Genomic DNA, 55,602 nt, shown 5'->3' with positions numbered 1-55,602 from the left:
GAGCTAAACCCGTTCTTAATAGATCCTTCTCAAGGGATCCTTCCATCTACAGCCGCAGAGACTGTAATAGAGGACTCTCAAGTAGTGATAATTACTGCGACCACGATAATAAATAAGTCAATAGACAGGCTTTTAGAACTATCCAAAAGGGCTAATGCTTACGTAATTTTACTCGGTCCCAGTACTCCAATGCTTGATTTAATGTTCGACTTTGGAGTAGATGTACTAGCCGGAGTTAAGGTTAACAAACCTTATTCCTTTATAAAGAAAATAAGCCAAGGGTGTGGAATGGTGGATCCAAGTAAGCTAGAGGGAGACGTTTCGTTCATTGTAAGGACTCGCTAAACTTTATTACCTTACCTACACCTGCATCAAGGAACTTATCCTTGTGCTCAGCTATTAAACTCTTTATTAAGTTTCCGCTACAGTGTGCAGGGCCTACCTTACCAAGTTTAAGCAATTCTTCCGATACGTTTACCACTTTATCTTTTGGTGATGATAATAAATGAAAACCTCCTAGGGCAGCATAAACATTTTCACTTGTAACTTCTTTAGCGTGATTTATTATATTAAGGATTCCAGAATGGCCGCAACCAGTTAAAATGACTAGCCCTTTTTCCGTATTCATGTAGAGTGCTGCATCGTCCTTCATATGATCTCCAGAAATTGAAGAATCCCTCGCAGTAAATAATCCTGACGTGTATTCATCATAGCCGTATCTCTTTACCTCTCCACTAAAAATTACGCCTTCAGTTATTTCCAAAGGTTGGGACGTTAAGATTACGTGAAAGTGTTTCTCCATTTCATCTAAACTCATGGGAATTCCTATGTACTCGAGTTTCCCTGACCAGTTCAACAATTTCTTCTCAAAGACAGAGGGATGGGCGATAACTATTTTGCCTTCCAATTTCTTCACTAGTTTTGGATTACTAAAACCACCAGTGTGGTCACTATGGCCGTGGCTTAAAACTATATAGTCCACTTTACTTAAGTCAATCCCTAGCTTCTCCGCGTTGTAAAGGACCGGGTAACCAGAGTTGCCTACGTCATAAAGTATTTTAGTACCGTCAGCTTCTATTAGTGCAGAAAATCCCCATTCACCAATTAATGGAGGAATTATAGTCGAGACGAAATTATCACTTAATATCGTTATTTTTAATTCTGAGAGTCTCTTCATAAAACTCTTTACAATAGGGAAATATAAAAACTTTAGAGTGAGTGCTAGTCTTATCTGACTTCCCCTCGTCAGCGAGGGCTCTCCTCATCGATTCGGGTTTGAAGGGTAGTCGAGAGAGCCCACGCTCAAAACAAATTAATATTTAAAATATATATGTAGGAATCATGGAGGAGTGGGGATTTAGCATATCTGGACTTTATATTTCTACGAATTTCCAGCCCTTATCCTTCCCTAACACTATTTTCCAGATTCTAGTAGATGAAGAATTTGGGAATCTTATAGTCGAATTTAAGAGGGATGTTAAGAAAAGTTTTGAAGGTGAGGCTTTTGTCACTATTGGAGTCGACGAGAACGGTAGAATATCTTATATTTCGATAGAGCCATTGGATAAAGATCTAAAGGAAGGTGTAAAGGGAATTAAAAATGAGTGAAGTCCTAAACCATATATTACAAGAAATTCAAGAAGGAAAGTACAAGATAGAAACTGATGAGGAAAACTTAGAGTTGATCCTTCATCCTGTTTTGCTTAAAGTGTTTAAGAAAGATGATAAATGCTTTTTCGCATTTCAGAACGTTATATCTGTGACAAAACGAACGACAAGCCTCGCCCTTTAACTCCCGCTTTTTGTAATTTTTACGTGGCAATAAGTCTTCTGCTTCTCTTAATCAAGATCGTTATTACCTTTAGTATGAGAAAAATATTGGCTACATAATATTTATTACCTTACAATTTAAGAATATAAGTATGGGAGAATGGGTTACTGCGTCGACGAAGGTTAGGAGAGAGATTTTAGAAAAAGCGAGAGAGTATAACATTAATGTAAGTGAAGTTTTAAGGAAGGCGTTAGAGGAGGAAGTTAGAAAAAGGGAAGAAGAGAAGGCTAGAGAATTATTGGACTTGGCATCTAAAGAGGTGGCAAAAATCAACACTGACGAAGTAGTTGAGGAGTTGAGGAAATGGAGGAAAGAGAGATAAAGTACCTTTTTGACTCTAGTGCTATCTTCGACCTTATAAAATTAGGAGGAAAGGCTTTAGATTTATTAAAGAATAATTATACAATATCGCTGGCATATTATGAACTAGGAAACATACTATGGAAATATAAGGGCAAATTAGATATAGAAACTGTTTTTAACGCACTTTCTTACGCGTTGTCTTTCGTCAACATTATAGATGTTAAACTGGAAAAGGAAATATTGGATGAGGCTATAAAAAGGAATCTAACTTATTACGACTCTGCTTACCTTGTTACAGCTAGAAGAATAGGGGCAAAGTTAGTTAGCTTAGATAAAGACTTAATAAATAACGGCGCCATAACTCTGGAAGATTTACTAAAAAGAAATTAAATATTAAAAGAAAGAAGGATATTATCTTCTTCTATAAAACATATTCAATAAAAACGTATTTTTAGCGAAGAATCTAAAAAGGTCATCTCTCAAAAGAACTAGAGAAACAAAAATAACCAAGATCTATTTAGTAGATTGCTAATATAATTTGTCTCGCAAACTATCTAGTCTCAATTTTCCCCACCCTTGTTTTATCAAATGATTCCTTGAGGAGAGGCGAAAATTACTGTACCGTCGTAATCTCTTCTGACCTCCTCCCCGCCCTAAAGGGCGAGGCTTGTCGTTCATTTTATCATATCCTTGACTATCTTAGAGTTCTCTAAATTAGATGTGGGTTCGTTGAGTAATAATGATTTCGCCTCGGAAAAGAAGGCCAATTTAAATACCCTCCTCTGACCAGAACAAGGTTTCCTATCAAGAGGTAGATTAAACTTGTTAAAATTAACTCCTCTGCCATATCCACGTTAAAACGCCTTAATGAGGTAATAAACTTTAAGTTTTCCTTTTCTAGAAAGATACTTGACAAACTGCAAGATTTATGATAATAACCTGAATTTGAAGTAACGTCTTATGAATCGAAGACGTAGCGAGGTCAACGAAGTATTTGAAACAAGATTTATACACTGGACAGGCTATACATATATTCGGTGAGGTTAGACTTGCTATTAAAAAATTTAACTAAAATAGTACTATTCTATATTATAGAATTAACAATAACGGTAGTCCTCTTTATATACTTATTTAAACTATCGTCAGAGGTAGGAAATATAGAAGTTCAAATACACGGGGTCTCTGCGACCTTTTTTATGTTAGGCATCCTCGCATACCTTTTTGGATTAAGACATGCAGTTGATGCAGATCATCTTGCAGCTATAGATAATTCGACTAGAAAACTTGTTCAAGAAGGTAAACCTTCATTGTTTACTGGACTTTTCTTTTCTCTAGGTCACTCCACAATTGTGATATTACTATCCGTAGCTTTGACGATAGTGACGAGAGCAGTTGAGTCTAGCATTCCGACACTAGAGAACATAGGTTCTATAACTGGGACACTTGTAAGTGGTCTATTTCTCTACATTATTGGTTTTCTTAACTTAGTTGTTCTTTTTGAAATTTATGAATTATTTAAGCAAGCAAAACTAGGGAAGCTCGATGAGGCAAAATTAAACGAAGCCCTATTAAAGAGGGGATTCATGAATAGATTTTTCAAGGGATTATTTAAAATAGTTAATACCCAATACTACTTATGTCCTATAGGTCTCCTTTTCGGATTAGGGTTTGAAAAAGCTTCAGAAACTGCCCTCTTAGCCCTAAGTGCTGGAGCTGCTGGAGTATTCTCCAAGATACCGTTATGGTCATTGCTCTTTTTCCCTTTCCTATTTACAGCGGCCATGACACTATTAGATACGACTGACGGATTTTTCATGAATGGTGCGTATAGGTGGGCGTTTATGGGTAATCCTATAAGAAAAGTTTGGTATAACTTGACCATGACTAGCATTTCGATTATAGTTGCTTACCTCGTAGGTACCTTGGAACTCTTGGCCTTGATTCAATCCGAGTTTGGCTTAAGCGGGTGGTTCTGGGATAATATAGCAGCAATAAGTGAGGGTGCGTGGTGGGGGAATATTGGTATAATAATTATAATGTGCTTTGCTATAACGTGGATGATATCGATTATCATGTATAAATTTAGAATTAGCAAATATGAAGAGCAACATGAAAGGAATTTATCCAGACTGTAAATATCTAATACTTTAAAAAATTAGATATTTATTTAGATTTTAAATACAATTAATTTTTACATTCACGAAGTTACTAGGCTATACACTCCTAGAAATATCATAAATACTCCTAAAATAAAGAGCGCATATTTTCCAGCTCTCTCCATTATTGTGAAATCCCTAGAGGCTTTTAATACGCCTTTATATACGAGAACCACCACTAGCGCTTGCGAAATGAACGAACCTAAACCGAACAACAGCCCTATCATAAATCCAAGGTTAGCGGGGATCATCGAAATTAGCAGAGCTGTTAACACAAGAACAACTATGAAATCTCCACCAAATGCTGCAGCTAGCCCATGAATCCAAATTACTCTATAGTCAGCAGATTCTACCTTGCCTTTCCTACCAGCGTTTAGTATAAATAACGCTACTGATATCATAGTAATGCCTACTATTATATCAACATAAGGATCCAAGTTATATGATGAGAAGAAAGGCAGTATCTCTGACTCAAGAGCACTGAGCGAAGCCCAAACTAAAGTTAACGCTCCTGCAAATACACTTGTTGACAGCAATGCTTTCCTTACGCTACGCTGCATGAGACCATAGGACACCGTTATGGGCCAAGTGTGTTCATCTGGTTTTAGACCATGAATAATTCCTATTATAAATAATGCAAGTACCCAATATGCTCCTAGATATGTTAGAATGGTCTTTGCTATGGGCTCTAAGATATCTGGCAATGACAATATAGCTATGGCTAATGCAAACGAAATTATTACCGCTATTAACAGGTCTTTTCTCATAATAATATTTAGGGTTTCCCTAATATTTAACTTTATCGGCATTTAACTTGAATAACGTTTCACTAATTCCTAAAACTCTATAATTATATGAATAAAGAAAAATAAAGTATTGAGAATCTATATGCAAGGAATGTATAAATCTAAGAAAACATGGGAAAAACCAGAAATGATAGACGTCTCACAAAAAGTTTTGGTGCAACCCTTTATCAGATTGAGTGTGTCCTACAATTTCATTTATTTCAGTTAAAGAAGAGATGGAAAGTCGCATCTTGTTATTATCTTTTATAGCAAAAATTATTTATTAATGCACAATTTTTACAAAACTATACGTTAAATTGAAAACGCTTTCTTTAATTATCTTTTGGTAAATATTAACAATATTGTTGGACACACTCCTTTAAGTTAATAGAAACGCTTAATACTATAGATTTATTTTCAAGGAGGTATTTTGTGTCTACCGTTTAGGGTGGGGAGGGGGTCAGAAACTGCAAGATAATAACCTGAATTTGAAGTAACGTCTTATGAATCGAAGACGTAGCGAGGTCAACGAAGTATTTGAAACAAGATTTATATACTGGACAGGCTATACATATATTTGGTGAGGTTAGATTTGCTATCAAAAAATCTAATTAAAATGTTATTATTCTATATAATAGAATTAATAATAACATCGACATTCTTTATATGGTTGTTTAAGATATCGTCAGAGATAGGTAATATATTAATTCATATAAAAGGGATCTCTTCAAGCTTCTTTACGCTAGGCATCCTTGCATACTTTTTTGGGTTAAGACATGCAGTTGATGCAGATCATCTTGCAGCTATAGATAATTCGACTAGAAAACTTGTTCAAGAAGGTAAACCTTCATTGTTTACTGGATTATTCTTTTCTCTGGGGCATTCTACGGTGGTAATATTATTATCAATAGCTTTAATGATAGCAACCAGGATAGTAGAATCTAGCATTCCGCAATTAGAGAACATAGGTTCAATAGTTGGAACGTTAGTGAGCGGTTTCTTTCTTTACATTATTGGTTTTCTTAACTTAGTTGTTCTTTTTGAAATTTATGAGTTATTTAAGCAAGCTAGAAGAGGAGAACTTGATGAGGCTAAATTAAACGACGCGCTACTAAAGAGGGGATTTATGAATAGATATTTCAAGGGATTATTTAAGATAGTTAATAATCAATACTACTTATATCCTATAGGTTTCCTTTTCGGACTTGGTTTCGATACAGCTTCCGAAACTGCCCTTTTAGCAATAAGTGCCGGAACAGCTGGAGTATTTACTAAGATACCTTTATGGACTTTGTTAGTGTTTCCTTTCCTCTTTGCTGCAGGAATGAGTCTTGTAGATACGACTGACGGATTTTTCATGAATGGTGCGTATAGGTGGGCGTTTATGGGTAATCCTATAAGAAAAGTTTGGTATAACTTGACCATGACTAGCATTTCAATTATTGTGGCTTACCTCGTAGGTTCACTAGAGCTCTTGGGCTTAATTCAATCCGAGTTCTGTCTAAGTGGATGGTTCTGGAATATTATAGCATTAATAAATGGTGATGTGTGGTGGGGCAATGTGGGTATACTCATAATATCAACTTTTGCCATAACGTGGATAATATCAATTATAATATATAAGTCTAGAATTAGTAAGTACGAGGACCAGTACAAAAAGTAATAAAAAACGCAAAATTCAACGCAGAAATAAACGGAAAACTAGAAGATTATTTCTACAGAAGTAGATTTATGATAAAAATTAATAAAAGAAAATTTCTTTTAGATTACTCCTCTAGGTTCTTCTTCTTTTTGTTTTCCTGGAGCAGTTTCAATAACAAAGCATGGATCTTCTCCTTTCTTTATATGCATTTGCTGATGTTCTAAAGCCATAGATGCGGGCATTACTTGATTATCTAATTTACATCTAAGCATTACGTCTACAACCATTACTACTGGCTGTTCTGATGTAGGAAATTGTGAGGAAGGTATTATTGTAGGAGGATTTTTATGTTCCATTAATATTAATTTTCCACTAATACAATATAAAGATTTCGATAAAAACTTTTCATTTTTACTTTATAGTTTGGCTATTGACTTCAATGTTTTTAAAGTCAAGTGTAGGAATTTTTAATTAAGTCTAAAATTTACGAAAGATTATCTCTCTAATTAAGACTGTAAAATGTTTAAATGCAATAGATTAGTCCGTTGCTATTAAGGAAAGATTTATTAATTCCGATATCGAATTAGATATCGGTGAAAAAATGTTTGGCGGATTAATGAAATTAGGCGGATACCAGGTACTTGAAGCCCTAAAAAGCGGTCCATTGAAAATATCTCAACTAAGGAACTCGGTTCCGTTATACGGTAGTGCTTTCGACCTCGTGTTAAGTCAATTAATGCTAGCAGGATTAGTCAGAAGGTTTGAAAAAGATGGAGAAGAGTATGTGGAGCTTACTGATCTCGGTAAAAGCTTTCCGTACTACTGGGGCCATGGCCTATATCCTGAATGGTTTTATGGACATCATCACAGGCACCACCATTGGTGGTAAAAGCCAGTTTTATGACCAATTATGAGAAGTGATATGCTTTTTTAATACAGACCATGTAGATGCTTTGTGGGTTTGTTCAATATATTTCAGCAGAATGATACGGTAAAAATATACTTTTTATAGAAAATAATAGATCTTTCAAAATTTTACTATGTTAAGGCCTAACCTCGACTCCTTTTGCTCTACCAACAACAAGGTTAGCCATATTATCCAGGCGTAAGCCCAAAACTTGAGCTTAGCATCAACAACTTGACCGGCAAAACTTATAGCCCTTACAGACTCACCAAAAGTACGCGGAGAACAAGGACTCAACGACCATTTCTCGTCCCTCCAACGTTCACAACCCAACCCCTTAAACTCACGCATAGCTTTACGCCTAACAGGATGACCAAGTCTGATATCCTAGGAGGAACTACAACACCAAAAACCTCGTTAGTATCGTAAGCCTTATCACCATAGAACCTCTTTTCCTTACCTTGCTCCTTCAAGTCCTTCACTGTGTTAACTGCCCTCATTGCTCGTCACCTTAGCCACTATCTTGAACTCGTCCTTCTCCATAACTACTTCGATCTTGAGGAACTTTGAATCCCTCCCTTTACCCCATTTTGCTACAACGTATTGTCCTCCTCTTGTTGTGCTTATTCCCATCATCTACTTCAAGTTCGTCACTCGCTTCAGGGAAGTTTATGTTCCTTACTCTTTCCCATTAGGCTTGTTGGGATTATCTTCATTTCTGCGAGTGTGTATTATAGCGTCTGGTTTTATTTTACTAATGTAATCTCTTAAAACATAAGGTTTAGTTATATCATTGACAGTGAAATCTATTGGGCCAATATATTTGTTAAATATATTCCTTCTTTCTTCTACTGATGGCAAGGGAAACGCAGAATCTCCGCCAACTTCCATTGCTTGTACTCTAGTTATTAGATTATCTATACCATATACTTCGTGCCCTTTCTTTCCTAGCCTTAACGCTAGAGCCCAGCCTATGTATCCATCTATTCCTAAAATTAAGACTTTCTTAGTTTCCATAAATATAATGAAGAATATAGGTATTTAAAAATTATTTACGAATTTATTTAGAAAAAATTATATACTGGTAAAAAATTAAATATTTATAAATTAGTAGAATCTATTTTAATATAGAAATTAAGTTTCTTTTACTAAAGCTATCTTAATAAGGGTATCAACATATGTTTTCTTGTCTATATTCGGAGGATTTACTACGTAACAAAGAAGCCCTCCCATGAAAGACCTTATTCTTATAATATCCTCATTACTTTCGCTATTTAAAACACATTTACTTATTTTTTTCACTAGTGAATCACATAATTCTCTAATATCATCTCCCAGTTCCTTATATATATTCATTGCAGATATAGTATGTAAGAAAAGTTTCCTCATAATAGGATCATCGTATTTTTCTAGATATTTATTCCCAATACATTCAAGAGTATTTTCCTTTTCTTTTAAACAGCTCTCTACAATATCTAAAGGTAGACTTTTCTTAGCTACTTCTAAGATTAACTGATCTTTAGTCTTAAAATGCCAAAATATTATTCCCTTAGAAACTCCTGCTTTTTTACACACTTGGTCTACTGAAGCTTTAAAAAAGCCTTCCTCAGCAAAAACTTCGATAGCAGCTTGCAATATCTTTTCCTTCGTCACTTCCTCATTTCTCTGTCTCATATTTTAATTACGCCTCTCATAGTTTAAATGTTTAAATTACTCCTATAAGTATTTTTATTAGCACGAACGTTATTATGGATACTATAGTATATTTTACATAAAGAGTCTTCATCTTGTTCATTAAATACGATCCGCTGAATCCTCCTAAAATTCCACCTATTAATATTACTAACCATAGCTCATAACTTATTCCTCGTAATAAGAACAGATAGCTAGTAAAACCACTTGCAGAACTAAATAAAGCTACATAGCCTGCAGTAGCTGAAACTTTCTTATAATCTTTTTCTATTAGAGCTAAAACAGGTAAAATTATCATTCCGCCTCCTACGCCTAATAAACCGCCCAGAAATCCAGCAATAGCTCCTACTGTTATACCAAGTATGTACCCTTTAATATTTCCAGAAAATTTGTTTGTTTCCTCTTTTACTCTTCCTCTTATCAAATTATATAATGTGTATCCTAAGAATGCCACGAATATCCAGAGCAATATTTTCCTTGGAGTATGAATTCCTATAAATGCTCCTACAGGAGCCATTATAACTGCAGGTATAAGGAAGATAGTTCCTAATTTCCATAATACTCTACCCCTTTTTCCATTGTTTACCGTAGCAGAAGACAATGAAAATACATTTAATAAAAGCCCAGCAGCAGCTGCTATTGAAAATGGTATACCCAAGGAGTAATATATAGGAATTAATGTGTTAGCCGCACCTACACCCGCTACTGCAAATAACGCAGAAAGTATCCAGGTTAAAATAAATATGATAAATAAAAAAATTGAATTCATTGACTATCACCTTTTATTTCTTTCAATTTCATAACAACGTGGACAGAGCTTTTTACCGTTGAAGATTTTTATGTAGTTCTCATACGTTGGCTCTCCGCAGTCATCACAAACTATTCTTGCCATTGTCTTCTTTGGAGAACTGTATGTAAAGTCTTTGAGAAATTCATAATAGAATAATTCTTCGAAATCCTTTGAAAGTACGTAATTTATAACCTCGTCAGAAACTTCTCTAGGAACTTGAGATGCAGGTATTCCAGATTTTCTATATTTGAAAAATTCAAATTTGCTACATCCATCAAGTATTTCTGGCTTAGGTCTTATTCTAACCGCTCCTTTACCTGGTTTATAAACAATTATAGCCATCTTACCGTATTGAAGTCTTTTATAATTTCCTTTACCATAAGTACATCCAGTTGCTGCCTGAACTCCGTCGTCAAAACATCCTTGATGATGCTCGTCACCAGTTTCCGAAAAAACGTAAGTATTCGTATCTTTTTCCTTTTCTATTCCTAGTAGTTTCAGAGCATATTCTCCTGCTAAATAACCTAATGGCATTGCAGGACATCTATGCCCATGAAATTCAAATGCCCATTCAGGTATTTCGTGGATTCTTTTCTGTTCCATTTTAAGTCACAATAAACTGACTAGTCAGTCGATTATTTAAATATTTCTATTAAAAGATTTAAAGTTCGTTATACATAGGATATATTAATAATGAAGGATTTTGTTTCAGTAATAATAACAGCCTATAATAGACAGAAATATTTAGGTAATGCATTAAATTCAGTCCTAAATCAGACATTAGATAAGGATAAATTTGAAATAGTTGTGATTAAAAATTTTGAATTAAGTGAGATAAATTATAATAATATAATAGATATTTACGATGACCAAGAATATTTAGGAGAAAAAATCTACAAAGGCTTACATGAGAGTAAGGGAGATATTATTTGTCTGTTAGACGATGATGATATGTATAGAGAAGATAAGTTAGAAAGAGTAACTTCCTTTTTCAAAGTATTTCATCCAATATATTATCATAACAACTTTGTTATTATTGATGATAAAGGTAATGAAATAAAAATCATTGAAGATTATCTTAAGATCCCTCCATATGCGTCGTTTAATTTGCCTGAGTTTACATTAGCTATTGAAAACAATCGTAAAACTAACATTAGAAATCTTCTTAAATTAAATGTCAATTTTAATTCAAGTTCAATATGCGTAAGGAGAGAAATACTTGAAAATAATGCTCAATATCTTAAAAAAATAAAGGCAGTCATCGATTCTTTCATCTTTTATTCTTCCTTATTATCAGAAGGAAATATTTTGCTTGATCCTGCAAGATTAACTTACTATAGAATTCATACTCTTCAAACAAGCTCAGGAAATACTAAAAATATAAATGAATATAAAGATTCATTTTCTAATCTTTTTAAGAAGGCCGTAGAAGATTTTTATGTTATCACGGAAATGCTAAATGGTAAAACAAATGAAATTATTAATGAAATAGTAAATGAAGAATTATTAAGATATAAATTACTTTATAAAATATTTTCAGGAAATAATATTTCAATAAAAACTAAATTTAACATACATCTTATCAACTATTATCTACTTTCATTACTTCCAACTTTTCTAAGAAACTTGTATATAAAAGATCAATATAATAGAACGAAAAAAGTTAGATCATTCCAGGTTAAGAGTTCTAATATACTCTAACATCCTTTTTCTCCACTCAGCTATTCTAACTTCTTCAGATACAGTATAAATATAAGGTTTAATGTCTAAAATTAGTGTCTTATTGTATAAATCGCAACCATTAATAATTATTGTATTATCTTGAATTTTGAGAAGTTTAACTACAGATAAGCCTATAGGGTTAGGCCTATATTGAGCACACGTACTAAAAATACCTACTGTTAGAATATTAGTTTCAATTTTTAAATTATTAGCTTTTATTTTAGGTTCAAGTGGTTTAATTTGTAATGATTCTCTTTTAGCTCTAGGTAAATAAGATATTAAAACTATATGACTGAATTCATCTAAACCCTTTAACCCATCCTTATATTCCGTATAAACTACTACTTTAGCCATAAATTTTTTGAAAGTTTTTGCAATTAACTCATCTGGAATATTATGTTCAATATAGCCTATAGGTTTTAATTCAATTGTTGACAAATAAACGACAAGCCTCGCCCCTTCTAGGGTCGGGGTAAAGCTTTTAAAACTCTGAAATACTTTAAAATTTTGTGGAACTAAGTAGGGAAGCCCACGATGATGGACATGCTAAGTGTGGTCTCTATAGGTGTCCCCGCATGAAAACGCAGACTTGAATGGTGCGAGGAATATCCTACATATCCCCGAGTCCCTAGGAGCTGGGAGTTGGGGCAACTCCTAGTGAGGGATAGGGGTAATGGGCTGAAGGCCCAGCCAGCGGTCTACCGCTGGACGAATGGAGTGGATGTCGTCACCCACTAGCTATGAAGTGATGAAAATGAAGGCGGTAAACCGCAAACCAATGAACCGCCCTAAGGGAACCCTCGCCCTTTACGGTAGACCCAAAATCACCTCCTTGAAAATAAATCTATAGTATTAAGCGTTTCTATTAACTTAAATGGAAAATTTTCTGTGAATAAATCAATTGAGAACAAGAGAATTAAACAATAGTCTAAACTCTCCCCTCCCCATCACCCCCTTGAATATACAAGGAGTAGCCATTGCCAACACGAACACGCGAAAGACAAAATTAGTAGTGAAGGGGAGAAAGGCCTTAATACCCCAAAGGTCTCTATAGGACCCCTTATTATACAACCTCAACACTCTCCTCTTAGATAAAGCTAGGTTAGTGGCCCTAGCTAAGTAAACTGTTTACCATCTGCGTTCTAACACACCCTCTTTCTCACCTTTATCTTTCCTGATTGAACTTCTAATACAGTTATAAATTCCATTATCCTTCATAAATGCTATATTATTCTATCAGAATTATTTTTTGCAATATGATTTTGTGTCTACCGGTGTTAGCGGATATTTAATGGAAATATACCTTGTCCATACAACTCATCGTTGGAGGAATATTACAAGCGATAAGTGGATGAATATATCTGAAAATGTTAAAACAATAAATTGAACTCTGTAAAATATGATTCAATTAAACATTTCTCTAACAGCTAATCTAGTTATGAATAATCAGTATAAGAACACACGAATTTAAAAGGTTTAAACTTTACTGCGTAATTTCTTGCTCCATTCTGGAACTCTTACGTCCTTAGATTGATATGGATAATAACCTTTAAGATCTAATATCGGTGTGCCGTCGTATAAATCTAAGCCTTCAACGAAGAGCAGATTGTCTTGCCTCTTTGTTAATTTAACAATTGTAATTCCTATAGGGTTTGGTCTTACTGGTGAATGTGATGCGAACACTCCTAAAGTAGGCAACTCACTCAGCTTATAACCTAGATCCGTCATTCTTAGAGGTTTTACAATGAGGATTTTCCTTTGATCTTCGGTAATTTTATGAAGCCAAGAGATTACTATTATGTGAGAAAAATTTTCTATGCCTAACAGCCCTTCTTTAAATTCTTCATACACCTTTATTATTCCTTTTACTCCACCTTTCCACATGTTCCTATTAACTTCGTCCTCTGAGGGACCTATAACTACTCCTATTGGTCTAAGGTCCATATATAGAAATATGTATGATAATATATAATTCTACCGGTGCAAAGCATAAATTCGTGTTCTTATCATTAATTCTATGCTAGAAGAATTAATTGGCAAGTACGTAGAAGTAAAAGGCATAAAAATATATTATGAAAAAATTGGTAACGGAAAGCCTTTAGTTATGATTAGTCCTTCTGGTTTTGATGGCAGATTTTATCATAAATTATTGAATTTTATAACAAGAGACATAACTACTATAATAGTAGATTTACCTGGTCATGGGAAATCAGATGTTGATCCGAATCAATTAAGTGAAAAAGGAAATGCAAAAGTAGAATTTTATGGTGATTATATAATTCAATTTATAAAAAATCTTGGACTAACTAAATTTTCCGTGCTAGGTACGTCATTGGGAGGAGATATAGCATTAGATGTTGGAATGAGAGGGAATGCTGAAAATATAATAATGATCAGTAGCTCTATTAATACTCGTAATACCTTTACAGAAAAAGATATAGAAAACGCAAGTAATTCTGATCCTCAAAGGATAATACGTTTTGCAGGACCTAATGTTGATAGGAAGCTTGTTGAAGAATTAAACTGGATTAGGAGTACAAATAGTCTTGAGATACTAAGATGGGATCTTTATGCTTGGAATAATTTTGATTACACTAAAAAACTGGAAAGAGAAATAAACATGTTAATTATAAGAGGTGAATATGATCCGTTAGTTTCAAAAAAGATGATGGAAGATACTTGCAAATACGTGAGTCAATGCATAAGCCTTGAATTTAAGGGAGTCGGACATTACGTTCCGGCAGAAGATCCTAAGACTACTGCCAGAGAGCTAGAAAAATTCATATTGAGTTGAAATTTATTCGAAACATCTTGAATTGGCTTAGACATCAAGCTTAAATATGTACATATAGAAATATTTCTTATGAACTATAAATACTTGTTTAGAGCGTTTAACGGAGTGCTAGGGTTAATAACTTTATATAGTTTTATTCACACTCTTTTTGTTCCTCCTCCCTTCCCTCTATTCGTGAAGATTGCCGGTCCGGGAGGACTATTTTTAGGTGGTACAATTGGACTAACAAGTGCGTTAGCTCCCAATAAATTATATGCTTTATTTACTAACAAGAAATATGGTAAGATAATTAGAGGTGCAATAATCCTTTTTGCCATATATATGCTCAGTACAGTGGAAATATTCTTTGCTCCAAGAAATTTCGTTGGTGAGTTAAGCGGAGTCCTTGCTTCCCTTTCGTTTGCGGTTTTACTCCCATTAATTGTTTTTTACTATAATAAGATAAACAAGAAGATAGTTTATATAATGATATTTTCGTTAATACTATTGCTAGCTTTTTCACTTCCTAATATAGAGTCACTTCCTAATATAGAATCGTTTGCAGAATTACTAGGACTAGGTCCGGCAAAACCTCCAGGATTATATTTTACTGTAGCGTTAATATATCTTCACCATTTTGAGCATACATATACGTTAGTTTTTGCTAACGTTATTGCGCTTAAGCCCAAAGTATTACAATCCTTATCAAGACTTAAGGAGATGTTATCAAGATGATACTAGATTTAATAAAAAAGAATGTAAGTGAGTATTTAGAGAAACACGAGTTATCATTAAAAATAGTAGACGCGATTGTAGGGTATTTTTATACTATAGTGGTTACAGAAGATGAGAATGGAGAAAAATATATAGGACTTAACGTAACGCCTTCCTTTGAAATTTCGGAGATTGTTGAAAGAAGAAATAGACCAAAGTTTTATCCTTCTATTCAAGAGGAAATTGAACTGTTGACCTCTGATAGTTGGATAGAAAGATCCCTGGCTCTGGCAACTGTAAATTCTTTAAGCCAAAAACTTTTGCGTATTCAGCAAGTAAATAATACTAATGAATGGATTATAAGGAAATTATACGAAGCTCGTTCAAGTAAAGTTGCAATTATAGGTAATATGCCTCCAGTAGTAAAAGAGTTGAAGAAATATTTTGTAGTTTATACTTTCGATAAAAAGCCGTGTGGAGAAGTTATGTCCGAGCCTCTAGAGAAAAGAATTCTTCCCCAAGTTGATGCGGTAATAATGAGCGGAGCAGTAATTATAAATGAGAGTATAGATGAAATTCTTGAATATGCAAGGAATTCTAGATTGAACGTTATAATAGGTCCTTCTGCCCAAGTTCATCCTATGTTTATTAAAGGTGTAAAAATACATTATTTAGGCAGTACTGCGATAACTAATAATAAGGGGGAAGCAGTACAATTATTAAAATTGGGCTACACAAGAGGAGTATTTTATGACCCCAAGTACTCAGTGCAATACTTTGTATCTAATGAATATTCTTTCATGACCATCACTGAGCAATAATCTTTATACAATTTTACGGATAAAGGCCTTAAGCAAAGAGCTTCGCAGATATTCATAACAATATCTAGGTATTCTTTAGGAATATCTATAATCAATTTCTCTCCTACATCTAATTCCTTAGCGTAAGTAAAGATAATATTTGATATATTCCTACAATCGTATATTCTACAATCTATCTTCTTCATACAATATCAAATTGTACTCAAGATTATATATTCCTTATGATATGGTTAATTAACTAATTAAATTTTATATTGTAGATATATAAAAATTTTGAAAAATGAAACATCAGAATCGGATGTATTAAAGAAGAAAACATTTCTAACATAGCATACGAAAAATTTAAAAATTCTGTATCATATAATTTACTTGATAAATATGATAAAAACGAATGTTATGAACATTAAGGTAACTTCTAAATCCGTTTCAGAAACTAAAAGCGAAATTAAAGTAAGGCATTTCACTTTGGTAGTAGACGAACCCGAATATTTCAGTGGTACTGATAGTGGACCTAATCCCTTAGAATATTTGCTTACGGCCTTGGCTGGATGTATTAGTATAACTCTTCAGCTAGTCGCTAGAGAAAAGGGGATAAAAATTAGGAATGTGAGTCTAGAAATAACTGGGACATTGGACACAGATAAATTCTTGGGTAAAGACATGAACAAGAGGGCTGCACTTAACAAGATAAAAGTAAACTTATCTGTAGATGCTGACGCCCCAAAAGAAGTCATTGAGAAATTGGTGGAAGAAACCGAAACAAGGTGCCCAGTAACTGATACGTTAAAGAACGGGACTACAGTTGAAATTAATCTAAGGTAAGAGAAGAAAATTTGAGGTTTAAAAACTAATTTTCTATTCAAAATTCTGAAGGTATTATAGTTTAAAGTTAAACTAATGAGAATAGAATTCGTAAAAAAATAAATATGTCCAATATTAAGTTAAGGATTATAAATATAAAAAAGGCTTAAATAGGCAAGGACATAATATATGTCATGTAGTGAACTATCATGATAGATGTAAGTTATGAATTTGAATACCATGAAAAGCCAAGTGTGCTAATGGAATACTTAAGCAATCCTGAAAATTGGGTAAAGTATTTTAAACCTGCAAAAAAATTGGAGAAGATAGGACCAGATGAATGGATATTATATCTTCATTGGTTTAAAACTGTAAAATCTAAGCTAACCAGAGTAATAAGTAATAACGAGAGCGAGTTTATAATAAATTCATTGGGTTGGCCAAAATTTAAAATGGTTTTAAAAACGTATATTTTACCAGCAGGAAACGCAACTAAGGTTAGGCTTGAATTCATTTATGATGGCCCATTAGAAGGTACTTCTAAAAAGGAAATGGAAGAAGCATATAAAACTTTAGCCATTAGCTTAGATGCTGACATAAAGAAGTATTGTGAAGAAAATAAGTGTTATGATAAAAAAGAAGTAGATCATAGTGAGAAAATAGTTGATACTGTATCTCTTAAAGGGTTAAAAATTTATGAGATGAGAACTTTGCTAAAGAAAGAAATAAAAAAATCGGAATTAGATGAAATCCTAGAGAAAGCTCTTGCATATAGCATAGATAAAGACGTTGTAGTAATAATAGAGGATGGTAATGAGATAGTGAAGTTTCATTTCTCAAATGGTGATTTAGTTGAAAAAGAAGGTAATTTAGATTCTCTAGGGGACACATTAAAAGTTCTAGTCAAATCTACTTAAAACCTATAATAATATACACAGAACCCAATCCTACTTCCTTAAACCTAGCTATTTTAAATTTAGTAGATATAATTTTTCCTATCTCGCTATTATATGGTACGCTTGTGTATATATCAAATATTCTAGCATATCCTTTATAATATTTAGGTCCTGTAGATAAAAATGATAAAATTGGAATAAAATATTTCATGTAAATATATAATAAACTCTTTTTAATAATGTTCTTGGGCTTACCTATACTTACTATTCCAATGCACCTCGAAATTCTATTCAATTCCTCTATAGTCATTCTCATATTTGAAGATGCATGAAAGGAAAAACCCATTATTACCGCATCGAACGAGTTATCTCTAAAAGGCATATACTCAAAGGTTCCTATTACTTTGTCTGCTGGTAAATTAGCCTCTTTTATCATAATTTCTGATTGATCCAGAAGCACTACCTTCACATTTTTATATTTTAACAACGTCTTAGTCATGTTACCAGGTCCAGATCCTGCGTCTAAAACCTTATTTACACCTTTACAATCTTGCAGTAGCATTTTTATCGTCGCCTTTCTCCACCGTTCAATGTTGCCCAATGTAACGAATTTATTTCCTCTTTCATATACTGGGGCTATTATGTCGTAAGTCTCAATTATCTTCTTCCATTTACTTTCTTTCATCCGAAATCTTAACGTCGATTTTTATCTAAATTATTTTCTATCTTCTCCGCTCGACATCTGTGTAAAATTACGTTAAATTTAACATTGTTTAACATGATAAAGTCCTTTTCATATTAAAAACGCTTAAAAAATATTGGTATGAATTATTAAGGGAAATGGTATGAAAAGATGGGATATGCAGTTAAAAAACATAGGTAATAAAAATTTGTTTTTCATAGTTTTATTCTATACAATAAATATAGCTCTTACAGCTTACCTTTTTTACTTTCTATTTAACTTGCCTAAAATGAGTATAAAGATACAAACGGATACAGGGCAACTTATAGGTACATTTATAACGTTAGGAGTTTTAGCATATACTTTCGGATTAAGACATGCAGTTGACGCAGATCATCTTGCAGCAATAGATAATACAACAAGAAAGTTATTGCAAGAGGGTAAGGATCCGTACTTCCTTGGTACTTTCTTCTCTCTTGGTCACTCGACAGTAGTAATTCTCTTAAGTGTAATGTTAATGATCGCTACTAGGTATGTGGTAAATAATTTGACTAATATAGAGAATATTGGTAGTATAATAGGTACATTAGTGAGTGGAGGTTTCCTTTATATAATAGGATTTTTGAATTTATTGGTAGTATTAGAGCTTTATAACATATACAAGACAGTAAGAAAAGAAAAAACTATTGATGATCAGAAACTTAATGAGATACTATTAAAGAGGGGTTTTATGAATAGGTTTTTTGGTAAGCTTTTCAAAATTATCACTAAGCAATATCAAATGTACATAATAGGTTTCCTATTTGGTTTAGGTTTCGACACTGCCACAGAAGTGGCAATTTTGGCTATTTCTGCAACGTTAGCTGGTGCTTTCGCAAGCATACCGATGACTACTATCTTGGCTTTACCATTATTATTCACGCTTGGTATGTCGCTAGTGGATACAGCAGATGGAATATTCATGAGGCTAGCTTATGGTTGGGCGTTTAGAAACGCGTTAGGCAAAATATGGTATAATTTAACCATGACCTTAATTTCAATTGTTATAGCTTATGGCATAGGTACTATAGAATTGTTGGGACTATTAGCGTGTGAATACAATTTGAGCGGATTCTTCTGGGATCAAGTAGCTGCATTAAATAATGCGTATTGGGAAACTATAGGATATTTCATAATAGGGACTTTTGCAATAACTTGGGCTATATCTGGGATTTTGTATAAATATAAAATTAACAGAGGGCATTTAGACGTCAATAATAGAAAATAACTATTTTCCTATTTTTATCAACCTCTGCATCAATTTCATATACAAGTTTTATTATATCCGTGGTAAATACTTCGTCAGTCTTGCCTATTGCCATAATTTTTCGTCCTTATGTCGGAGTACCTATAAGCCAATGTTAGACCATGTATAGAAATAATAATTGCCTTATTAGTGTACAGACCTATTCTCTTTAAGAGTCTCATTACTTCCGATGATGCCTTTGGGTCTAAATTTGAGGTGGGTTCGTCAAAAAGCAAAACATTTGCCCCAGAAGCTAAAGCTCTTGCAATGTATATTTTTTGCAACTGTCCTCCACTAAGCTCAGTCAATAATCTATCCTTAAATTGTAACATTCCAACCTCTTTTAGTGCGTCTAGTGCAATTTTCCTATCTTCTTTAGAGTAATCAAAGTCGACATAGGGCCTTCTAGCAGTAAGCACAAACTCATACGCAGTAAGCTCTGAAACTTTTTGTGGTACATAATACAATATTCATGTCTTTATATTTCTCTTGCCTTACTTCTTGCAACGTCTATTACATTACTTGTATTCTTCTCTGGTAGGATTTGCAATATTCCAGTTCTTAACAGCCCTACCTAAATACATTGTAATTCCAGTATAGAGAGTCTTAACGCCTAGCGAATACAAAATGTCTATAACGTCACCAAATTCTTTGTACGACAACTGCCTCCATGTATATTCCTCTCTCGCTAAGGTATTTTATTGTATTTAGTGCCTTTTTCTAGTACTCCTCTTGGTCTCATTGTTGAGTAAGTTTTTGTGTGCCCCATTAACACTTATTTGTACTGACCTAGGTTCTAACCTGGCTATTCTATCAGCAACGCTCTCAGAAATCAAATTACCATTACTCTCAATTTTAACCTCAACACCATTAAAACAAGAAAAACATCCAAAAACCAGAATAAAGAAGAGGCTCTCCACCAGATAGTGTTGCGTAGGGAATTCCAAAGTCCGCTATCTTTTTGCATAAATCTAGAGACTCTTTGGGAGACAATTCATCAGGATAAGATGCATTAGGGGCTGACATCTCTAGGCAATGTATGCACTCCAAATTACACCTATTAGTTAACTGTCAAGACCAATAAGTATGGGCTATTAAAAAGTCTAAACTAAAGCTCATGCTATACTATATTCTTAAATGATCAAAAGTTAATATTACTCTTTTTAAGAGCAGAGCCTGTTAAACGACATGTGCCTTATAATCAATGCATCTTAATCGTAATATATACTCTCTTATTCCCTTTGGCGAACGTTAGAGTGACATGCTGGAAGTCGAGCTGGACGTTTATTATATCATATTTCTTTAAAAATTTGAAAAGTATCTTACTTAAAGCAGAGAAATCTATTGACTTTAAAGTAACATTAGTCTCAATACTGTAAAGTGTTACATCAAAACTAGTTTTAGATAACAAGACACTTAAAATTCTAGAATCAATCCCCATAACTGAAAATAGGTAGAACTGATTAAAAAGGAATAATATATATTAATTTAAATATAATTTATTAACAGTGTTAAAGCTTCTATATAAACTTTAGATTAAATTCTTACTACTTATTATTAAAGAAGGAGGTTATAAATATCTAACATTTTAAAAATAATTTACTCAGATTTTTAATACATTTGACTTTTACAAAAAATGGGGATTAAGGAGGCAAAAGGGATGGATAGCTCAAGAAAGTTTAAAAACTTGCCAAACTTTTAGTGACATTAATGACGCTCCTCTCCAGCATTCCTCTGGGGTGGTTCTCTGAGCTATCCGAATCGATGAGCCCCTTGGGAGGGAACCCTTCCAGGAGGAAGTCAGAAAGAGGATGAACAATATACATTTATCCTAACGCCGATTTTCGTCTATGCAAAACTCCTATTTACTTTAGCAGAGAAATTAACCCCAAGTTCTTTATTAATTTTTAATGAGACAAAGTTTCCTAACCTTAGGTGATCCCTTATTTTATCCACGTCATTGAATATCATTGATTGAATATAATGTATATTAAAATCCCTCATTAAATCTGGAATAATACTTGCGCTAGGCCCTATTAAAATATTCGTACCCTTAGATATTTCCAGGATTCTTTCTAATGTGAAATTCAGTAATGTAACCCCCGTTATGAAAACTGTCTTACATTCTTGTAGTAATAATTCTTCTTCCGCGTCAGATAACGCATCGTCTCTTAGTTCAGTCGATTTTTCAAACACGTAAACCTTTCTGTTAGAAAACTCCTTCACTAGCGGTTTCATATTACCTACTATACAGACCGGATCCCTTATCTCTGGAAATTCTTGAGTAGGTTTGATGAATTTTTGAGAAATCGCGTTTATTAATGAGAGCCCAAAACTTCTATTAATTATATTTATTGAAGACGTTAGTTCAGTTAAGTTATCAACGTTTGGGGCAATTATTTTCCCTTGATTATGCAAATTCTCGTGAGCAATGTGTGACATTCCTAAAAACCTCCTTTCTTCTTTATCTTCCACAATTACATATGTAGCCCTTAAGCATGCACAGTAGTCAATTACCTTAAAACCCTCAGAGTACTCCAGAATCTTTTCCGCAAGTTTTTGGAGTATTGTCATTCTAACAACATTACTTAAATATGAATAGTAGTATATATTTGATTATGAAACAAGTTAAAACTGAAGAAGCAGTTGGAAAAATTTTAGGATATGATACGACATATGTAGGTAAAGATGGTGCCACAACACTTTTGCCTAGAGGGCACGTAATTACTAAAGAAGATGTAGAGCGTTTAAAAGATTCTGGAGTGTATTATGTTTGGATAGACGAAGGGAGCGACGACTACGTTTATGAATGGGATATAACTCCACAAATCGCTCAAGGAATTTGTGGCGAGAATATATCAATATCTCCTGGAAAGCAAGGTTCAACGTTACTCTTCTCAAAAGTAAAAGGAGTAATTACCATTGACGTTGAAAGGCTTGTCAATTTTAACTTGAATCAGAACGTCTTGTTAATAACACGCTTTAATTACACTCCGGTAATTGAAGGAGACCTAGTGGGAGTAGTAGAGGTTATTCCTTTCAAAATGACAAAGGAAGAAGTTGATAAGCTGAAAAATTTTGGTAAGGTAATAGATGTTGCACCTTTTAAGAAGAGTAAAATAGGACTAGTAATCACGGGTACTGAAATATATGAGGGGAGAAAACAAGACCAGTATTACCCTGTAATAAAATCAAAGGCTGACAAGTACGGGTGGAGTATAGTATATAAGGAGATTGTGCCAGACGATGAGGATAAGATAATTAATGCAATAAAAAAAGCTTTGGACAACGGTGCAGAGGCTGTCATAGTTACTGGGGGCACATCGGTTGATCCTACTGATAAAACTTACATTGCCATTAGGAAAATTGCTGACGTCATATCTTATGGATTGCCAATTAAACCTACTACCATGTCAATAGTTGCAGTGTGGAATTCAATACCTATATTTGCAATCTCTGCTGGAGGAATATATTATAGCGATTATAACGCAATAGATGTAATGTTCACAAGGTTAATGGCAGGAGTTATACCTAAAAAAGAGGACATAGCGCTAATGGGACATGGAGGACTTTTACCAAACTTTCAGCCAAAAATGAAGATTCGGTCTATTCACTAGGGGACTTACCAAGGTGTGTCTTTCCTTTCTTTTAAACACTCAACAACTTCCTCTATATCTGCATCTATACCAAGTTTTTTCAAAAAGTCCTTATACTTTGTTAGTGCTGCTCTCACTCTCTCAATAGCCTTCTGACCTCCTCCCCGCCCTAAAGGCGAGGATTCCCTTAGGGCGATTCATTGGTTTGCGGTTTACCGCCTTCATTTTCATCACTTCATAGCTAGTGGGTGATGACACCCACTCCATTAGTCCAGCGGTAGACCGCGGGCTGGGCCTTCAGCCCATTACCCCTATCCCTTACCGGGAGTCGCCCTCCGCTCCCAGCTCCTAGGGACTCGGGGATATGTAGGATATTCCTCGAACCATTCAAGTCTGCGTTTTCATGCGGGGACACCTATAGAGGCCACGCTTAATACGCCCACCATCGTGGGCTTCCCTGCGTAGTTCCACAAAATTTTAAAGTATTCCATAGTTTTAAAAGGCTTTACCCCGTCCCTAGAAGGGGCGAGGCTTGTCGTTTATTTGTCAGAAACCCCAGCAATCTGGAATAGTACTTTCTGTGAAAGGATAATACTCAAAATTGTATTATTAAAAAAGAATTAATTTATAAATTTATTAACATCTTTTCTCTATTACATCTTATTAACATTTTTTATGTTGAAATTAGTTAATTTTTAAATACATGTATTGGCTATAAAGGACTATGAGGTACCTTATTTTAGGTTTAGGATTTCTCTCCACCCATATTGCAGAGTACATATCTAAGTATGGAGAAGTAACCGTAACCTATAGGTCTTTAGAGAGAGTAAAAGAGGTATACTACAAGTTATTGAGGGAGAAGGGAGTTAATTTTGTTAAGTTAGATCCTTTAAACAATCTAGATTTGTTAAAGAGAATTATAGAATCAAATGATGTAATAATAAACACCATAGGTAAATTTGGCAACGTAGACGTAGAGACTGCACACGTAGAAATACCCAAGAAGGTAGCGGAGAACGTTCAAAATCAAGTTCTTATTCATGTAAGTTCTGCTGCTGCGACAGGCTTAACTGGTGAGGTTAAAGAAGAGGATGAGCATTGTAAAAACGTTTCTCCAAAAACTCCGTATGAAATAAGTAAATGCGAGGGAGAGAAAGCCGTAATGAAAATAGCCAAGGAAAAAGGTTTTCCTTTAGCCATAATTAGGCCTACGTTTATTTACGGTAAGTACGGTGCGCACGTGCATTTTGTATTAATGTATTGGCTATCCAAATTTGGAATTGTCCCGTCCATGGGAATTTCTCTCTCGACAATTAGTGCTAACCGTATTGCGGAAATAGTGAGAGTATTAGCTGAGGCTAAACCTAGAGGAGTTTATATGTATGCTCACGAGTGCGAGTTGGTAAATTTCGATAGATTCTTTGAAATAATGGCAGAAGCTCTAGGCAGGAAAAAAGTTATAAAATTGCCCATGAACAAAAATATTCTTCCACCAGATTTTAAGTGCACTTTAAAGTATTCGGGAACTAGGTATGACTGTACAAGGATAACTGAATATATTGGTAAAGTGAGCTTCGACGAAAAAGAAGTCTCACAGAATGCCCTATTTATGGATTACTTGAGAAGGAGCGGCTTATTATTAGCCACTTAGAAAGATTTATAAACTTTAGGGTATACCTAATATTTTGTGACCTATATGATTGGCTGGTTGATTATAAATTTATGGAATCCGCAAAACGTTGATGTTGCTAGTGCTTTAGTAATAGCTTACTTACTTGGAATAGTTCACGGCGTAACACCAGACGAGCATACATGGCCAATAACTTTTTCCTATTCAGTAGGGACTTTTAGCAGTAAAGGTGGAGCTAAAACAGGATTAATATTTTCATCAGGTTTCACAATTCAAAGATCAATTTTATCAGAGCTAGCTTATTTAGCATTAGCAGGAATTTTCATGACTACTGCAGCGTTCGGAATAACGTACATTTTCGTAGGCATAGCAATGTTTGGTGCTGGTATATACATTTCTAGAAAAGGCGGATATTTACATTGGCATTATTTAGAGAAAAAATTAGGAGAAGCTACAGGAATCCATAAGAAAGGAAGTCAATTACAACAGGAAGAACTTGAGCATAAAATAAACCCAGCCTATGTTAATGAACAAGATCTCACTAAGCCAGTTCCAGTAAAGCTTGCATTTTTACATGGATTCATTGCAGGATTTGGATTTGGTGCATTCGCTCTAATAGTTTATACTGTACTAGCACCTACGATGCCTAATATGTACATCGGATGGTTACCTGGAGCTTTATTCGGGCTTGGAACTATGACTGCACAAGTAATGTTTGGTACAATATTTGCAACCTGGTTAACTAGAATGAAGAATTTAACATACCAAGGAATAGCAGTAGTAGGAAAAACCATAACTAAGACTGTATTAGAATATGGCGGATTAGCGTTTATAATTGGAGGGATTGCTATATTACTTTATCCACCATTATTAACGTACAATATAATAACGCCTATAAAAGTTCATAACCTTCATTCGTTAGGTATAGGATTTTTCCTAGTCATACTCACCGTTGTCATATTCGGAATTTATGGATATAAACAAGGAGTTAAAACAGCGATAAAGCTTGGATATACTAACAAGAATTAATCGTGTTTTTTATCATTCTTTTTACGTTTTCTAAAGCGTCATCTATACTTAAAGCTCCTTTAACCCTTCCTTTTTCATCTACAATTATTAAATAATCTATACGACTTCTTACCATCAAGTTTAAGATTTCCAAAGGATCTTCTTTTCCGGTTATTGTTAGAACACTCTTTTCCTTTTTAATTATATCTTTTAATCTTTCGTTCTCATTTGCATTTTCAATCTCATCATTGGTTAAATATCCTATAATTTTATTCCCTTCTGTAACAACAATTACTCGATACTTTGCAATTTGTGATTTAATATTCTTGACTATTTCTTCTCCGCTCACTGTTAAAACATTTTTGTGCTTTAATTTTGCTTTCAGCGCCATAATACCAAATATTATATCTTATGTATAAAAGCTTTCCCTTGCTTAATTACTTGAAAATACTCGTTTTATCTTTACCTAAGATTTTTAAATAATATAAAAAAAGAAAGATATGTGTCTAATTATAGGAAAACTTATATTTTAACTGCAAGAAATTAACATTGTTAATTATAGTCTAGAATAAAGCGACTACTAAAACATTTAAATGTGATGATTATAAATATTTAAATATGCAAAAAGTTTACCCTGTAATTGGAGCAATATTAATTTCAGTATCATTTTTCCTAAATCTCATGGGCATTGTAACTTCAGCCGTGGGAATCTATCTTGTAACGTCGTATATAAGATTACTTTACGTAGAATATAAAAGGGAGAAAGAGTTAGGAAAATTCCTTTATTTAGCTATGTCAATGCTTTTTCTCTCATTCGTAAGCTTTTCCATAGGAATGTACATTTCTTTTGGATTTAGTAAATTCTTTGTAATTTTGCCTCCATCTTCAGTATTTAGCCTTGCAGTAATAGTTTACACTTATGTTCTTTCTGGAATTTTTTACATTGTTAGTGCAGTATATTTAATAAAGAGCGTCACTCCATTAACTGTATTCACTAAGATTAAGGGAGTTTCCTATTCTATTTACTTAATGGGAATATCAGCTATACTCTTGTTTTCCATAGTTACTGCTCCAGGGGGAGTAATTTTATCGTTTATAGCGTGGATGTGGTTTGCAGTAAATCTTTATTTAACTTGAATAGAATAAATTTATACAACCTTTTAAATTCAAGTTTATTTATTTTTATAATTAGATCGTTTAAATAAAAATTACCTTTAAAATACGAGTCTTTCCTCCTTGCCTATTTGCCCTCGGTGGCTTCCCCAATTTTTTCTATTATCTTTACCAGTAAGCCTAATCCTCTCTGGAAGTTTTCGTTCCTCATTTCTGATAACAGTTTAGTTAAGCTCATCTTCTCAGGGTTTTGAATAATTTTTATTGTATCTTCGCTAGCAATTGTATTTATAATTTTTACAACTTCTGGATCAGAAAGGAATTCAGATAACTTCTCTATGATTGGCACCAATGCCAATATAGAATTTAATAAACTTCCTAGGTCTTTTATTACCTCGTCATTAAGCCATATGTCTCTAACCATCTTTAGAATATATAGGTACTCTACAATACTATCAATTACTTTATCTTCTTTCAATTTAGTTATAATTTGATTCAGATATTCGTCGGACATTTAGATCACTGCCCTTGCTGTCAAACTCCAATACATACGGTCATACATGAGTTTCATCCACCATATTGTTTTAGTAGGAGTTACCACTGGTAAGACATAATCGTAATTATATCTAATATAACTTGATGTCCCTATACCTCCTACACAGAAGCAAAATACTGAGCCATCGTAAAGTACTTTTCCGCTGGTACCTAAAATATCATGAACTATATTCTCCGCAACTGGACCGCTCTCGAAATGTGCAACTGAACCTGATTTTGAAATAGGTAAACTAGTTGCATCACCTATTGCGTAAACGTTATCGTAACCTTTTACATTTAACGTGTATTTGTCTACGTCTATCCAATTTCTTCTATCTGCTATTTCCAGTCCGCTTAATACGTCTGCTCCTTTGTGGGGAGGCACTCCTAACAATAGGTCAAATTTTATTTTTTCTCCACTTTGCGAAACCAAGGTATTATTTTCTACATAATCTACTACATAATTGGAAACTATTTCTATTCCTCTTTCTTTAAACATCTCGGTAAATAAATCATTAGCTTGTTTAATTCCGAAAACCCCTGGAGCAGGATACGTATAAATAATCCTGGATTTATCTCTAATTCCTTTCTTCCTCAACAAATCGTGTAATATTAAAGTTAATTCTACTGGTGCCACGGGACATTTTATAGGTAACCTTGCAACGTTAATTACTATTGTTCCTCCTTTAAATGAATCTATTGCCTGCTTAATTTTAAGAACGTCGTCTAAATACCATACAGAAAGCGCGTGTTCTCTATAACCCTTAATCTCGTTCCACGCTAGGTGGGATCCAGTTGAAATTATTAAATAGTCATAATTGTACTCAGTACCGTCTGCAGAAATAACCTTATGGTTAGCTAGATCTATTTTTCTTACATCACCTTTGTTTCCACTATAAAACTTAATGCTAGGTTCTAAAAGCGATCTTTCCGGTCTTATTAGCTGGTCGTAGTCTTCTATTCCTAGTGCGACTAACAATTGAGAAGGCTGGTAAACGTGATAATCTCTCTTATCTAGAACTGTTATTTCTACATTACCCTTATTTATTTCACTCGATAATTTCTTTGCTAGCCTATTTGCAAGTATTGTACCTCCAATACCCCCTCCTAAAATAACAATTTTCTTCATATTATTCTTCACCTACTGTATCCTCTATTTTCTTCTCATCTACTACATCCGTTGTTAAAAAAACGTAAACTTCATCCCTCATAGACGATATTATTACGGAAGTCATTGCAGCGCATGTTAACCTAGACCTCTCATTAGAGCTCACTATTATACCGGTTTTCATTTACACCATCTACCCGCTTTATTTTCCTATTAATAGTATGTATTTGTCTCCTTCTTTTGACTCTTGTATCAGCTTCAAACCCCTCTTCTTAACCCATAATGTTATATTCTTCTTAGTAGCCTCATCAGCTAAAATCACCTTAACAGCCTCACCCTCCCTTAACTCATCAACAACACTAGATAACTCACCTATAGGACCTACACAAGACGGACTAGTTAAATCCAACTCCTTATAGATCTTAAGAGAACTCATATCTTTATCCAATAATATTATCTTGCATACATACTTTTAAATATTTCGTTTATTTCAACATTTTTAAATTGTTAGTTATTCCAGTTTTATCTTAAAATATATTTTAATATAAAATAATAAAGGTAGATTTATATTGTTTATTTCCACAATATTTCGCTTAATTTGAAATTTATCAGAATGTAATAATTATTTAATAATAAGATTATCAAATAAATTCATATTATTAATAACTGTATTACTCTTTTATGATTACCCTTCTAGCTATTGGATATTAATAGGAAAAAAGGTTTTTAAACTTTCTTGGGCTATCCATCCCTTTTCCGTCCTTTTTGTAAACAATGGAGCAGAGGCAGTAATAGTGACTGGAGGTACCTCAGTTGACGCTACTGATAAGACCCCAATAGCTATAGGTAAGCTAGGAAAAATTATATCCTACGGTTTGCCAATTAAACCTACAACGATGTCCATAGTTGCAATGTGTGACTCAATACCTATATTCGGTATTTCTGCCGGAGGAATATATTAAGATTATAACGTTATAGATGTACCAGGCTTATGGTGGGGATATTGCTATGATGGTACGCGGTGGTTTATTGCCTAATTTCCAGCCTAGTATTAATTCTTAGGAAAATTTTTATTTTATGATCTTATTAAACCAGATATATAATAATATAATGCCTATCCAGTAATTAATAAAAATATTATTTATTTAATTCCAATGACAGTTCTTCAAGGAATAATTTTAATGAGTTTCCTAAAAGTTTTGTATACTCTCCGTAATGATATTTTTCTATATCATTAATGAATTGCGGTACCCATTTAAATATATGTTCGACTAGAAATTTTTTACCTTCGTCTTCCTTACCTAGATAGAAGACATAAGCTAGGAATTCCATTTCAGTGGATATGTGATCGGGTAATTCTTTCATGGGCTGAATACCGTATTTTGAGTAAATGTCGTACAATTCAGCCACAACCTTACCGTATATTGTTCTTTCTCTATACCAAGATTCATATGGAGGACATTTTAAGTGTTTATAGTCATTGATAAAGCATCTAGTGAATTCTGTAGCAAGCTGATCTTTATTTCCAGAGTCTATCATTTCAGTAATTTTCTTTACATTTTCATAATATTTTCTATCTTTTACTTTATCCAATAGTTCCTTTACTTTTTCGTTGTATTTAACTCCCATAAAAAGATAGGAAAATAGCTTAAACTCTTCCCAAATCATTTGGACCCCTCCTGGGCTTAAATCTTACTTCCTTGCCAAAGAATTTTTTGTATGAATATTCTGCCCTATGAGTTGGACATCTTTCGAGCCATTCATCCTCGCACTCTAATCCTCTCTCTTTCATGACCTTCTTAACTAAATTAAGACTCTTTCTAGATCCTACAATTGCGCCACAAACTCTACACCTTACTATTTCATCTTTCATTAAAGTCTTAATCTCGTGCTTAACTTCCTTTGCAGTAAATACTTTTATTGCTTTACTTCCAGAAGAGCAACCGTTATCTCCTTCAGGACAAACGTTAATACAAATTTTACAACCTATACATTTATCAGGGTTAAATAATAATTTTTCTGAATCATTAGAATATTCTATTGTTAGCGCATTTGTTGGGCACCATTTTGCACAACTCTCGCACATAGTACAAATTTTCTCGTTAATTTGAACCTCATAGGAAATATCTGGCAGATTATTATTCTTGATGATATTTTGCCTTCCTTCTGCCTTGTTTGCGAGGAATGAGAACTGCTCAATTTTTATATTTTTCTCCACTTCTTTAGGTTGTATATTATATCCAGGCACAGTTAAAGAAAATCCTCCCACGGCATTGTTTAAATCTTCAACTGTACTCTTAAGCCCGTCCAAGTTCTTAGAAAGTTCGCATCCTGGACAATATAGCTCAACCTTGCCCGATGATCTAAGCATTACTAAATCTACTGCAGATAGCATTCCAATGCATGGCAGTTTTATTGAATTCCCTGTGTCCTTATAACAAGAAATTCTCTTATCTCCTTTGATCTTGCTGAGTTCGAATATTGCTTGTTGCGAAAACGACGGAAACTGAAGTGCGCTCATCGGACAACTTGCTACGCAAAGACCACAAGCTACACACTTATTATAATCTATAATGACGCCATTCTTCTTATCAACCTTTATGGCGTTATAAGGACAAGAATCTTGACACAGCGTACAAGCCCTATATAATCTACACATATCTGAAATCCAAACGGGCTTATCTATCCTATCCTTAGCTATTTTTAATTCTCCCTTGATTAGTTCTCTTCTACTTACCGGCAGTCCTTTCTCCTCTACTAATGCTAACTCAGCTACCCACCCATTTTCCAAGATTTTCTTATTTTCCTCAATGCTATTTTCTCCCCAAGTAGCGTCAACTACTCTCACAAGTAGGGGATTTATACCCGCTCTCAATGCGGCCTCTTTATACAATTTAATGTGCTCTTCGTCGTATTTGCCTACAATTACAACTGCTTTCATTCCCTTAAGTTTAGAGGCTATCTCTTCGGGATCACAAGAGTAGAATCCAGAGGTGACGTTATGGGGACAAGAGTGATAAAAAACGTCTACCTTAATTTTTATTAAAGGTGTGGATAAAAAATTATTTTCCATTTTTATCACTTAAAGAACCAGTGCTTTGGCTTTTCTTCTTCTTCCAGAGGTAATAGTAATACTCCCAATGTGTAGACGCCGAGTAGGAATAATACAGAGCCTGCAAACCATACTAGGTCGTACTGGCTTATTGCAAAAGGTAATTGGGTGTATTGAGATACTCCATTAAAGTTACTTCTTAATTCGTAAGCCCATGTAGATCCAGGCGGACTTACGGGAGAAACTGAATAATACCAGCTTATAGCTTGAGGAATTACATCTGCCAAAGTTATTAATACAAACCAGCCTAGTAGTACAAATATTGAGGACGCGAATAACCAGCCTTTGCTTTCCTTTTTGTACGCTATAGAATATAATATTATAGGAATTATTATGCCGATCAGCACCAAGCCTATCCAGAAAACCAAGCTCCAACTTCCATTAATTAATAATTCAGCCCAAGGCAATGTCTCTTGGTTTGTCGCAGTAAGCCACACCCACCATAATACTAAGAAGCCTATTCCTATTGTCGCTAAAAGTCCGTCTCTAGCTAAGACCTTAAATACTGTATTATCTTCTTCTGGATCAATGCTCCCACTACCGCTGATATGAGTAGCTATGGGCTTTGCAGGTGTGGGAGTTATTGCAGTCGGTCTTCTTAACCATGAATATAGTGGCGTTATGAATGATATCATTGCTATTCCTGCATAGAAAGATGCTACTACCAATAGGATTGACATAAATGGTCCAAATTCGTATACCCACGTTGACAGATACCCGAACACCGAGCCTAAGTTAGCGTCAAGTATAAGTTCAGCTAATATTGCATAACCTACTATTAACGCGTCAATGTCAACTACGAGTTTTAGCATTCCGGGTATTTCGAAAGTTGTTTTACTAGATAACCATGCTAAAAACCTATCAAGTATTCCTCTTTTTCCTTCTTCCTTGATTTTTTCTCCTATTAATGCAAGTATTTCAGCAATTATCCCTATCCCGACTAACGCATACAGAACGCCGTTCCATGCTATCCTTGAAGTGCTTCTAAAGCTCAAGTATATGAATAACGCTTCGGCAGGTTTATATGTGGATGCGAAAACCATTATCCATCCTGGTATAAGTACTGCTAAAGCCAACCACTCATTCCTGAGCTTTATCTTATCGAATGGATTTCTCTCTTTATGATTCTTATTAAACAATTCGTAGAGGGAATTATATGTACTAACTCCAGTACCTATGACTCCGAAGAATATATAACCTATTACAAGTAAACCCCAAGGTATAGGTTCATCGTTAGGCTCAGTAAAACTTACAAACCCTTGAGCCCACGCTAGAGGATTATAACTCATTCCATAAAACATTATACCTCCTCCTATTAAGATAAAGACTATAGTCCAGACCCATAGTTTGACGTTCATGAGTTATCACCTCCTTGTGCATATCTTCCAGATTGCTTATTAAAAACATAAAATACCTTAGGTTGAACATTGAGCTGAGGATTTAGAACGACAGCTTGTCCAGTATTTACTAGAACTGAAACTTCGCTATTGGGATCATCAAGACATCCGAAAACTCTAGCTCCGCCAACACAAGTCCTTACGCATGCTGGAGTATATGTACCACCTGGAGCTGTACCGTAGCAGAACGTACATTTATCTACATGAGGGACTACGTGTATTAGATTATCCCCATAGTATTCCTTGGCTTTTTGTATATCATCGTAAGTGTAAAAGTATCTGGCTCCGAATGGGCAAGCTTCTACGCAGTACAGACATCCCATGCATTTGTATTCGTCTACAACGACTATACCGCCATCAACTATCTGCGTAGCTCCAGTAGGGCATACGTAATAGCATGGAGGATTTTCGCATTGCATGCACAATCTTGGTACAAACATTCTTTGAGAGTTAGGAAATTCGCCCACTTCTAAGTCTTCTACGTGCGTTCTCCATAATTCCTCCCAGAACGGTGTCTGATTTTCGATTGCACAAGCTGCCATACAAGCCATGCAACCTAGGCATTGATCTACTCTAACTACGAATCCCCATTTCTTACAAGATCTATTATTCCCAAATGCTAAATACGGATTTTCAGTCATTTTTTATCACCACCTTAAGTTGTATAATTCCCAGGAATGTTCTCCTGGGAAGGAAGAGTATCTGGAGTCTGAACTTGTGCTAACTGAGTATATTCGCTTATCTCGTCTGGAGTGGCTTTCCTTACGAGTACCGTGAATTGTTGTGCCATTCTATGACCAGTAAGCGGGTCATAACTTTGAGGCCATATACTAGTCACTGCTCTATTTCCAAAGTTCTTTAAAGACCTAGTTGAATAAGTTAAAGCGGGATTATTTTGACCCCACGGTTCTGGAACTCCTATGGTGTCAGGCCTTATCCACTCTGTTAAATGTGCTCTCACTATTAACTTTGCTCCGTTTAGTTTACTTATTATCGCTATCCAATCTCCTTCATTTATTCCCAGCCTCTGAGCGGTCTCTTTGTTTATCCAGGCAAACTGGTAAATGTTAGTGTGATAACTGTTTGAAGTTATTGCCTCCAAGGTGGGTACATTAGTAGTGAAAGTGTAGGCTATTGGAGGTATTTTGAACTCTATATAGAACATTTCTGGAGGAGTAGGCTTAAATGTTGGATCGTTATATGGTGGTTGCGGTTGAACGAATTGACCAGGAGTCACGGCATATCCTGCGTTCCAATTGGGAGGGACATATGCAAGTATTGGATCCCATGTAGGGTCATAACCGAAGTTCTTAATTACATAATAGTATAGTATTGTCGAGTATATTTCTATTCTACCGGTTGGAAGTCCTGCAGGAATATTCCACGGAATTCTCTCATTATTCTGGACATAATCTTCGAAAGTCTTCACAGTTATTACACCTTCAGTTCTTAACTTGCTAAGAACGTCGTCAGGAGTAGTATTGAGCTGTTGCGCAATGATTTGAGACTGAACATCAGCAAACGCCTTACCTACAAATTCTCCCCATCTTGGATAAGTGCCATATTTCTCAAGGTATTGAACAAATGGCATCATTTCTTTTTGCATTGCTTGTAGTAACTGATCCGCAGGTAATCCAACTGAGTTTGCCATCCAAGTGATATACTGCTCGAAGAATCCTAGCTTGTATGAGAGAAGGACGAACAAATCTAATTCTGGAATAGTATACGGATAGACTCTAGGAATAGCTTGCCACCTTCTTCTGTATCCAGAATCTGGAGTGGCACCCCTACTAGTTATAGGCTCTTCCCTTTCAATGTAAGTGGCATCTGGTAAAATTACGTCAGCATATAATGCAGTATCTGTTGGGAATATGTCTATCATAATTACAAACGCATTTTGTAAAATTTGTTTCCACTCTGATTCCTGCATGTTCTTGGCCGGATTTACACAGCAAGTCATTATAACCTTAATATTATAGGGTTGTCCATTCCATTGTACTTGACCTTGCATGGCTTCATAAACTCCAGTATCTGGAAATAGCGAAAACGCAGCTGCCGGTTTAAGACCTTGGGAAGTTAACGTATTATTATAAGCACACCAAACAGCCGGATGTCCGTGCTGCCAGAACGACGGATTACAGTAAGCTAGGGCAGTAGCTACGTATTGCATCATCTGTCCTGGCAAATTAAGTACTGGAACTGACATTAACACTTGGGGTCTTTGTATTAGAATTCCGGGCTTAACTTGCCCAGAGTTCACCATTGAATTATAAGTCTGGAATAACTGAATTGCCCCTTCTCTATGATCTCCGCTGTATATCCAACCTCCTCTGACGTCAATATTACCAGTAAGGGCCATAATTATGCCTATGGCTTTCCTCCACATTGTCGTGTAAGATCCTTCTTGTCCCTTTTGGCCGGTAGCAATATCTATAGGCCTCATAGTACCTACTCTGAAGTAGAATTCTTCAATTAACGATTTATCGACGTCAGCAATTTGTGTCACATAGTCTATTGTAAATTGAGAAACCGCCTGCTCTAAAGCCTGGAAAACTGTTATCAATTGCTTTCCATCTGGGGTCGCTAAGTTCTGAACTCTCAGCGCTGGCCTAATAGTTTTTCCGTCAACTGAATACATATTTGTATTAGTATAAGGTGGGACTTGGACAATGCTTTGACTTATCTCGTCGTAAACGTAGAAAGCTTGTACTGTTCCGTCTTCATAGTTCGCCGTATATGGTACATATACGCCGTTTTCTTGATATACTAAGAACGGGGCATTGGTATGGTATCTAACAAAGTAGTCATCGTAGTAATTATTATCTATTAAATACTTTATTAAACCCATAGCTATTGCCAGATCGCTTCCGGGCTTTACCGGAATCCACAAATCGGCTTTTGAAGCGGCTTCGCTTTGCCTTGGATCCAGAACTATTACAAACGCATCATTAGCTAATCCCTTACCTAGTCTCGAACCTTTATTTACAAAAATTCCAGCAGGATTGCCGTTATTCCCCCAGATTACTATAAGCGACGAATGCTGAAAGTCGTCTGCCAACTCGTCGCCGTGAATATCGAAAGTGCCTATTGTTAAGTTCATTCCTAGATGCTCTCCGAATAAGCAGGGTTGCATAGGGCTACCGGCTATAGTTGGTATTTGCGAAGCAAAAGTGAAAGGTATAAATTCCGGCCTATAGTTTGCACATGGTATTGCACCTCCACCCAAGACCATTTCCCAAGGTTGCACGTTTAATTCTTGGAATTTTTGTAATATATATTGTATAGCTTCATCCCATTCTGCCTCTTTAAAAGCCCATGTACCCTTTGGACCAGTCCTTATTAACGGTTTCTTTAGCCTATCTTTATTGTAGGTAATTAGCGTTCCGCTTCTACCTCTAGCACAGAGCTTACCATAATTAAGAGTAGATAAAGGATTTCCGTCTATTTCTATTGCCCTTATGTAATTACCCTTTTGCTCCACGTTAACTAGAATATCACAGACTGAAGAACAAATTCCGCACATATTGGGGGCATAAGAATATTGATACCCAGGCTGCAATTGCTCCTCGTCTACTGGTGGAGAGAAGATATCAAATACAAAGTTCTTTGATGCAGCATATCCTGCAGCCGCAGCTGCTGCAGTTATAGCAGAAACTTTAAGAAAGTCCCTTCTAGATATTCTTAATTCGTTCTTTGACTTTTCGCTTTCCATGTGAGATACTATTAACTTTCCTGATAAATCTTTTTATTCATAAAATGTTTGATCTCTAATTTTAACAGAGTTAATTTCGATATAATTTTGATAAAAGATATAATACTTAAATTAGTAACTTTAACTGAGCTAGTTAGGAAGCTTATGTTAAGTAAAATTGTTAAGTTAAAGTATATGCCATCAACTTAGAAAAACTGATTATAAATCTAAAAAATTGTTTTTAAAAGTTTTAATAAAAATACATTAAGTTTAACAAAGCTTAACGTACTTTTAAGATTTATTAGAAAGAAACGGTTAAAACTTAGAATTATATACAAAAATCTTTGTATGGCTCAGACTAGTGTAGAAACTACACAAAAGTACTTGCCAATACTTAGGATAACTTTGGGTTGGATGTTTTTCTCGGCATTTGTTAGAAGGACTATAAATGTTCCAGCAAAACTTAATCCACATTCTTCAGCCTATGTAGGAGGAAAATTGATAACGTTCCTACCTCATGCATGGGGACCAGTAAAAGGAGTTCTAATATGGCTGTTGCAAAATCCTCCATTATTGTACACTTTCTTAATAATGTTTACTGCACTAGAAGCAATATTTGGTCTATTAATGATGCTTGGACTTTTAACTAGGCTTTCTGGACTCGTTCTAGCTGGATTAGCATGGGGTATAGGATTTGGAGGAGGATGGCTAGGGAGTACGTGCGTTGATGAGTGGCAAATAGCCTCGATGGAAGGTGCAGCAGCGTTTATGTTCGTCTTTACTGGCAGTAGATGGCTCTCAATAGATCAACTTTTATACAAAAAATATAATAAAGGAATTAAAATCTGGAAGTATTATATTCCGCTATGGTGATGAAAATGGAGAAAGAGGCAATTGTTGCATTATTGGCATTTTTAATTGCCACAGGAATGACACTAGGGCTTTATCAAATAGACTTCCAAGGCTTAGGTCATCTAACAAATTGGTCTAAAACCGTAGGCTATTGTCTAGAAGGGACAAAGCTATTTACTAACGGTACGTTATTCCTACAAATATCTAGAGTTGACGGGCCAGATACCTATGGAGGATTTATCGTGTTAGTTCAAGTATTATATCCTAACGGTACTGTAGTTTATCAATGGAATGCAAATCAACTTGGGCACATTCCGAAGAGCGATATTCATAATGAGTTTTCCTTACACCCTGCTCACAGTACTGGATTCGCGTTGTGCGTTCCGCTTGGTCAAAATGCTACTGTCATGCTCAATATGCCGTTCCATATCCCTCCTGGGACTTACATAGTAAAAGTCTACGATGCTAATGGAGCTAATGCTGCATATGGGCAAAAATGGGAAATAGAAGTTCAAGCTGAAAGCTAAACAATTTTTTCTTCTTTTATACTTTTTTCTCCCTCTTTTCCTTGTTCTCTTTTCTTTAAGCCTACAAAAATGTAAACAGAACCCAAAGCTTTAACTTTAAAGACCTTTAGATCGAATATTTTGCTAATAATACTCTTTAATTGTGAATTAGTAGGTATCTTTCTGTAAATATAATAAATATATTTGTAATCCAAAGGCTTAGCTCCTACAAGTGCGGCTAAATAAGGTTGGATAAACCTAAGATAGAACGCAACGTAATTTCTAAGCAACCAGTTATCAGATTTACCCATGGCGATTACTCCAACTACTTTTCTTGATACTCTGGTCATCTCTTTTACTACCGCTCCTATATCGTCTGCCGCATGAAGAGCAAAACTGCTTACTACTGCATCAAATACGTTGTCTCTAAAAGGTAAATTATAGAATGATGCTAGTACTTTATCTCCTTCAATTAAACTTGATTTTAACATGTTTTCAGCATAATCTACCATTACTATATCGGTCTTTATTAACTTGGAAATTACGTACGAAAGTTCTCCTTTTCCGCTGGCAACATCAAGTATTCTTTTAGGATTATTACAATAACTTTTAACAGTTTTTATTAGTTCTGCCCTCCATTTTACGTCTTGAAAGAAGGAGATCATTGCATTAGCTCTATCGTAAAACTTCGGGAGGTCATTATATATCCTCTGAAGTTCCTCATTAGATACCTTAACTTCATTCATACGGATTTCTATGCTGTCTATTTAAAAAGCTTCACTTATATGGTCTTATATAAAATGTCATTAACTTTGTTAATTTGCATATTTAAATGCATATTTAAGGTAGGTTTAGAGTATAACTACTGTTTTATAATTATAATAATTAATTTATGTAACATAAAATACAGCAGTATATTCGTTTTTATTCTTTAAAGTTAAATGATAATATGTGATAATTCCAGAACCAATGTTAAAGGTCTATATGCTCTTTCCCAACGATCTTAGAGAGCAAATTTCAGCTTGTATTGTAAAGCTTGGGGATTTTCAACCAGAAGAAGGAAAATATTTTGAAAGAACATCATATATTGAACAAGTTTCCTTTGTAAATGGAATGCTTGACGAGATATCCAAGATTATAAATTTCTTTAACATAGGTTATAAAAAAGAAGGAATCGTAGAATTTAACGGAATAGAGAAAAATCTTGAAGATTTTAAAAAAGACGAAGGAAAGTTCATAGACTCGGTATATCAAAAAATCCAAACTTACAGTAAATACTTGGACGATAGAGCTAGACTTTACGACGAAATTGAAGAAACTAGATCTGAAGAGAAATTGATAGAGCTAGACAAAGTACTTCGAGAAATTAGTGAGCTACACAAAGAGCTTAACGCAGAAAGGAAGGTCATAGAGAAGAGAATAATGGAGGATTACAATAAGTTACTTACCTTAAAAGAGATCCTTAAAATACTCACATCAGTAAGGTTTAGCAAATACTACGCTTATCTAGAGGGTTATATAAGGGAAAAGAAAAAGGACGAATTCATTAAGATTATTTCTAAATATGCATTAGTTGTTTTTGAGAGGCCAAAGAGGTTCGGAAGTAAGGAAATTCCTCCTACTTATTCTTCAGTCCCTCACTTTATGAGACCGTTTGAAAGCCTAGTAGGCATTTATGGCACACCTTCTTATTGGGAGGTAGATCCTACATTCCTTTTCGCAATAACCTTTCCGTTATTTTTTGCTCTCATGTTTCCTGACGCCGGAGACGGACTAGTATTATTACTTTTTTCCGTTTTATTCTATAGATATGCTAAAAATAGAAATAATCAGCAACTTAAGGACATATCCATTGTTTTGGCTTATTCAAGTGCATTGTCAATGATGATAGGAATGCTATTGAGAGAATTATTCGGACCGCTATTCGTGGAGGGAACAAAAGAGTTAGTACCTCAATCAAACGAATCTACAATAGGCCCGCTTTACTATTATTGGCCAGTCCCTCCAGACGTTTCTAAGATATTTTCTTCCATAATACCTTTCGGTCAATATTCTCAACCCTTGTACGGAATTCAGAACGCAATAATTATATCCATACTTATCGGTATAATTTTAACGTTGATAGCTAATAGCCTCGGAATTTATAATTCACACCTTAAAAACGCTAAGGAAGACATTCTGTATAATAGGATACCTAACTTTATAGTTTACTTGTCTCCTACAATTATTTTCATTTATGGATTTTATAACCCTTATAAGTACTTTATCAATACATATAACTTGCTAGGAGCGTTGCTTTATACAGTAATGCATCTATATAGTCCAATATTTTACGGCTATTATTTAGTTTCCTTTATATCTATAATAATATTTTTTATAGGCGAAATATACGGCTGGATCTCACACATTTACATTAACATTAGGGAAGGCTTAAAGAACGCCTTACTTAAGGGCTTTATAGAAGGTTTCTTTTCTCCTCTTCTGCTTGTCATATCTAACGTTATATCTTTCATAAGGCTTTTAGTCTTAGGTTTATCTCATTATTACATTCTTTACGCTTTCTCCTTTATTGCTGTTATGCTGGCGGGAACTTTAGATACTTGGAGAATCTTAAGTAATCCCGTGTCATTAATTATCTTAATCATAGGAAATATACTAGTAATAGGCTTAGAAGGTTTTGTCGCAGTAATACAAGCTATCAGACTTAATTTATACGAATTGGGCGGAAAATTCTGTGAATGCGAAGGAAGACCTTTTGAGAACGTAAAAGAATACGCAGTTATAAAAAATAAGTGTTAAAGATGATGAATTTCTTCAGCTTTTTCATTATTAAATACGTAAGATACTCTAACTTCTGAAATTTCTCTAGAGACAACTGGTATATCAAGGACTTTAACTACCTTCTTTTCTATTGGTATTGTTTGTTTAACCTTCTTTATTCCTTTTTCTCCAGTAGGAGTAATGACTTCAACCTCGTAAGATATGGTGATCTCCTTAATATATAGAGGTTCTGTATGCAAGTTATATACGATAAGCCTATCATCTTCAATTTTAATATCAAATCTTTTTGTCATAATCTTTTCTTGATTTCACTAAATAAAGTTCTTTATATCTAGAATGTTATTTCGTATTTAAATAATAGGCTTATTGCTTAAACATTACATTATTAATATCATGTTAATATTCAAAAAATATAAATTTATTTAAATTTATATATAAAATACGATAATCCGACCATCTTTATTATATCTCCTATAATAGATATTATCCCTAGATTAAATAAAAATAGAGGCAAACCAGCTGTAAAGATTATTGCACCGTAAAAGAATAATGAAGAAAAAAGCACACTTATCTTCTTTAGAGTAAGAAAAATGGAGATCCCCGCAATAGGTTCAAATATATACCCAAAAACTATAAGTTCTATGCCTATGAATTTTCCAAGGGCTAAGAAAATTAATCCTATTAAAGTGATAATAATTGCTATAGGGGCTAAATACTCAAGAATTTTTCTTTTTTCCAATAACGATGAATTATAGGAAAGATAAGAAGGAAACGAAAGAATCCATATTATCCACATTATTATTTGGACGATCCTCGAAAAGGCATAATTTATGCCATAAATATCTAATAAAATAAGAAGATATAAGATAAATATTGATGCAATCATGCTTACTAAATTTCCCTTAAATAAATTTCTAGATATCATCATTTAATACTTTTCACGATAGTTAATAATTCTTATCCACGTCAAGAGGAAGGCATAAATTTTACTATATAATATTATGTATAACAAGAAATATATACTAAAAGCAATTTTATGAGTAGAAGGGATTCTTCTTACTTATGCTGGTATAATGCTCGCTTTGGTAACTGACTTCCTCCTGGAAGGGTTCCATCCAAAGGGGCTCATAGTTCCCATCATCAATTCTAGTCCAGAGATCACCATTTGAGAGAACTTTCATCTATAAATGCTGGAGAGGAGTGTCATTAAAGTCACTAAAAACTTTCTTGGACTATTCATCCCTTTCCGCCACCTTAGCCCCATTTATTGAACAAAGAAGTAAAGGAAATAATATTCTTATCAAAAGTGAAACCTTTAATACCTCCTAAGCTGTTCACTAGAATAGCATTAGGTGGTAAAGTAAAAAAATAGTAATATCAGTAGTATTATTATTCCGCCAATTATAACGTCTTTAACACCTTTTTTAAGTCCAAAGTCATATAAACTTCTTCTAACTCCTAACAAGCCGTGAATGAAAGCCACGACTAAGAGTAAGCCCAGTAAAGAGTAATATACTCTATTACTTAAATATTCGTCAACAACTGGTGTCGAGATTCTATTATCGAAATTAAGGTTATTTGCGAATAACATAAAGAAGTGTATTGAGAGTAAGATAAGCGTCACTATCCCAGTGATATATACTCCCCAAAACCTTAATTTGGATTCTCTCATCTTATCACCATGTAAAGTCCTATGAAGAACGACAGTATTGTAATTATTATTGTCACCCATATATAAATTCTGTGAGTCTTATAATAAATCCAAGGCTCTTCCATGTGATGCTTGGGAATTAGATGTCCAGTTTCTATTAATATTATACGTATGCCGTTCATTGCGTGAAATACGACTATACTGCCTATTAATACTAGAAAGTATTTGAAGATCTCTGGCTCTGTTAATTCTCCATGAGCTAATCTATTTACAAAGATTACGTGGACTATTAGGTAACCTAGAAGAGTCCAGCCTGTTATCTTTTGAAGTAATGCCAAAAGTCTTTCAATATTTAACTTTGAAAACCAGATCATTTCATGCTCATCTCCTTCAATCTCTGTATTGCCAAAGAAGGATCAACATTTCTAGGGCATACAACTGAGCAGGAACCTGCAACTCTACAATTCCATATGCCTATTATAGGATTGTCTATTATTTCCAGTCTTTTCTTTCCTAGGGTGTCCCTAGGATCGGCTGAAAACCTATAGGCCATAGCGAGTACTGCAGGACCCAAGAAGTCCTTGTTTGTTTCAACTACTGGACAAGCAGAATAGCAGAGACCGCAAATTATGCATTGTGCGAAACTCCAGAGTTCTTTTTGGTCTTCTGGTTTTAGTCTAGTTTCTGCCCTACCTTGAATTACTTCCTCCGGGGGTGTAACTCTTGGTATGATCTTGTTCATTTTTCTATAAACAGAGTCGAGGTCGACTATCAGATCTTTAATTACAGGAAAGTTATCCATGGGTTCTATAGTAATTTCCTTTCTCCCCTCATTCACTATGAGTGTTTTACAAGCTAACTTGGGCTTTCCGTTTATTTTCATCCCGCAACTACCGCAAACTCCCATGTGACATGAAGCTCTAAAGGACAACGTTGGGTCCTGTTCTGTTTTTATTCTCCTTAATGCCTCCACAACTGTAGTAAATCTATCCACCTTTAGTTTGTATTCCTGCCACCAACTTCCCTTTTCTTTAGAATACCTCCTTACCTTCAGTGTTACTTCAAAGGACATGAAGATAGATAATAAAGAGAACTATAAAAAATTTAACAGAAAAATGTAGAAAATTAATAAATTAAACTTTAATGTCATTGTTATTCTTTAGCTTAGCCAGGATCTCTTTTCTCAGTTCAAGGTTAACGACTGAATTGTCTATCTTAATCAACTCGTCTATTTCTTTGAGGGCGTCCTCAAGTCTGTTCATTTTTTCTAAAAGGTATATCTTCGCTTGCCTATACCAAGAGTTATTAGGAGACCATTCTATTGCCCTATTATATTCTTTTAACGCGTCTTCATATTTACCTAATTTTTCGTAGATCTCTCCTTTAAAGTAATGGTAAAGGTGCGCATTCTTAGGATCCTTTCTTATAGCGTTATCGTATACTTGAACTGCCTCTTGGAACTTAGATAGTCTTAGTAGAATTTCTGCCTTCTTAAAATGAAAATCTGGAAAAGTTGGATCTAGTTCTACTGCTCTTGAGTATTCCTCTATTGCCTCATTTAGTTCGCCCTTCTCTTCTAATGCCTCTCCTAAATGAAAGTGATGCCATGCATTATTCGGTTCTATTTTAATTAGCCTTTTGTACTCATTAATCTTAATATCTATGTCACTCATATGAGTAAATATGAGATAAAAATAAAAAATGTTATTAAAGAAAAACCAAAAGAGAGATTTAAAAATATTTACCTTTGTATTGTTTGTTCATTCCTTTCTGATCTTCTTTTTTCTATTATTTTTGCTGAGGTTACACCTACGAAATATAATACTGAGAGTATAACTCCTATAGTTGTTTCAATTACTCCTCCCGTTGTTCCTGGAGATATTATCCAAGCTATGATAAAAGCTCCCAAAACGCCCCATCTCCAATTCTTTCTCCAACTATCAGCCTTAACCATTCCGATGTAAGTTAGTATTGACATTACCAAAGGGTATTCGAAAGCAATTCCGGTAACCATCATTAGTGAGACTACTGTTGATACAAAAGCCCTTAAACTAAGCGTTGGCTCAACACCCAAGGCTGTAGTATATAAAACCACGAACTTCATCATTAAAGGAACTATTATAAAATAAGCAAAAAGAGAACCAGAAACAAAAAGCAATGCAGCAGGGAATACTATATATTTAACCAGCTTTTTCTCGTGTTCATATAACCCTGGAGAAACAAAACCCCATAGTTCTCTGAAAATTATCGGAAGGGAAATAAACAATGCTAAATAGAATGAAGTATATGCAGAGGCATATAAAGGATCGAATGGATTTAAGTTAAGTAATTTCATCCCTTTTGGTAGCTCATGGTGGATGAAAAATAACATTAGACTGTCTGCTAAGCTGTGGAATAAACTAGGATATAAGATGGGAATGGTATATCCGTCAATATTTATAGTAGTATATCCAAAGGCAAAAAATATTATGAATGCTAAAAAAAGACTTATAAGTCCTCTCCTTAGTCTCATTGCTAATTCTGCGATGTGCGACAAAAGAGGCTTCTCTTCATCCTTACGTAGTTCAGTTCTTTCCGTCACCTTTCTTCATCCTCTCTAATTCTAACCTTAATTTGGCTATTTGTTCTTCTAGTTCCCTTATTTTTTCGTTAGAAGCTTGTGTAGGTTTTTTTAAGTATCTATTATAGTAATCCTCTGATGAAATTTCCCTTGCTATGCTTTTAGGTATTTCGTTAGTTTCGTTTAACTCTCTCAATAACTCAGTCTTGAATTCGTTTTGTTTTCTCCTAAACTCCTCAATTGTTTTTCCGAGATTTCGTACAGTATCGGCTACGTCCTTTTGGCCCGACAGCAGTAGTATGGCTACTAATACTAATACTAGCGTATCGGATATATTCCCCATCATAATCAATCACCAAAACAAAAATTATAATAATAGTAATAAAATTGATATCTTATTATTTCCAATCTTTACCTTTTTTATTATTGTTGCTTCTGGGTTTGTACTTCTTGTTGCTTTTTTAGTTGCTCTAACTGCTTCTGTAATTCTTCAATTTGCTTCTGAAGCTCTGCAACTTTATCTCCTTGTTGCGTTACTGCTGCATTGCTTGGTTGCTGCATTTGTTGCATCTCCATTTCAGCTTCTAGTCTACCTTTTTTAAACTCTCCTATCGCTCTACCCATTGATCTAAATAATTCTGGGATTTTACTTGTGCCGAAGAACAATATGAGAGCCACTATTATTATTATGACCCAATCCGACGGATTACCAATCATATCCTACACCTTTAAATTTAATCTCTCTTGAGTAATTTATAAACTTTTTCTGTTTAAGAAAGACGAAGATAAGGTCTATTAACTCATTAATGATAATTCTATTCTTTACTTTTAGTTGTAATGTATTATACATCAGCGAAATATTTAGCAAAGTATAGGTTAACCCCGTTAACTAGAAAAGTTTAATTAGTATAATGTAATACCCCGTTAATTTAGAATCAAATTAACAAAGTTAATTTTGTGTAATAAAGACTTTCGTGCAAAAACTATTTAAGTAGGGGCAGTGAATCAAATATGACATGTCGTTCAAAATATCCAGAAGGGATTTCCTCAAGCTAGCACTAACTGCGACAATGCTTACTGCTCCGGAATGGGATAAGGCTGTTGCTAAAGCAGTTGATATGATAAAAAATGGCGATGTGAACATAGTATGGTTCGAAGCTCAAGCTTGTGAAGGAAATACAACAGCTATAATACAAGCTACTGACCCTTCAGTAGTGGAAGTATTATTTGGAGCAAGTCCGTTAGTAGGTCCCGGTAGCGTTAAAATATCCTTCTGGCCGTCTATTATGCCTCAACAAGGTGAGCAAGCAGTACAAATTTTAGAAGACGTAATAGCCGGGAATTACAATCCATACGTTCTTGTATTAGAAGGTAGTTTTCCGGACGAAACAACTGCACAACAATACAACCCCAATAACCCTGGATATTTCGGAATGCTGGGACCAAAGACGTTAAACCAATGGGTAGCAGAATTATTACCTAACGCTGTTGCAGTATTAGCAGTAGGTAATTGTGCATCTTATGGGGGGCTAATAGCCGATAAAGTTTACCAACCTCCGCCAAAGTTCATAACTCCTTCTTGGTCTCCGTCTCCCACTGGAGCTATTGGCTTTTTCGATGATCCTTTAAGAGGATATAAGGGATTATTAAGCAGATTCTATGAAGATAACTACCTAAATGCACAAGCAGGGGCTGCACCGTTCTATACATTTGTAAAGAATCCTAATGCTTATTTGGATATAACTCCTTCACCCTCAGCTTCGGTTAAGCCAGCAATAGCTGTTCCAGGGTGTCCTGCAAACGGTAACGGAATAATGAGAACTTTAGCAAATCTAGTACTATGGGCTGGCGGATTAGCTCCTCTTCCTGAATTAGACCAATATTGGAGACCGCTATACTTCTTTAAATATACTGTACATGAGCAGTGTCCTAGAGCCGCTTGGTATGCAGCAGGAGACTTTAGAACACAGCCCGGCCAACCTACTTCAGCTTGCCTATTTGAAGTAGGATGTAAAGGACCAGTATCAAATTGCCCATGGAATAAATATGGCTGGGTAGGAGGAATAGGTGGGCCTACAAGGACTGGTGCAGTCTGTATAGGCTGTACAATGCCAGGGTTCAGCGATTTATATGAGCCTTTCTATAAGCCGTTACAAGTTCCAGTACCATCGTCAACGCTCACAACGGCTGGATTAATAGCAGGAGGTATCGCTATAGGTGCGGTTGCAGGCATAGCAGAGAAAAAGATTGTTCAAAAAGGAAAATTGAGGGGATCATAATGCAGATCCCTTATGCTACATACCCGGTAGGTAATTCATTATATCCATTAGCTTTAGATCTCTTCGTTCCTACAGTGTTCTTTTTCTTCTTAGGGGCTTCATATAGGGTATTCAGATATTTAGTTACTTATCAAAAACCTTTCATTCCTTACCCAAGCTCTGAACTGAGACAAGTGAGTAGCTGGAATAAAATAGCAAATTTAGTAAATACTTTTGCAAATTCTAGCAGGGTTGGGATAAAGAGAAAGCCTGTAACTACTGGTGTAGGTTTATTGTTCCACATTGCCTTAGTCTTAATAATATTTTTGTTAGCTCAGCACATGGTATTTTGGGCATATTATATTCCTCCATATAGTGCATTATTTCCCTTAGCAATTCCGGAAAGCTCTGAGGACGGACTATTAGCATTGACAACTCCAAACCATGCCTCAATTACGGAGTTCGTTCATGATATATGGGGTCCATTAACGGTTATACTTAATGGACAATTCTTAACATTCTTCCTTATAATCTTCTTAGGAATTTATCTAGGTCATAAGCTACTGTTGGCAATAGAAGGATTATCTCTGAGGGCAGGAGATTGGTGGTTCTTCGTTTTGTTATACATTGATATATTGCTAGGATTTTTCGCTACTGCGCACATACCTAGCAACGTCTATTGGTACGATAACTTACTTGGAGCACATATATTAGTTGCTGAGATTATAATAGCAACTCTGCCTTTCACAAGAGGATTCCATATGTTCGAATTTTACTTAGGTAAGGTTAGAGAATGGTATTTCATGGTATATAGGAGGGGTGAGAAATAAATGTCAGTAACGATGGGACAAGAGTCAATTAACTTAGATGCATTAAAGAGAGCTATAGATGACGTGTTCTATTCTCAGATAGATTCTACAATATTATACTATTTGCAATCATGCGTAAATTGTAAGGCATGTGAGGCCGCATGTCCATTCACGCCGACCTCTTTAAAATACTCTCCAGTAAATAAGGCAGAGATAGCAAGGCAGTTATATAGATCTAGGTTTACAGTCTGGGGTAAAACTATTGGAAGGATAATTGGAGGAAGTAAGAAATACCTTAACTTGGAAGAAGCGGAAACTATGGCAGATTATGTATGGCACTGCACTAATTGTGGAGCTTGCATGTTCGTATGTCCTATGGCTATTGATAGCGGTGCCTTGATAGACCTATTAAGGCAAGTTGCCTTCAGGGCAGGAATGGCTCCGAAGATATATACTGATATAGAACAACTAGAGGTTTCAGGCAAATATTGGGACATTCCAGTGTTTAGGGACGCGTGGAATAATTTAATATTGAAAATGAAAGAGGTGATAGGGAAAGATATTCCGCTAGACAAAAAGAATTCGGAGGTACTGTTTTATGCAAGCATTTATGAAGCAATGGTGTACCCAGACGTATTAGTAAAGGTTGCAAAGATTTTGGATATGTTGGGTAAGGATTGGACTTTCATGTCTAAACCTTTAGGCATAAGACCGCCGGTAGGATTAGTAATTGGAGATAAGGAAGGAGCATTGAACGTAATGAAGAAGGTTTATGCTTATTTCACTGAGATGTCTCCAAAGTATGTTATGCTTACTGCAGGAGGATTTGAGTATCCAGCTCTAAGGTATACGATGCATGAAGTTCTTAAAGTGCAACCAAAGTACGAAGTAGTTCACGTTACTGAACTTCTTGCAAAGTGGTATGAAGCGAAAGAATTCGAGATAGAACCCATAGATGAAGTAATAACTTGGCATGACCCCTGTCAATTGGGAAGAAGAGGAGGAGTATTTGAAGCCCCAAGAGTTTTAATGAAAGCTTTATCTAAGAATTTTAAGGAACTACCAAGCCACGGCGTTAATAGCTTCTGTTGTAGTAGAGGTGGAGGAGGTTGTGGATTGCCAAGTATGGTCGAGAACATGGCTAAGGTTATAGGTATACCTATTAGCGAGAAGGATAAAAAGTTCTTGGATTCAACACTAGAGCCGTTAATAAAGGCAGGTAAAATCAAGGTTAATGAAATAAATAAGATAAAAGCTTCAGAGGTACTAACCGGTTGTCCCGTTTGCATAGAGTCTATAGGATTTTCCATAGACTATTATCACGCTAACGCTAAGGTTAATCACATTATAGAACTATTAGCAGATAGAATAAAGGTGACTAAAAAGTGATTTACGTTTTTTCCTTTCTTACTTATTTCCCATATTCTGTAAATGAGGTGAATCCACATGTCTAATCCCTTAACTATGAAAATAGATCCAATTACAAGGGTTGCAGGACATTTAGGTTTGACTGCAACTGTAGATCCAAATACAAGGCAAGTTATAAATAATCAAGCATACACATACGTAACGATGTTCAGAGGATTCGAGGTATTCCTAAGAGGAAGACAACCACCAGATGCAGTTCATATAACTTCGAGATCATGCGGGGTCTGTGGCGCAGCGCACGCTAATGCATCAGTTAGAGCAAACGATATGGCCTTAGGTGCAGTACCTTATCCACTAGGTCAAGCTCTAAGGAACTTAGCCTATGCAATGACAGACACGATTTATGACCATTCTATCATCTTGAACGTGTTAGAAGGACCAGACTTTTCTGCTGAAGTAATGCAACAATACTATCCATCTTGCTGGCAAGCAGCGCAGCAGACACAGGCTGAATACTCAGATATTCACGGATTTTCTACAATAGCGGATATAATGACTGCACTAAATCCATTTACTGGTTGGTTATGGCAAAAGTCTGTAAAATATCAGATAATAGCTAGAGAAGCAGGAGTACTAATATACGGAAGACATTCCCATCCACCAATGCTAATACCTGGCGGAATAGGTACAGATTTATCGGTGGGAGAATCGTTATTCACACAGTACATGTATAGGCTAACCAAATTAACAGCGTGGACTAAAGTAGTTATAGCAGCGTGGATGGATCTGGCAAACTTCTTAATAGATAATTGCGACTATGAGAAACAAGGATTAACTTATGCAGCGCCAACATACATAAGCAGTTACGGTTTCGAAAGTCCAGTACTCTACAGTAATCTAGGAGATAATTACCAAGACATATACAAGAATTATGATAGTTTGGCAAACACTGCCGAGGAAGGACCTCAAACTGTATTCAGAGCCACAATAGTTAGGGATGGAGAATTTCTGAGCAATAGCTTTATAGACCTTAATGTATCCCAGTTGGAGTTCGTTAACTCTTCATTCTATCACGATTGGGCTAAGATAACTTCGCCGTTCACAGAAACAGACCCTATAGGAAATACATTAGCTTGGGGACTCCAAGACTCTGATGGAGTTAATCTGTATATGTATCATCCATGGAATAAGACTACAATACCTAACCCCATGGCTCCGAACTTTATGGATAAGTATAGCTGGGACGCAGAACCAAGACTTGTGTGGAAAGATGGCGGGATGTGGGCCTACGAAACAGGACCTTGGGCAAGATTACACGCTGTAGCAAAATACCATCCACATAGCCCGATTGTAAAGAACGGTGAAATATCCATAGAGTTACCTACAATATCTGAATTACCCTCAGATTTACCGAGTGGTGCAGGGCCAGCCTGGACTGTAGAATGGATGCCGCCAGACTACTCCAGTACCTTGTCCAGAATTCTTGGTAGAGCTGTAGATATGGCTGCTGCAATATTTACTGCATGGGACAATCTAGAGTATGCTCTAGAAGTTTATATGAAGAATCAGTCTAACCCTCAAACTTCTAGGCCGTGGAAACAGCCATCATTCTCTTTAGGCGTTGGGCAATACGAAGTACCTAGAGGTACCTCTAGACATTGGATGGTAGTTAAAGATTATACTATAGCCAATTATCAGTATCACGCTCCAACTACAGCTAATGTCAGTCCAAGAGATAATAATTGCAATGGTCCATGGTGCATAAACGGACAAGCAATAGGACCTTTCGAAATGGCAGTGATAAACACAAAAATAATGGAAGAAGTTCCGCCAGATCAGTGGGTAGGATATGATTTCCTTAGAGCAATAAGAAGTTTCGACCCATGTCTAGTATGTGCTGCCCACTTCGAGATTAAAGGGAGGAATAAGAAGCTAGAACATATAATAACTCCAGTGTGTAATAGTTGATGACTAAAATGCTTACGCAACAAAAAATAGTCGTAAAAAAAGACGAAATTCCGCCAATGTCCATGGTAGAATACTACTTTCCTGCTCAAAAACCTTGGGAGAGAAAACCGGTACTAGTTATAAATTATAAGGGATCTTTTTTTGCAATTGAAGCTTTTTGTTCTCATGCAGGCTTGTCTCTAGAAGATGGATTCCTTACCGACGATGGTAGGGTAGTGTGCCCGTGGCATGGTAGTGTTTTTGATATAAAAACTGGGAAAGTAGTAGACGGGCCTGCAAAGAGGGATTTGAAAACTTATCATGTAGAAGTAAAAGGGGATGAGGTGATAATATATGAGTGAAATAAGCGCTTCAGGATTTACAGGATATTTTACAGTTAGACTAAATAATGAACCAGATTTGTATGCTATGGCAGGAAGGTTAGCTGGACTGGGATATTCAGTCTGCCAGATAAGATTAAGCGGCGCTACTGGATATGTTATAATACCGCTGGAAGACGGCAGTTTTGCTAAGAAGAACTTCGCTGACATATATTATCAACCAAGGACTTTTACCGTTGTATCTCACGAGTTCGGAAACTTTCAGTTGTCTGCGGGAGAATTGGTGAGAGCTTTAAGAGAGAGTGGAAATATTGGAGTTGATTATGCAGAATTAAACGTAAATTATGAAAAGAATTTTGACTTGAATTTGCCAAAGATCGAAGACTGGGACGTTAGAGGCTTCAATATATCTAAAGGTAGGGTTGAAGATAGGAACTATACTCTAGTCAGCTTCACAAGGATTAATGACGCAAATCCGAGATTTCTAATATCTATTTACTATAGGGGCAGTTATGAGGAGATCTCAAAAATAGTACAGTCATTAAGAGCTGAAATGGAGAGTATAAATTCATTTATAATAAAGATTTTTAAAGACGGAAAATTACTAATTAGGTGGTAGCTATGGAGTTACCAAAACAGATTGATGCATTATTTAGAGAGAATAGCGAACTCGCAAAATCTATTACAGAGCAAATTCATAAATTAGCTCCGATAGTTTCAAAAGAAATTGACAGAGAAAAAATTAAGATAATGAATTTTTGTGGGTCACATGAGTGGGTAACTACTCATTATGGATTAAGAGCTCTAATGCCAGAAACAGTAGAATTAATACCAGGACCTGGGTGCCCAGTTTGTGTTACTCCGTCCAGTGACATTGAGAACGTAATAAAATTAGCCATGGAAGGTTATACGGTTTATACTTTTGGGGATGTATTCAAGTTACCTACAGTTAAACATTATAAGAAGGACGAGGTAGGTAGCTTAGCTGCTGCCAGAGCTTTGGGGGCTGATGTAAGAATAGTTTACAGTTTTGTTGACGCAATAGAAGACGCTAAAAAGTCCGGAAAGCCTTCAGTATTTTTCGGTATAGGATTCGAAACTACTACTCCTAGCTATGCAGTATTGTTTGAGAAAGAAAAAGTTCCTAAAAACCTACTCTTTTATTCTTCGTTAAAACTCACAGCACCTGCAGCCGAATTTGCTGTTAGGTTACACAAGAGCAAGGGCTTAGTACCTGTTTCTGGAGTTATTGGTCCCGGTCACGTTTCTAGCATAATTGGTGCCATTAGCTGGGACTTTTTCCCTAGGGAATATAAAATACCAGCAGTAGTTACTGGTTTCGAACCAATAGATGTCTTAGCTGGAGTTCTAAAAATACTCCAAGACTTGCATTCAGGAGAGATAACTTACACGAACTTGGAATATAAAAGAGTAGTAAAATACCAAGGAAATGTGTTTGCACAAGTTGAAATAAATAAGGTCTTCAAACCAGTTGATGCCATATGGAGAGGCATAGGTTCCATACCGAAGAGCGGTTTGGATTTAAGAGAGGAATATTCCATGTATAATGCAAGGGAACAATTAGGAATAAAAGAGAAGCCGTGGGATTATGATTTGCCTCCTGGATGCAGATGTAATGAGGTAACCTTAGGTATTGCATACCCTACAGACTGTCCTATGTTTATGAAAGCCTGTACTCCTGCAAGACCTTGGGGACCGTGTATGGTGTCCATGGAAGGAGCATGTGCCGTTTGGGCCAGATTCGGTTCTACGGAAAGGATTACTAAAATTGTTTCGGAGGTGAAATAAGATGTGTTGGGCAGTTCCCGCAAAGGTAGTAGCTATTGATTCAGATGTGATAGCTGAAGTAGATTTAGGTGGAGGAACTATAAAGAAGGTTGCAATAGGTGTGGATAACCTTAAACCTGGAGATTATGTAATGGTTCACGCTGGAGTTATAATAGAAAAATTATCTAAGGAAGGAGTTATAGAGAATTTAAAATTCATAGCAGAAGAAATCCAGAGAACTGAGGAAATCATGGGCAAATCTGAAGAGGAAGCGAAAAAGGCCGCTGATGAGTTCTTCAAAGAAGCTATGAAAATTTTAGAGAGTTGATGAAGAATGTCATATAATAAAATACAGATTTCTCATGGTAATGGAGGTAAAGAAACTCAGCAACTATTACAGAGGCTCTTCTTTTCTAGACTTCCACTAGAGCTAAAGAGGGTAAAAGGAGGTGTGGGAATAGATTATCCAGACGATGGAGCAGTTCTCCAAAATAACCTTGTAGTTGCCACAGATTCTCACACTGTAAATCCCTATTTCTTTCCGGGTGGAGATATAGGATACCTTGCCGTCTCCGGTACCTTAAATGACGTAATAATGATGGGAGCAAAACCAATAGCCATGTTGGACTCAATTGTAGTTTCTGAAGGATTTCCAATTGATGACCTTGAAAAGATTACTGGATCTATGATAGAATTATTAAAAAAATATAATATTCCTCTGGTGGGTGGAGACTTTAAGGTAATCGAAGAAACGGCTATGAAGAATTCTATCATTATAAACACAGTAGGCCTAGGAGTTGTCGAAACTGGAAGTCCTATAGTAGACGCTATAAAACCTGGAGATAAAATAATTGTTACCGGGCCTGTAGGAGTTCACGGTGCAGTAATCGCTGCAATGCAATATAATATATCTACAAACCTTAAAAGCGATGTAAGACCATTGTTCGAATTACTTGAGGTATTTAACAAGTTTAAAGGCTATATTCACGCTGCAAGAGACCCTACAAGAGGCGGATTAGCCGCTACATTAAATGAGTGGGCACAGTTAACAGGTAACGTAATAGTAATTGAAGAAGCAAAAGTCCCAGTATTAGAGGAAGTTAAAGCCATAACCGAAATTACCGGACTGGATCCGTTAAATCTAGCCAGTGAAGGCGTTGGTGTACTAGCAGTGGATAGTAAAGTTGAGGATGAAGTTCTGGAAACTTTAAAAAGCTTAGGATTTGAGCCTGCAAGTATTGGATATGTAGTTGAACCTAAAAGCGAGAAAGGGATAGTTATTGCAAAGACTGCAGTAGGGGGAGCAAAAATATTAGAAATGCCCACAGGAGATATCGTACCTAGAATATGCTAGTGATGAAAAATGAGCGAAATAATAAAGCTTGTCCAAGAATTGCTAGCCTTTAAGGACGCAATTAAAGAGGAAATAACGAGACCAATAAAACAAGAATTACTCTCAGCAATTTACGACATAAAGACAACCCCTGAGGAGGTTAATTTGGATAGAATGCTTAAGGAATATGAGGCGAAAGATCTCCTAGATTTGATAAGAAAAATACGGGCTGGTAATAAATGAAGTTAGTTGTAGGTTTTATTCCCTTTTCTGCTACACCGGATGGATTAGTTGTAGAGAAAGTTTACGAGATGTGGAAAGATAAGGATTTTGTCCTAGACCTCGGTATGGATCCTATAGCCGCGGCGGAGGAAGTAAGAAAGTTATCCCCAGAAAAAGTATTATTAGTAGGAAGTAGTAGA

65 protein-coding genes and 7 pseudogenes (2 of these 72 cut by a window edge) are annotated in these 55,602 nt (G+C 35.3%); 35 read left to right on the top strand and 37 right to left on the bottom strand.

Translation table 11 applies throughout. The annotated features are described in order from the left end of the window. Positions 1 to 345: the 3' portion of a DUF364 domain-containing protein gene (locus tag D1867_RS07330; protein WP_155863417.1), read on the top strand. The gene continues 402 nt to the left of window position 1, outside the view; only the last 345 of its 747 coding nucleotides appear in the window; its start codon lies beyond the left edge, outside the window; it ends in the stop codon at positions 343 to 345. On the opposite strand, the gene D1867_RS07325 is transcribed toward D1867_RS07330, so the two are convergent. Further along, complete coding sequence (locus D1867_RS07325) at positions 326 to 1,177, bottom strand: MBL fold metallo-hydrolase (protein WP_155863416.1); 852 nt, start codon at positions 1,175 to 1,177, stop codon at positions 326 to 328. The two genes, D1867_RS07330 and D1867_RS07325, sit on opposite strands and share 20 nt — an antisense overlap. 164 nt (positions 1,178 to 1,341) lie before the next feature. On the opposite strand from D1867_RS07325, the gene D1867_RS07320 reads away from it, so the two are divergent. The 5 genes from D1867_RS07320 to D1867_RS07295 all read left to right on the top strand — a co-directional run bounded on the left by D1867_RS07320 (position 1,342) and on the right by D1867_RS07295 (position 4,269). After that, positions 1,342 to 1,608 carry a hypothetical protein gene (locus tag D1867_RS07320; protein WP_155863415.1) on the top strand — a complete coding sequence of 89 codons (267 nt, stop codon included), beginning with the start codon at positions 1,342 to 1,344 and terminating at the stop codon, positions 1,606 to 1,608. Then, a complete protein-coding gene (locus D1867_RS07315; RefSeq protein WP_155863414.1) occupies positions 1,601 to 1,792 on the top strand; it encodes a hypothetical protein in 192 nt (63 codons plus the stop codon). Before D1867_RS07320 ends, D1867_RS07315 begins: the two co-directional genes overlap by 8 nt. A 130-nt stretch (positions 1,793 to 1,922) precedes the next feature. After that, a complete protein-coding gene (locus D1867_RS07310; protein ID WP_155863413.1) occupies positions 1,923 to 2,153 on the top strand; it encodes a type II toxin-antitoxin system CcdA family antitoxin in 231 nt (76 codons plus the stop codon). Continuing rightward, entirely contained in the window at positions 2,135 to 2,524 is a 390-nt protein-coding gene (locus D1867_RS07305; protein WP_155863412.1) for a type II toxin-antitoxin system VapC family toxin, read from the top strand. Before D1867_RS07310 ends, D1867_RS07305 begins: the two co-directional genes overlap by 19 nt. 647 nt (positions 2,525 to 3,171) lie before the next feature. Further along, entirely contained in the window at positions 3,172 to 4,269 is a 1,098-nt protein-coding gene (locus tag D1867_RS07295; RefSeq protein ID WP_338077996.1) for a HoxN/HupN/NixA family nickel/cobalt transporter, read from the top strand. Positions 4,270 to 4,331: 62 nt separating this feature from the next. On the opposite strand, the gene D1867_RS07290 is transcribed toward D1867_RS07295, so the two are convergent. Beyond that, positions 4,332 to 5,057, bottom strand: a complete 726-nt coding sequence (locus tag D1867_RS07290; protein ID WP_155863411.1) for a hypothetical protein — start codon at positions 5,055 to 5,057, stop codon at positions 4,332 to 4,334. A gap of 571 nt (positions 5,058 to 5,628) precedes the next feature. On the opposite strand from D1867_RS07290, the gene D1867_RS07285 reads away from it, so the two are divergent. Then, positions 5,629 to 6,738 carry a HoxN/HupN/NixA family nickel/cobalt transporter gene (locus D1867_RS07285; RefSeq protein ID WP_338078110.1) on the top strand — a complete coding sequence of 370 codons (1,110 nt, stop codon included), beginning with the start codon at positions 5,629 to 5,631 and terminating at the stop codon, positions 6,736 to 6,738. Between the two features lie 98 nt (positions 6,739 to 6,836). Here D1867_RS07285 and D1867_RS07280 read toward each other — a convergent pair whose 3' ends face one another. Then, positions 6,837 to 7,073 carry a hypothetical protein gene (locus D1867_RS07280; protein WP_155863410.1) on the bottom strand — a complete coding sequence of 79 codons (237 nt, stop codon included), beginning with the start codon at positions 7,071 to 7,073 and terminating at the stop codon, positions 6,837 to 6,839. Positions 7,074 to 7,318: 245 nt separating this feature from the next. Between D1867_RS07280 and D1867_RS07275 the strand changes: the two genes are divergently transcribed. Further along, the gene (locus D1867_RS07275) at positions 7,319 to 7,606 is read left to right on the top strand and encodes a hypothetical protein (protein WP_155863409.1); all 288 of its coding nucleotides are present in this window, start codon (positions 7,319 to 7,321) and stop codon (positions 7,604 to 7,606) included. 154 nt (positions 7,607 to 7,760) lie between these two features. Here the strand turns inward: D1867_RS07275 and D1867_RS07270 are convergent. From D1867_RS07270 to D1867_RS07250, 5 genes and pseudogenes are all read right to left on the bottom strand, one after another. Continuing rightward, positions 7,761 to 8,312, bottom strand: a pseudogene (locus tag D1867_RS07270) (transposase); the annotation flags it as partial. Continuing rightward, entirely contained in the window at positions 8,300 to 8,638 is a 339-nt protein-coding gene (locus tag D1867_RS07265) for an NAD-dependent epimerase/dehydratase family protein (RefSeq protein ID WP_420809277.1), read from the bottom strand. The gene D1867_RS07265 and the pseudogene D1867_RS07270, both read right to left, overlap by 13 nt. 117 nt (positions 8,639 to 8,755) lie before the next feature. Beyond that, positions 8,756 to 9,295 carry a TetR/AcrR family transcriptional regulator gene (locus D1867_RS07260; RefSeq protein ID WP_155863408.1) on the bottom strand — a complete coding sequence of 180 codons (540 nt, stop codon included), beginning with the start codon at positions 9,293 to 9,295 and terminating at the stop codon, positions 8,756 to 8,758. A 31-nt stretch (positions 9,296 to 9,326) separates the two neighbouring features. After that, positions 9,327 to 10,082: a sulfite exporter TauE/SafE family protein gene (locus D1867_RS07255; RefSeq protein WP_155863407.1), complete on the bottom strand. Its 756-nt coding sequence runs from the start codon at positions 10,080 to 10,082 to the stop codon at positions 9,327 to 9,329. 6 nt (positions 10,083 to 10,088) lie between these two features. Further along, on the bottom strand, positions 10,089 to 10,706 hold the full coding sequence (locus D1867_RS07250; protein WP_155863406.1) for an FmdE family protein: 618 nt from the start codon (positions 10,704 to 10,706) through the stop codon (positions 10,089 to 10,091). Positions 10,707 to 10,796: 90 nt separating this feature from the next. Here D1867_RS07250 and D1867_RS07245 point away from each other — a divergent pair, with 90 nt between their 5' ends. Beyond that, positions 10,797 to 11,804 (top strand): glycosyltransferase family 2 protein, encoded by a 1,008-nt coding sequence (locus D1867_RS07245; protein WP_155863405.1) that lies wholly within the window; start codon positions 10,797 to 10,799, stop codon positions 11,802 to 11,804. Here the strand turns inward: D1867_RS07245 and D1867_RS07240 are convergent. Continuing rightward, on the bottom strand, positions 11,772 to 12,263 hold the full coding sequence (locus tag D1867_RS07240; protein WP_155863404.1) for a TrmO family methyltransferase domain-containing protein: 492 nt from the start codon (positions 12,261 to 12,263) through the stop codon (positions 11,772 to 11,774). The genes D1867_RS07245 and D1867_RS07240 overlap by 33 nt on opposite strands. A gap of 77 nt (positions 12,264 to 12,340) precedes the next feature. On the opposite strand from D1867_RS07240, the pseudogene D1867_RS12430 reads away from it, so the two are divergent. Next, positions 12,341 to 12,675 (top strand): annotated as a pseudogene (locus D1867_RS12430) (RNA-guided endonuclease TnpB family protein); the annotation flags it as partial. Here the strand turns inward: D1867_RS12430 and D1867_RS07235 are convergent. Continuing rightward, positions 12,650 to 12,950 (bottom strand): annotated as a pseudogene (locus tag D1867_RS07235) (ISH3 family transposase); the annotation flags it as partial. The pseudogenes D1867_RS12430 and D1867_RS07235 overlap by 26 nt on opposite strands. Before the next feature lie 351 nt (positions 12,951 to 13,301). Then, entirely contained in the window at positions 13,302 to 13,769 is a 468-nt protein-coding gene (gene tsaA, locus D1867_RS07230; protein ID WP_155863403.1) for a tRNA (N6-threonylcarbamoyladenosine(37)-N6)-methyltransferase TrmO, read from the bottom strand. Between the two features lie 73 nt (positions 13,770 to 13,842). Between tsaA and D1867_RS07225 the strand changes: the two genes are divergently transcribed. The 5 genes from D1867_RS07225 to D1867_RS07205 all read left to right on the top strand — a co-directional run bounded on the left by D1867_RS07225 (position 13,843) and on the right by D1867_RS07205 (position 17,851). Continuing rightward, complete coding sequence (locus D1867_RS07225) at positions 13,843 to 14,619, top strand: alpha/beta fold hydrolase (protein WP_155863402.1); 777 nt, start codon at positions 13,843 to 13,845, stop codon at positions 14,617 to 14,619. Positions 14,620 to 14,688: 69 nt separating this feature from the next. Then, complete coding sequence (locus tag D1867_RS07220; RefSeq protein WP_155863401.1) at positions 14,689 to 15,333, top strand: hypothetical protein; 645 nt, start codon at positions 14,689 to 14,691, stop codon at positions 15,331 to 15,333. Next, entirely contained in the window at positions 15,330 to 16,133 is an 804-nt protein-coding gene (locus tag D1867_RS07215; protein WP_155863400.1) for a Rossmann-like domain-containing protein, read from the top strand. Before D1867_RS07220 ends, D1867_RS07215 begins: the two co-directional genes overlap by 4 nt. 378 nt (positions 16,134 to 16,511) lie before the next feature. Beyond that, on the top strand, positions 16,512 to 16,955 hold the full coding sequence (locus tag D1867_RS07210; RefSeq protein ID WP_205737142.1) for an OsmC family protein: 444 nt from the start codon (positions 16,512 to 16,514) through the stop codon (positions 16,953 to 16,955). A gap of 188 nt (positions 16,956 to 17,143) precedes the next feature. Next, on the top strand, positions 17,144 to 17,851 hold the full coding sequence (locus tag D1867_RS07205; RefSeq protein ID WP_155863399.1) for an SRPBCC family protein: 708 nt from the start codon (positions 17,144 to 17,146) through the stop codon (positions 17,849 to 17,851). Here the strand turns inward: D1867_RS07205 and D1867_RS07200 are convergent. After that, on the bottom strand, positions 17,844 to 18,515 hold the full coding sequence (locus D1867_RS07200) for a class I SAM-dependent methyltransferase (RefSeq protein ID WP_155863398.1): 672 nt from the start codon (positions 18,513 to 18,515) through the stop codon (positions 17,844 to 17,846). The genes D1867_RS07205 and D1867_RS07200 overlap by 8 nt on opposite strands. 160 nt (positions 18,516 to 18,675) lie before the next feature. Here D1867_RS07200 and D1867_RS07195 point away from each other — a divergent pair, with 160 nt between their 5' ends. Continuing rightward, complete coding sequence (locus tag D1867_RS07195) at positions 18,676 to 19,779, top strand: HoxN/HupN/NixA family nickel/cobalt transporter (protein WP_155863397.1); 1,104 nt, start codon at positions 18,676 to 18,678, stop codon at positions 19,777 to 19,779. Positions 19,780 to 19,853: 74 nt separating this feature from the next. Here the strand turns inward: D1867_RS07195 and D1867_RS12635 are convergent, their stop codons facing one another. The 4 genes and pseudogenes from D1867_RS12635 to D1867_RS07175 form a co-directional block, all read right to left on the bottom strand. Further along, entirely contained in the window at positions 19,854 to 20,264 is a 411-nt protein-coding gene (locus tag D1867_RS12635) for an ATP-binding cassette domain-containing protein (protein WP_155863396.1), read from the bottom strand. Positions 20,265 to 20,315: 51 nt separating this feature from the next. Next, positions 20,316 to 20,459: a hypothetical protein gene (locus D1867_RS07185; RefSeq protein WP_155863395.1), complete on the bottom strand. Its 144-nt coding sequence runs from the start codon at positions 20,457 to 20,459 to the stop codon at positions 20,316 to 20,318. 208 nt (positions 20,460 to 20,667) lie between these two features. Beyond that, positions 20,668 to 20,853 (bottom strand): annotated as a pseudogene (locus D1867_RS07180) (radical SAM protein); the annotation flags it as partial. A 792-nt stretch (positions 20,854 to 21,645) separates the two neighbouring features. Beyond that, on the bottom strand, positions 21,646 to 22,371 hold the full coding sequence (locus D1867_RS07175; RefSeq protein ID WP_155863393.1) for a Rossmann-like domain-containing protein: 726 nt from the start codon (positions 22,369 to 22,371) through the stop codon (positions 21,646 to 21,648). 44 nt (positions 22,372 to 22,415) lie between these two features. Here D1867_RS07175 and D1867_RS07170 point away from each other — a divergent pair, with 44 nt between their 5' ends. Then, complete coding sequence (locus D1867_RS07170; protein WP_155863392.1) at positions 22,416 to 23,414, top strand: molybdopterin-binding protein; 999 nt, start codon at positions 22,416 to 22,418, stop codon at positions 23,412 to 23,414. 120 nt (positions 23,415 to 23,534) lie between these two features. Here D1867_RS07170 and D1867_RS12420 read toward each other — a convergent pair. Further along, positions 23,535 to 23,849, bottom strand: a pseudogene (locus D1867_RS12420) (RNA-guided endonuclease TnpB family protein); the annotation flags it as partial. A 268-nt stretch (positions 23,850 to 24,117) separates the two neighbouring features. Between D1867_RS12420 and D1867_RS07165 the strand changes: the two are divergent. Together D1867_RS07165 and D1867_RS07160 are read left to right on the top strand one after the other, a co-directional pair. Further along, the gene (locus tag D1867_RS07165) at positions 24,118 to 25,044 is read left to right on the top strand and encodes an NAD-dependent epimerase/dehydratase family protein (protein ID WP_155863391.1); all 927 of its coding nucleotides are present in this window, start codon (positions 24,118 to 24,120) and stop codon (positions 25,042 to 25,044) included. Between the two features lie 45 nt (positions 25,045 to 25,089). Beyond that, positions 25,090 to 26,052, top strand: a complete 963-nt coding sequence (locus D1867_RS07160) for a hypothetical protein (protein ID WP_155864424.1) — start codon at positions 25,090 to 25,092, stop codon at positions 26,050 to 26,052. Here D1867_RS07160 and D1867_RS07155 read toward each other — a convergent pair. Next, on the bottom strand, positions 26,039 to 26,422 hold the full coding sequence (locus tag D1867_RS07155) for a CBS domain-containing protein (protein WP_155863390.1): 384 nt from the start codon (positions 26,420 to 26,422) through the stop codon (positions 26,039 to 26,041). The two genes, D1867_RS07160 and D1867_RS07155, sit on opposite strands and share 14 nt — an antisense overlap. A 227-nt stretch (positions 26,423 to 26,649) precedes the next feature. On the opposite strand from D1867_RS07155, the gene D1867_RS07150 reads away from it, so the two are divergent. Beyond that, positions 26,650 to 27,168, top strand: coding sequence for a hypothetical protein (locus D1867_RS07150; RefSeq protein ID WP_155863389.1), 519 nt, complete (start codon positions 26,650 to 26,652; stop codon positions 27,166 to 27,168). A gap of 103 nt (positions 27,169 to 27,271) precedes the next feature. Here D1867_RS07150 and D1867_RS07145 read toward each other — a convergent pair whose 3' ends face one another. The 4 genes and pseudogenes from D1867_RS07145 to D1867_RS07130 form a co-directional block, all read right to left on the bottom strand. Then, the gene (locus tag D1867_RS07145; RefSeq protein ID WP_155863388.1) at positions 27,272 to 27,658 is read right to left on the bottom strand and encodes a helical membrane plugin domain-containing protein; all 387 of its coding nucleotides are present in this window, start codon (positions 27,656 to 27,658) and stop codon (positions 27,272 to 27,274) included. After that, positions 27,659 to 28,807, bottom strand: a complete 1,149-nt coding sequence (locus D1867_RS07140; protein ID WP_155863387.1) for an NAD(P)/FAD-dependent oxidoreductase — start codon at positions 28,805 to 28,807, stop codon at positions 27,659 to 27,661. Between the two features lie 40 nt (positions 28,808 to 28,847). Next, positions 28,848 to 28,970: pseudogene (locus tag D1867_RS07135) on the bottom strand (DsrE family protein); the annotation flags it as partial. 18 nt (positions 28,971 to 28,988) lie between these two features. Next, positions 28,989 to 29,222 carry a sulfurtransferase TusA family protein gene (locus D1867_RS07130; protein WP_155864423.1) on the bottom strand — a complete coding sequence of 78 codons (234 nt, stop codon included), beginning with the start codon at positions 29,220 to 29,222 and terminating at the stop codon, positions 28,989 to 28,991. A 358-nt stretch (positions 29,223 to 29,580) separates the two neighbouring features. Here D1867_RS07130 and D1867_RS07125 point away from each other — a divergent pair, with 358 nt between their 5' ends. Next, positions 29,581 to 29,748, top strand: coding sequence for a hypothetical protein (locus tag D1867_RS07125; RefSeq protein WP_155863385.1), 168 nt, complete (start codon positions 29,581 to 29,583; stop codon positions 29,746 to 29,748). Between the two features lie 175 nt (positions 29,749 to 29,923). Here D1867_RS07125 and D1867_RS07120 read toward each other — a convergent pair whose 3' ends face one another. Genes D1867_RS07120 through D1867_RS07100 form a run of 5 tightly spaced genes read right to left on the bottom strand, consistent with a single transcriptional unit; the run spans position 29,924 to position 37,007 of the window. Further along, positions 29,924 to 30,454: a TorD/DmsD family molecular chaperone gene (locus tag D1867_RS07120; protein WP_170283908.1), complete on the bottom strand. Its 531-nt coding sequence runs from the start codon at positions 30,452 to 30,454 to the stop codon at positions 29,924 to 29,926. Continuing rightward, a complete protein-coding gene (locus D1867_RS07115) occupies positions 30,435 to 31,859 on the bottom strand; it encodes a 4Fe-4S dicluster domain-containing protein (protein ID WP_155863384.1) in 1,425 nt (474 codons plus the stop codon). The genes D1867_RS07120 and D1867_RS07115 overlap by 20 nt, the downstream gene beginning before the upstream one ends. 5 nt (positions 31,860 to 31,864) lie before the next feature. Next, positions 31,865 to 33,256 carry an NrfD/PsrC family molybdoenzyme membrane anchor subunit gene (gene nrfD / locus D1867_RS07110; protein WP_155863383.1) on the bottom strand — a complete coding sequence of 464 codons (1,392 nt, stop codon included), beginning with the start codon at positions 33,254 to 33,256 and terminating at the stop codon, positions 31,865 to 31,867. Further along, a complete protein-coding gene (locus D1867_RS07105; RefSeq protein ID WP_155863382.1) occupies positions 33,253 to 33,936 on the bottom strand; it encodes a 4Fe-4S dicluster domain-containing protein in 684 nt (227 codons plus the stop codon). The genes nrfD and D1867_RS07105 overlap by 4 nt, the downstream gene beginning before the upstream one ends. A 14-nt stretch (positions 33,937 to 33,950) precedes the next feature. Beyond that, the gene (locus D1867_RS07100) at positions 33,951 to 37,007 is read right to left on the bottom strand and encodes a molybdopterin-dependent oxidoreductase (RefSeq protein ID WP_155863381.1); all 3,057 of its coding nucleotides are present in this window, start codon (positions 37,005 to 37,007) and stop codon (positions 33,951 to 33,953) included. Positions 37,008 to 37,334: 327 nt separating this feature from the next. Here D1867_RS07100 and D1867_RS07095 point away from each other — a divergent pair, with 327 nt between their 5' ends. Next, positions 37,335 to 37,859 (top strand): TQO small subunit DoxD, encoded by a 525-nt coding sequence (locus tag D1867_RS07095; protein ID WP_155863380.1) that lies wholly within the window; start codon positions 37,335 to 37,337, stop codon positions 37,857 to 37,859. Between the two features lie 5 nt (positions 37,860 to 37,864). After that, positions 37,865 to 38,365, top strand: a complete 501-nt coding sequence (locus tag D1867_RS07090) for a TQO small subunit DoxA domain-containing protein (protein ID WP_240872188.1) — start codon at positions 37,865 to 37,867, stop codon at positions 38,363 to 38,365. Here D1867_RS07090 and D1867_RS07085 read toward each other — a convergent pair. After that, entirely contained in the window at positions 38,362 to 39,090 is a 729-nt protein-coding gene (locus D1867_RS07085; protein ID WP_155863378.1) for a class I SAM-dependent methyltransferase, read from the bottom strand. The two genes, D1867_RS07090 and D1867_RS07085, sit on opposite strands and share 4 nt — an antisense overlap. A gap of 205 nt (positions 39,091 to 39,295) precedes the next feature. Between D1867_RS07085 and D1867_RS12415 the strand changes: the two genes are divergently transcribed. Beyond that, on the top strand, positions 39,296 to 41,143 hold the full coding sequence (locus tag D1867_RS12415; protein ID WP_155863377.1) for a V-type ATPase 116kDa subunit family protein: 1,848 nt from the start codon (positions 39,296 to 39,298) through the stop codon (positions 41,141 to 41,143). Here D1867_RS12415 and D1867_RS07075 read toward each other — a convergent pair. The 9 genes and pseudogenes from D1867_RS07075 to D1867_RS07035 all read right to left on the bottom strand — a co-directional run bounded on the left by D1867_RS07075 (position 41,140) and on the right by D1867_RS07035 (position 46,053). Then, positions 41,140 to 41,418: a hypothetical protein gene (locus D1867_RS07075; protein WP_155863376.1), complete on the bottom strand. Its 279-nt coding sequence runs from the start codon at positions 41,416 to 41,418 to the stop codon at positions 41,140 to 41,142. The two genes, D1867_RS12415 and D1867_RS07075, sit on opposite strands and share 4 nt — an antisense overlap. A 125-nt stretch (positions 41,419 to 41,543) precedes the next feature. Continuing rightward, a complete protein-coding gene (locus D1867_RS07070) occupies positions 41,544 to 42,050 on the bottom strand; it encodes a hypothetical protein (RefSeq protein WP_155863375.1) in 507 nt (168 codons plus the stop codon). 423 nt (positions 42,051 to 42,473) lie between these two features. Next, the gene (locus D1867_RS07065; RefSeq protein ID WP_162309162.1) at positions 42,474 to 42,797 is read right to left on the bottom strand and encodes a hypothetical protein; all 324 of its coding nucleotides are present in this window, start codon (positions 42,795 to 42,797) and stop codon (positions 42,474 to 42,476) included. Beyond that, positions 42,794 to 43,150, bottom strand: a complete 357-nt coding sequence (locus tag D1867_RS07060; protein WP_155863373.1) for a succinate dehydrogenase/fumarate reductase transmembrane subunit — start codon at positions 43,148 to 43,150, stop codon at positions 42,794 to 42,796. The genes D1867_RS07065 and D1867_RS07060 overlap by 4 nt, the downstream gene beginning before the upstream one ends. Before the next feature lie 5 nt (positions 43,151 to 43,155). Next, a pseudogene (locus D1867_RS07055) lies at positions 43,156 to 43,848 on the bottom strand (succinate dehydrogenase/fumarate reductase iron-sulfur subunit); the annotation flags it as partial. A gap of 61 nt (positions 43,849 to 43,909) precedes the next feature. After that, positions 43,910 to 44,449: a tetratricopeptide repeat protein gene (locus D1867_RS07050; RefSeq protein WP_155863371.1), complete on the bottom strand. Its 540-nt coding sequence runs from the start codon at positions 44,447 to 44,449 to the stop codon at positions 43,910 to 43,912. 68 nt (positions 44,450 to 44,517) lie between these two features. Next, positions 44,518 to 45,357 carry a twin-arginine translocase subunit TatC gene (tatC, locus tag D1867_RS07045; protein WP_338077995.1) on the bottom strand — a complete coding sequence of 280 codons (840 nt, stop codon included), beginning with the start codon at positions 45,355 to 45,357 and terminating at the stop codon, positions 44,518 to 44,520. Next, positions 45,341 to 45,682 (bottom strand): twin-arginine translocase TatA/TatE family subunit, encoded by a 342-nt coding sequence (locus D1867_RS07040; RefSeq protein ID WP_155863370.1) that lies wholly within the window; start codon positions 45,680 to 45,682, stop codon positions 45,341 to 45,343. Before D1867_RS07040 ends, tatC begins: the two co-directional genes overlap by 17 nt. A 77-nt stretch (positions 45,683 to 45,759) precedes the next feature. Further along, entirely contained in the window at positions 45,760 to 46,053 is a 294-nt protein-coding gene (locus D1867_RS07035; protein WP_155863369.1) for a twin-arginine translocase TatA/TatE family subunit, read from the bottom strand. A gap of 299 nt (positions 46,054 to 46,352) precedes the next feature. Between D1867_RS07035 and D1867_RS07030 the strand changes: the two genes are divergently transcribed. The 11 genes in view from D1867_RS07030 to D1867_RS06980 are tightly spaced (at most 57 nt apart) and all read left to right on the top strand, a layout consistent with a single transcriptional unit that may run on beyond the window. Beyond that, complete coding sequence (locus D1867_RS07030) at positions 46,353 to 47,615, top strand: NADH-quinone oxidoreductase subunit B family protein (RefSeq protein WP_155863368.1); 1,263 nt, start codon at positions 46,353 to 46,355, stop codon at positions 47,613 to 47,615. Further along, positions 47,615 to 48,424, top strand: coding sequence for a hypothetical protein (locus tag D1867_RS07025; protein ID WP_155863367.1), 810 nt, complete (start codon positions 47,615 to 47,617; stop codon positions 48,422 to 48,424). The genes D1867_RS07030 and D1867_RS07025 overlap by 1 nt, the downstream gene beginning before the upstream one ends. Beyond that, positions 48,425 to 49,792: a (Fe-S)-binding protein gene (locus D1867_RS07020; RefSeq protein ID WP_155863366.1), complete on the top strand. Its 1,368-nt coding sequence runs from the start codon at positions 48,425 to 48,427 to the stop codon at positions 49,790 to 49,792. Between the two features lie 57 nt (positions 49,793 to 49,849). Beyond that, positions 49,850 to 51,739, top strand: a complete 1,890-nt coding sequence (locus tag D1867_RS07015) for a nickel-dependent hydrogenase large subunit (RefSeq protein ID WP_155863365.1) — start codon at positions 49,850 to 49,852, stop codon at positions 51,737 to 51,739. Further along, positions 51,739 to 52,080 carry a Rieske (2Fe-2S) protein gene (locus D1867_RS07010; RefSeq protein WP_155863364.1) on the top strand — a complete coding sequence of 114 codons (342 nt, stop codon included), beginning with the start codon at positions 51,739 to 51,741 and terminating at the stop codon, positions 52,078 to 52,080. Before D1867_RS07015 ends, D1867_RS07010 begins: the two co-directional genes overlap by 1 nt. Beyond that, on the top strand, positions 52,073 to 52,678 hold the full coding sequence (locus D1867_RS07005) for a hypothetical protein (protein ID WP_155863363.1): 606 nt from the start codon (positions 52,073 to 52,075) through the stop codon (positions 52,676 to 52,678). The genes D1867_RS07010 and D1867_RS07005 overlap by 8 nt, the downstream gene beginning before the upstream one ends. A 2-nt stretch (positions 52,679 to 52,680) precedes the next feature. Further along, on the top strand, positions 52,681 to 53,868 hold the full coding sequence (gene hypD, locus D1867_RS07000; RefSeq protein WP_155863362.1) for a hydrogenase formation protein HypD: 1,188 nt from the start codon (positions 52,681 to 52,683) through the stop codon (positions 53,866 to 53,868). 1 nt (position 53,869) lies between these two features. Continuing rightward, positions 53,870 to 54,175 carry a HypC/HybG/HupF family hydrogenase formation chaperone gene (locus tag D1867_RS06995; protein WP_155863361.1) on the top strand — a complete coding sequence of 102 codons (306 nt, stop codon included), beginning with the start codon at positions 53,870 to 53,872 and terminating at the stop codon, positions 54,173 to 54,175. A 6-nt stretch (positions 54,176 to 54,181) separates the two neighbouring features. Next, positions 54,182 to 55,201, top strand: a complete 1,020-nt coding sequence (gene hypE, locus D1867_RS06990; protein WP_155863360.1) for a hydrogenase expression/formation protein HypE — start codon at positions 54,182 to 54,184, stop codon at positions 55,199 to 55,201. 9 nt (positions 55,202 to 55,210) lie between these two features. Next, entirely contained in the window at positions 55,211 to 55,423 is a 213-nt protein-coding gene (locus tag D1867_RS06985; protein ID WP_155863359.1) for a hypothetical protein, read from the top strand. After that, positions 55,420 to 55,602, top strand: partial view of a hypothetical protein gene (locus D1867_RS06980; RefSeq protein ID WP_155863358.1) — the 5' portion only. 249 nt of this gene lie beyond the right edge of the window; the window shows 183 of its 432 coding nt (coding positions 1-183); it begins with the start codon at positions 55,420 to 55,422; its stop codon lies off the right edge, out of view. Before D1867_RS06985 ends, D1867_RS06980 begins: the two co-directional genes overlap by 4 nt.

The organism is Acidianus infernus, assembly GCF_009729545.1.
Taxonomy (GTDB): Archaea; Thermoproteota; Thermoprotei_A; order Sulfolobales; family Sulfolobaceae; genus Acidianus; species Acidianus infernus.
The sequence above is the reverse complement of the archived record's forward strand: the minus strand, read 5'-3'. Positions and strand labels throughout refer to the sequence as shown.

Excerpts from the sequence above, each read along its gene's own strand:
- D1867_RS07070 (WP_155863375.1), bottom strand. The coding sequence starts at position 42,050 with ATGATATCTAGAAATTTATTTAAGGGAAATTTAGTAAGCATGATTGCA.
- D1867_RS07255 (WP_155863407.1), bottom strand. The coding sequence starts at position 10,082 with ATGAATTCAATTTTTTTATTTATCATATTTATTTTAACCTGGATACTT.
- D1867_RS07100 (WP_155863381.1), bottom strand. The coding sequence starts at position 37,007 with ATGGAAAGCGAAAAGTCAAAGAACGAATTAAGAATATCTAGAAGGGAC.
- D1867_RS07225 (WP_155863402.1), top strand. The coding sequence starts at position 13,843 with ATGCTAGAAGAATTAATTGGCAAGTACGTAGAAGTAAAAGGCATAAAA.
- D1867_RS07145 (WP_155863388.1), bottom strand. The coding sequence starts at position 27,658 with ATGTCCGACGAATATCTGAATCAAATTATAACTAAATTGAAAGAAGAT.
- D1867_RS07210 (WP_205737142.1), top strand. The coding sequence starts at position 16,512 with ATGATAAAAACGAATGTTATGAACATTAAGGTAACTTCTAAATCCGTT.
- D1867_RS07320 (WP_155863415.1), top strand. The coding sequence starts at position 1,342 with ATGGAGGAGTGGGGATTTAGCATATCTGGACTTTATATTTCTACGAAT.
- D1867_RS07265 (WP_420809277.1), bottom strand. The coding sequence starts at position 8,638 with ATGGAAACTAAGAAAGTCTTAATTTTAGGAATAGATGGATACATAGGC.
- D1867_RS07090 (WP_240872188.1), top strand. The coding sequence starts at position 37,865 with ATGGAGAAAGAGGCAATTGTTGCATTATTGGCATTTTTAATTGCCACA.
- D1867_RS07105 (WP_155863382.1), bottom strand. The coding sequence starts at position 33,936 with ATGACTGAAAATCCGTATTTAGCATTTGGGAATAATAGATCTTGTAAG.
- D1867_RS07165 (WP_155863391.1), top strand. The coding sequence starts at position 24,118 with ATGAGGTACCTTATTTTAGGTTTAGGATTTCTCTCCACCCATATTGCA.
- D1867_RS07170 (WP_155863392.1), top strand. The coding sequence starts at position 22,416 with ATGAAACAAGTTAAAACTGAAGAAGCAGTTGGAAAAATTTTAGGATAT.
- D1867_RS07075 (WP_155863376.1), bottom strand. The coding sequence starts at position 41,418 with ATGACAAAAAGATTTGATATTAAAATTGAAGATGATAGGCTTATCGTA.
- D1867_RS07150 (WP_155863389.1), top strand. The coding sequence starts at position 26,650 with ATGCAAAAAGTTTACCCTGTAATTGGAGCAATATTAATTTCAGTATCA.
- D1867_RS07310 (WP_155863413.1), top strand. The coding sequence starts at position 1,923 with ATGGGAGAATGGGTTACTGCGTCGACGAAGGTTAGGAGAGAGATTTTA.
- D1867_RS06995 (WP_155863361.1), top strand. The coding sequence starts at position 53,870 with ATGTGTTGGGCAGTTCCCGCAAAGGTAGTAGCTATTGATTCAGATGTG.
- D1867_RS07140 (WP_155863387.1), bottom strand. The coding sequence starts at position 28,807 with ATGAAGAAAATTGTTATTTTAGGAGGGGGTATTGGAGGTACAATACTT.
- hypD (WP_155863362.1), top strand. The coding sequence starts at position 52,681 with ATGGAGTTACCAAAACAGATTGATGCATTATTTAGAGAGAATAGCGAA.
- D1867_RS07200 (WP_155863398.1), bottom strand. The coding sequence starts at position 18,515 with ATGAAAGAAAGTAAATGGAAGAAGATAATTGAGACTTACGACATAATA.
- D1867_RS07280 (WP_155863410.1), bottom strand. The coding sequence starts at position 7,073 with ATGGAACATAAAAATCCTCCTACAATAATACCTTCCTCACAATTTCCT.
- D1867_RS07085 (WP_155863378.1), bottom strand. The coding sequence starts at position 39,090 with ATGAATGAAGTTAAGGTATCTAATGAGGAACTTCAGAGGATATATAAT.
- nrfD (WP_155863383.1), bottom strand. The coding sequence starts at position 33,256 with ATGAACGTCAAACTATGGGTCTGGACTATAGTCTTTATCTTAATAGGA.
- D1867_RS07015 (WP_155863365.1), top strand. The coding sequence starts at position 49,850 with ATGTCTAATCCCTTAACTATGAAAATAGATCCAATTACAAGGGTTGCA.
- D1867_RS07120 (WP_170283908.1), bottom strand. The coding sequence starts at position 30,454 with ATGATTTGGGAAGAGTTTAAGCTATTTTCCTATCTTTTTATGGGAGTT.
- D1867_RS07025 (WP_155863367.1), top strand. The coding sequence starts at position 47,615 with ATGCAGATCCCTTATGCTACATACCCGGTAGGTAATTCATTATATCCA.
- D1867_RS07035 (WP_155863369.1), bottom strand. The coding sequence starts at position 46,053 with ATGATTGGTAATCCGTCGGATTGGGTCATAATAATAATAGTGGCTCTC.
- D1867_RS07010 (WP_155863364.1), top strand. The coding sequence starts at position 51,739 with ATGACTAAAATGCTTACGCAACAAAAAATAGTCGTAAAAAAAGACGAA.
- D1867_RS07155 (WP_155863390.1), bottom strand. The coding sequence starts at position 26,422 with ATGGCGCTGAAAGCAAAATTAAAGCACAAAAATGTTTTAACAGTGAGC.
- D1867_RS07115 (WP_155863384.1), bottom strand. The coding sequence starts at position 31,859 with ATGGAAAATAATTTTTTATCCACACCTTTAATAAAAATTAAGGTAGAC.
- D1867_RS07290 (WP_155863411.1), bottom strand. The coding sequence starts at position 5,057 with ATGAGAAAAGACCTGTTAATAGCGGTAATAATTTCGTTTGCATTAGCC.
- hypE (WP_155863360.1), top strand. The coding sequence starts at position 54,182 with ATGTCATATAATAAAATACAGATTTCTCATGGTAATGGAGGTAAAGAA.
- D1867_RS07050 (WP_155863371.1), bottom strand. The coding sequence starts at position 44,449 with ATGAGTGACATAGATATTAAGATTAATGAGTACAAAAGGCTAATTAAA.
- D1867_RS07305 (WP_155863412.1), top strand. The coding sequence starts at position 2,135 with ATGGAGGAAAGAGAGATAAAGTACCTTTTTGACTCTAGTGCTATCTTC.
- D1867_RS07095 (WP_155863380.1), top strand. The coding sequence starts at position 37,335 with ATGGCTCAGACTAGTGTAGAAACTACACAAAAGTACTTGCCAATACTT.
- D1867_RS07020 (WP_155863366.1), top strand. The coding sequence starts at position 48,425 with ATGTCAGTAACGATGGGACAAGAGTCAATTAACTTAGATGCATTAAAG.
- D1867_RS07175 (WP_155863393.1), bottom strand. The coding sequence starts at position 22,371 with ATGACAATACTCCAAAAACTTGCGGAAAAGATTCTGGAGTACTCTGAG.
- D1867_RS07250 (WP_155863406.1), bottom strand. The coding sequence starts at position 10,706 with ATGGAACAGAAAAGAATCCACGAAATACCTGAATGGGCATTTGAATTT.
- D1867_RS07220 (WP_155863401.1), top strand. The coding sequence starts at position 14,689 with ATGAACTATAAATACTTGTTTAGAGCGTTTAACGGAGTGCTAGGGTTA.
- D1867_RS07065 (WP_162309162.1), bottom strand. The coding sequence starts at position 42,797 with ATGAGAGAATCCAAATTAAGGTTTTGGGGAGTATATATCACTGGGATA.
- D1867_RS07005 (WP_155863363.1), top strand. The coding sequence starts at position 52,073 with ATGAGTGAAATAAGCGCTTCAGGATTTACAGGATATTTTACAGTTAGA.
- D1867_RS07260 (WP_155863408.1), bottom strand. The coding sequence starts at position 9,295 with ATGAGACAGAGAAATGAGGAAGTGACGAAGGAAAAGATATTGCAAGCT.
- D1867_RS07060 (WP_155863373.1), bottom strand. The coding sequence starts at position 43,150 with ATGATCTGGTTTTCAAAGTTAAATATTGAAAGACTTTTGGCATTACTT.
- D1867_RS07130 (WP_155864423.1), bottom strand. The coding sequence starts at position 29,222 with ATGAGTTCTCTTAAGATCTATAAGGAGTTGGATTTAACTAGTCCGTCT.
- D1867_RS07315 (WP_155863414.1), top strand. The coding sequence starts at position 1,601 with ATGAGTGAAGTCCTAAACCATATATTACAAGAAATTCAAGAAGGAAAG.
- tsaA (WP_155863403.1), bottom strand. The coding sequence starts at position 13,769 with ATGGACCTTAGACCAATAGGAGTAGTTATAGGTCCCTCAGAGGACGAA.
- D1867_RS07205 (WP_155863399.1), top strand. The coding sequence starts at position 17,144 with ATGATAGATGTAAGTTATGAATTTGAATACCATGAAAAGCCAAGTGTG.
- D1867_RS07030 (WP_155863368.1), top strand. The coding sequence starts at position 46,353 with ATGTCGTTCAAAATATCCAGAAGGGATTTCCTCAAGCTAGCACTAACT.
- D1867_RS07275 (WP_155863409.1), top strand. The coding sequence starts at position 7,319 with ATGTTTGGCGGATTAATGAAATTAGGCGGATACCAGGTACTTGAAGCC.
- D1867_RS07245 (WP_155863405.1), top strand. The coding sequence starts at position 10,797 with ATGAAGGATTTTGTTTCAGTAATAATAACAGCCTATAATAGACAGAAA.
- D1867_RS07195 (WP_155863397.1), top strand. The coding sequence starts at position 18,676 with ATGAAAAGATGGGATATGCAGTTAAAAAACATAGGTAATAAAAATTTG.
- D1867_RS07160 (WP_155864424.1), top strand. The coding sequence starts at position 25,090 with ATGATTGGCTGGTTGATTATAAATTTATGGAATCCGCAAAACGTTGAT.
- D1867_RS06985 (WP_155863359.1), top strand. The coding sequence starts at position 55,211 with ATGAGCGAAATAATAAAGCTTGTCCAAGAATTGCTAGCCTTTAAGGAC.
- D1867_RS07215 (WP_155863400.1), top strand. The coding sequence starts at position 15,330 with ATGATACTAGATTTAATAAAAAAGAATGTAAGTGAGTATTTAGAGAAA.
- D1867_RS07040 (WP_155863370.1), bottom strand. The coding sequence starts at position 45,682 with ATGATGGGGAATATATCCGATACGCTAGTATTAGTATTAGTAGCCATA.
- D1867_RS07325 (WP_155863416.1), bottom strand. The coding sequence starts at position 1,177 with ATGAAGAGACTCTCAGAATTAAAAATAACGATATTAAGTGATAATTTC.